Origin of the sequence: Tessaracoccus sp. OS52 (genome assembly GCF_020687685.1) — a bacterium.
GTDB lineage: Bacteria > Actinomycetota > Actinomycetes > Propionibacteriales > Propionibacteriaceae > Arachnia.
This window is the reverse complement of record NZ_JAJEWM010000003.1, coordinates 115,214-171,160: the sequence shown is the minus strand read 5'-3', so window position 1 is coordinate 171,160 and position 55,947 is coordinate 115,214. Positions and strand designations below refer to the sequence as shown.

At 68.9% G+C, this 55,947-nt stretch carries 51 protein-coding genes and 1 pseudogene (2 of these 52 only partly in view); 27 read left to right on the top strand and 25 right to left on the bottom strand.

Features of this window, described 5'->3' with window-relative positions; genetic code table 11:
- Window positions 1-1,021: the 5' portion of an aminotransferase class V-fold PLP-dependent enzyme gene (locus LKO27_RS11925; protein WP_227737731.1), read on the bottom strand. The gene continues 200 nt to the left of window position 1, outside the view; only the first 1,021 of its 1,221 coding nucleotides appear in the window; the start codon lies at window positions 1,019-1,021; its stop codon lies off the left edge, out of view.
- A 110-nt stretch (window positions 1,022-1,131) separates the two neighbouring features.
- On the opposite strand from LKO27_RS11925, the gene LKO27_RS11920 reads away from it, so the two are divergent.
- Window positions 1,132-1,869, top strand: a complete 738-nt coding sequence (locus LKO27_RS11920; protein WP_227737730.1) for a FadR/GntR family transcriptional regulator — start codon at window positions 1,132-1,134, stop codon at window positions 1,867-1,869.
- A gap of 10 nt (window positions 1,870-1,879) precedes the next feature.
- On the opposite strand, the gene LKO27_RS11915 is transcribed toward LKO27_RS11920, so the two are convergent.
- The gene (locus tag LKO27_RS11915) at window positions 1,880-3,898 is read right to left on the bottom strand and encodes a S9 family peptidase (RefSeq protein ID WP_227737729.1); all 2,019 of its coding nucleotides are present in this window, start codon (window positions 3,896-3,898) and stop codon (window positions 1,880-1,882) included.
- A gap of 111 nt (window positions 3,899-4,009) precedes the next feature.
- Here LKO27_RS11915 and LKO27_RS11910 point away from each other — a divergent pair, with 111 nt between their 5' ends.
- From LKO27_RS11910 to LKO27_RS11900, 3 genes are all read left to right on the top strand, one after another.
- Window positions 4,010-5,311: a DUF4921 family protein gene (locus LKO27_RS11910; RefSeq protein ID WP_227737728.1), complete on the top strand. Its 1,302-nt coding sequence runs from the start codon at window positions 4,010-4,012 to the stop codon at window positions 5,309-5,311.
- 62 nt (window positions 5,312-5,373) lie between these two features.
- On the top strand, window positions 5,374-6,525 hold the full coding sequence (gene moeB / locus LKO27_RS11905) for a molybdopterin-synthase adenylyltransferase MoeB (RefSeq protein WP_227737727.1): 1,152 nt from the start codon (window positions 5,374-5,376) through the stop codon (window positions 6,523-6,525).
- 130 nt (window positions 6,526-6,655) lie between these two features.
- Complete coding sequence (locus tag LKO27_RS11900) at window positions 6,656-7,021, top strand: VOC family protein (protein WP_227737726.1); 366 nt, start codon at window positions 6,656-6,658, stop codon at window positions 7,019-7,021.
- A gap of 11 nt (window positions 7,022-7,032) precedes the next feature.
- Here the strand turns inward: LKO27_RS11900 and mgtE are convergent, their stop codons facing one another.
- The 3 genes from mgtE to LKO27_RS11885 form a co-directional block, all read right to left on the bottom strand.
- Window positions 7,033-8,379, bottom strand: a complete 1,347-nt coding sequence (mgtE, locus tag LKO27_RS11895; protein WP_227737725.1) for a magnesium transporter — start codon at window positions 8,377-8,379, stop codon at window positions 7,033-7,035.
- 23 nt (window positions 8,380-8,402) lie between these two features.
- Complete coding sequence (locus LKO27_RS11890) at window positions 8,403-9,626, bottom strand: alpha-amylase family protein (RefSeq protein WP_227737724.1); 1,224 nt, start codon at window positions 9,624-9,626, stop codon at window positions 8,403-8,405.
- A gap of 145 nt (window positions 9,627-9,771) precedes the next feature.
- Window positions 9,772-10,176 carry an ACT domain-containing protein gene (locus tag LKO27_RS11885; protein WP_227737723.1) on the bottom strand — a complete coding sequence of 135 codons (405 nt, stop codon included), beginning with the start codon at window positions 10,174-10,176 and terminating at the stop codon, window positions 9,772-9,774.
- A 161-nt stretch (window positions 10,177-10,337) separates the two neighbouring features.
- Between LKO27_RS11885 and LKO27_RS11880 the strand changes: the two genes are divergently transcribed.
- Complete coding sequence (locus tag LKO27_RS11880; RefSeq protein ID WP_227737722.1) at window positions 10,338-10,994, top strand: isoprenylcysteine carboxylmethyltransferase family protein; 657 nt, start codon at window positions 10,338-10,340, stop codon at window positions 10,992-10,994.
- Window positions 10,995-11,052: 58 nt separating this feature from the next.
- Window positions 11,053-11,745: a DNA alkylation repair protein gene (locus LKO27_RS11875; protein ID WP_227737721.1), complete on the top strand. Its 693-nt coding sequence runs from the start codon at window positions 11,053-11,055 to the stop codon at window positions 11,743-11,745.
- A gap of 6 nt (window positions 11,746-11,751) precedes the next feature.
- Here LKO27_RS11875 and LKO27_RS11870 read toward each other — a convergent pair whose 3' ends face one another.
- Both LKO27_RS11870 and LKO27_RS11865 read right to left on the bottom strand, forming a co-directional pair.
- Window positions 11,752-12,423: an SDR family oxidoreductase gene (locus LKO27_RS11870; RefSeq protein ID WP_227737720.1), complete on the bottom strand. Its 672-nt coding sequence runs from the start codon at window positions 12,421-12,423 to the stop codon at window positions 11,752-11,754.
- 112 nt (window positions 12,424-12,535) lie between these two features.
- Window positions 12,536-13,399 carry a MerR family transcriptional regulator gene (locus LKO27_RS11865; RefSeq protein WP_227737719.1) on the bottom strand — a complete coding sequence of 288 codons (864 nt, stop codon included), beginning with the start codon at window positions 13,397-13,399 and terminating at the stop codon, window positions 12,536-12,538.
- Window positions 13,400-13,536: 137 nt separating this feature from the next.
- Between LKO27_RS11865 and idi the strand changes: the two are divergent.
- From idi to LKO27_RS11850, 4 genes and pseudogenes are all read left to right on the top strand, one after another.
- Window positions 13,537-14,076 (top strand): annotated as a pseudogene (gene idi, locus LKO27_RS15615) (isopentenyl-diphosphate Delta-isomerase); the annotation flags it as partial.
- Window positions 14,074-15,195, top strand: a complete 1,122-nt coding sequence (locus LKO27_RS11860; RefSeq protein WP_370630021.1) for a polyprenyl synthetase family protein — start codon at window positions 14,074-14,076, stop codon at window positions 15,193-15,195. The pseudogene idi and the gene LKO27_RS11860, both read left to right, overlap by 3 nt.
- Entirely contained in the window at window positions 15,192-16,706 is a 1,515-nt protein-coding gene (crtI, locus tag LKO27_RS11855; protein ID WP_227737717.1) for a phytoene desaturase family protein, read from the top strand. The genes LKO27_RS11860 and crtI overlap by 4 nt, the downstream gene beginning before the upstream one ends.
- Window positions 16,703-17,575 carry a phytoene/squalene synthase family protein gene (locus LKO27_RS11850; protein WP_227737716.1) on the top strand — a complete coding sequence of 291 codons (873 nt, stop codon included), beginning with the start codon at window positions 16,703-16,705 and terminating at the stop codon, window positions 17,573-17,575. Before crtI ends, LKO27_RS11850 begins: the two co-directional genes overlap by 4 nt.
- A 228-nt stretch (window positions 17,576-17,803) precedes the next feature.
- Here LKO27_RS11850 and LKO27_RS11845 read toward each other — a convergent pair whose 3' ends face one another.
- From LKO27_RS11845 to LKO27_RS11825, 5 genes are read right to left on the bottom strand one after another with little or no spacing between them, the layout of a single operon-like run.
- Window positions 17,804-19,330, bottom strand: coding sequence for an FAD-dependent oxidoreductase (locus LKO27_RS11845; protein WP_227737715.1), 1,527 nt, complete (start codon window positions 19,328-19,330; stop codon window positions 17,804-17,806).
- Window positions 19,327-20,229 carry a class I SAM-dependent methyltransferase gene (locus tag LKO27_RS11840; RefSeq protein ID WP_227737714.1) on the bottom strand — a complete coding sequence of 301 codons (903 nt, stop codon included), beginning with the start codon at window positions 20,227-20,229 and terminating at the stop codon, window positions 19,327-19,329. The genes LKO27_RS11845 and LKO27_RS11840 overlap by 4 nt, the downstream gene beginning before the upstream one ends.
- Complete coding sequence (locus LKO27_RS11835; RefSeq protein WP_227737713.1) at window positions 20,226-20,540, bottom strand: lycopene cyclase domain-containing protein; 315 nt, start codon at window positions 20,538-20,540, stop codon at window positions 20,226-20,228. Before LKO27_RS11835 ends, LKO27_RS11840 begins: the two co-directional genes overlap by 4 nt.
- Window positions 20,533-20,862, bottom strand: a complete 330-nt coding sequence (locus LKO27_RS11830; protein WP_304650900.1) for a lycopene cyclase domain-containing protein — start codon at window positions 20,860-20,862, stop codon at window positions 20,533-20,535. Before LKO27_RS11830 ends, LKO27_RS11835 begins: the two co-directional genes overlap by 8 nt.
- Window positions 20,862-22,070: a cytochrome P450 gene (locus LKO27_RS11825; protein WP_227737712.1), complete on the bottom strand. Its 1,209-nt coding sequence runs from the start codon at window positions 22,068-22,070 to the stop codon at window positions 20,862-20,864. The genes LKO27_RS11830 and LKO27_RS11825 overlap by 1 nt, the downstream gene beginning before the upstream one ends.
- A gap of 292 nt (window positions 22,071-22,362) precedes the next feature.
- Between LKO27_RS11825 and LKO27_RS11820 the strand changes: the two genes are divergently transcribed.
- Entirely contained in the window at window positions 22,363-23,220 is an 858-nt protein-coding gene (locus LKO27_RS11820; protein WP_227737711.1) for a hypothetical protein, read from the top strand.
- An 87-nt stretch (window positions 23,221-23,307) separates the two neighbouring features.
- Here LKO27_RS11820 and LKO27_RS11815 read toward each other — a convergent pair whose 3' ends face one another.
- Window positions 23,308-24,042 (bottom strand): hypothetical protein, encoded by a 735-nt coding sequence (locus tag LKO27_RS11815; RefSeq protein WP_227737710.1) that lies wholly within the window; start codon window positions 24,040-24,042, stop codon window positions 23,308-23,310.
- The gene (locus tag LKO27_RS11810; RefSeq protein WP_227737709.1) at window positions 24,039-24,392 is read right to left on the bottom strand and encodes a PadR family transcriptional regulator; all 354 of its coding nucleotides are present in this window, start codon (window positions 24,390-24,392) and stop codon (window positions 24,039-24,041) included. The genes LKO27_RS11815 and LKO27_RS11810 overlap by 4 nt, the downstream gene beginning before the upstream one ends.
- 78 nt (window positions 24,393-24,470) lie before the next feature.
- Between LKO27_RS11810 and lnt the strand changes: the two genes are divergently transcribed.
- Both lnt and LKO27_RS11800 read left to right on the top strand, forming a co-directional pair.
- Complete coding sequence (gene lnt, locus LKO27_RS11805) at window positions 24,471-26,078, top strand: apolipoprotein N-acyltransferase (RefSeq protein ID WP_227737708.1); 1,608 nt, start codon at window positions 24,471-24,473, stop codon at window positions 26,076-26,078.
- Between the two features lie 63 nt (window positions 26,079-26,141).
- Window positions 26,142-28,379 carry an efflux RND transporter permease subunit gene (locus tag LKO27_RS11800; RefSeq protein ID WP_227737707.1) on the top strand — a complete coding sequence of 746 codons (2,238 nt, stop codon included), beginning with the start codon at window positions 26,142-26,144 and terminating at the stop codon, window positions 28,377-28,379.
- Window positions 28,380-28,993: 614 nt separating this feature from the next.
- Here LKO27_RS11800 and LKO27_RS11795 read toward each other — a convergent pair.
- From LKO27_RS11795 to LKO27_RS11780, 4 genes are read right to left on the bottom strand one after another with little or no spacing between them, the layout of a single operon-like run.
- Complete coding sequence (locus tag LKO27_RS11795) at window positions 28,994-29,512, bottom strand: DUF6553 family protein (RefSeq protein ID WP_227737706.1); 519 nt, start codon at window positions 29,510-29,512, stop codon at window positions 28,994-28,996.
- Between the two features lie 46 nt (window positions 29,513-29,558).
- A complete protein-coding gene (locus LKO27_RS11790; protein WP_227737846.1) occupies window positions 29,559-30,554 on the bottom strand; it encodes a DNA topoisomerase IB in 996 nt (331 codons plus the stop codon).
- Window positions 30,555-30,600: 46 nt separating this feature from the next.
- Entirely contained in the window at window positions 30,601-32,028 is a 1,428-nt protein-coding gene (locus tag LKO27_RS11785) for a sensor histidine kinase (RefSeq protein ID WP_370630018.1), read from the bottom strand.
- Window positions 32,025-32,711 (bottom strand): response regulator transcription factor, encoded by a 687-nt coding sequence (locus tag LKO27_RS11780; protein WP_255622500.1) that lies wholly within the window; start codon window positions 32,709-32,711, stop codon window positions 32,025-32,027. Before LKO27_RS11780 ends, LKO27_RS11785 begins: the two co-directional genes overlap by 4 nt.
- 215 nt (window positions 32,712-32,926) lie before the next feature.
- Between LKO27_RS11780 and LKO27_RS11775 the strand changes: the two genes are divergently transcribed.
- Window positions 32,927-35,002: a UvrD-helicase domain-containing protein gene (locus tag LKO27_RS11775; protein ID WP_227737704.1), complete on the top strand. Its 2,076-nt coding sequence runs from the start codon at window positions 32,927-32,929 to the stop codon at window positions 35,000-35,002.
- Between the two features lie 17 nt (window positions 35,003-35,019).
- Here LKO27_RS11775 and LKO27_RS11770 read toward each other — a convergent pair whose 3' ends face one another.
- The gene (locus tag LKO27_RS11770; protein WP_227737703.1) at window positions 35,020-37,797 is read right to left on the bottom strand and encodes a cation-translocating P-type ATPase; all 2,778 of its coding nucleotides are present in this window, start codon (window positions 37,795-37,797) and stop codon (window positions 35,020-35,022) included.
- 136 nt (window positions 37,798-37,933) lie between these two features.
- On the opposite strand from LKO27_RS11770, the gene LKO27_RS11765 reads away from it, so the two are divergent.
- From LKO27_RS11765 to LKO27_RS11740, 6 genes are all read left to right on the top strand, one after another.
- On the top strand, window positions 37,934-38,335 hold the full coding sequence (locus LKO27_RS11765; RefSeq protein WP_227737702.1) for a hypothetical protein: 402 nt from the start codon (window positions 37,934-37,936) through the stop codon (window positions 38,333-38,335).
- 1 nt (window position 38,336) lies between these two features.
- Entirely contained in the window at window positions 38,337-38,498 is a 162-nt protein-coding gene (locus LKO27_RS11760; protein WP_227737701.1) for a hypothetical protein, read from the top strand.
- Window position 38,499: 1 nt separating this feature from the next.
- A complete protein-coding gene (locus tag LKO27_RS11755; RefSeq protein ID WP_227737700.1) occupies window positions 38,500-39,435 on the top strand; it encodes a serine hydrolase in 936 nt (311 codons plus the stop codon).
- Window positions 39,436-39,565: 130 nt separating this feature from the next.
- On the top strand, window positions 39,566-40,030 hold the full coding sequence (locus LKO27_RS11750; RefSeq protein WP_227737699.1) for a low molecular weight protein-tyrosine-phosphatase: 465 nt from the start codon (window positions 39,566-39,568) through the stop codon (window positions 40,028-40,030).
- A 32-nt stretch (window positions 40,031-40,062) separates the two neighbouring features.
- Window positions 40,063-41,061 carry an ornithine carbamoyltransferase gene (argF, locus tag LKO27_RS11745; protein ID WP_227737698.1) on the top strand — a complete coding sequence of 333 codons (999 nt, stop codon included), beginning with the start codon at window positions 40,063-40,065 and terminating at the stop codon, window positions 41,059-41,061.
- Between the two features lie 7 nt (window positions 41,062-41,068).
- Window positions 41,069-42,022 (top strand): Abi family protein, encoded by a 954-nt coding sequence (locus LKO27_RS11740; protein WP_227737697.1) that lies wholly within the window; start codon window positions 41,069-41,071, stop codon window positions 42,020-42,022.
- Between the two features lie 93 nt (window positions 42,023-42,115).
- Here the strand turns inward: LKO27_RS11740 and LKO27_RS11735 are convergent, their stop codons facing one another.
- Complete coding sequence (locus tag LKO27_RS11735) at window positions 42,116-44,557, bottom strand: bifunctional UDP-sugar hydrolase/5'-nucleotidase (RefSeq protein WP_227737696.1); 2,442 nt, start codon at window positions 44,555-44,557, stop codon at window positions 42,116-42,118.
- 275 nt (window positions 44,558-44,832) lie between these two features.
- Between LKO27_RS11735 and pdhA the strand changes: the two genes are divergently transcribed.
- Genes pdhA through LKO27_RS11720 form a run of 3 tightly spaced genes read left to right on the top strand, consistent with a single transcriptional unit; the run spans window position 44,833 to window position 48,424 of the window.
- Window positions 44,833-45,906, top strand: coding sequence for a pyruvate dehydrogenase (acetyl-transferring) E1 component subunit alpha (pdhA, locus tag LKO27_RS11730; protein WP_227737695.1), 1,074 nt, complete (start codon window positions 44,833-44,835; stop codon window positions 45,904-45,906).
- Window positions 45,906-46,883 carry an alpha-ketoacid dehydrogenase subunit beta gene (locus tag LKO27_RS11725; RefSeq protein WP_227737694.1) on the top strand — a complete coding sequence of 326 codons (978 nt, stop codon included), beginning with the start codon at window positions 45,906-45,908 and terminating at the stop codon, window positions 46,881-46,883. Before pdhA ends, LKO27_RS11725 begins: the two co-directional genes overlap by 1 nt.
- An 8-nt stretch (window positions 46,884-46,891) precedes the next feature.
- Window positions 46,892-48,424, top strand: a complete 1,533-nt coding sequence (locus LKO27_RS11720) for a dihydrolipoamide acetyltransferase family protein (protein WP_227737693.1) — start codon at window positions 46,892-46,894, stop codon at window positions 48,422-48,424.
- 113 nt (window positions 48,425-48,537) lie between these two features.
- Here the strand turns inward: LKO27_RS11720 and LKO27_RS11715 are convergent, their stop codons facing one another.
- The gene (locus LKO27_RS11715; RefSeq protein ID WP_227737692.1) at window positions 48,538-49,431 is read right to left on the bottom strand and encodes a hypothetical protein; all 894 of its coding nucleotides are present in this window, start codon (window positions 49,429-49,431) and stop codon (window positions 48,538-48,540) included.
- An 83-nt stretch (window positions 49,432-49,514) separates the two neighbouring features.
- On the opposite strand from LKO27_RS11715, the gene alr reads away from it, so the two are divergent.
- The gene (alr, locus tag LKO27_RS11710) at window positions 49,515-50,633 is read left to right on the top strand and encodes an alanine racemase (RefSeq protein WP_227737691.1); all 1,119 of its coding nucleotides are present in this window, start codon (window positions 49,515-49,517) and stop codon (window positions 50,631-50,633) included.
- A gap of 10 nt (window positions 50,634-50,643) precedes the next feature.
- On the opposite strand, the gene LKO27_RS11705 is transcribed toward alr, so the two are convergent.
- Entirely contained in the window at window positions 50,644-51,333 is a 690-nt protein-coding gene (locus LKO27_RS11705; protein WP_227737690.1) for an EcsC family protein, read from the bottom strand.
- Between the two features lie 95 nt (window positions 51,334-51,428).
- On the opposite strand from LKO27_RS11705, the gene aat reads away from it, so the two are divergent.
- On the top strand, window positions 51,429-52,169 hold the full coding sequence (gene aat, locus LKO27_RS11700) for a leucyl/phenylalanyl-tRNA--protein transferase (RefSeq protein ID WP_227737689.1): 741 nt from the start codon (window positions 51,429-51,431) through the stop codon (window positions 52,167-52,169).
- The gene (locus LKO27_RS11695) at window positions 52,153-53,016 is read left to right on the top strand and encodes an Fpg/Nei family DNA glycosylase (RefSeq protein ID WP_227737688.1); all 864 of its coding nucleotides are present in this window, start codon (window positions 52,153-52,155) and stop codon (window positions 53,014-53,016) included. Before aat ends, LKO27_RS11695 begins: the two co-directional genes overlap by 17 nt.
- A gap of 103 nt (window positions 53,017-53,119) precedes the next feature.
- On the opposite strand, the gene LKO27_RS11690 is transcribed toward LKO27_RS11695, so the two are convergent.
- From LKO27_RS11690 to eccB, 3 genes are all read right to left on the bottom strand, one after another.
- Window positions 53,120-53,410 carry a WXG100 family type VII secretion target gene (locus LKO27_RS11690; RefSeq protein WP_227737687.1) on the bottom strand — a complete coding sequence of 97 codons (291 nt, stop codon included), beginning with the start codon at window positions 53,408-53,410 and terminating at the stop codon, window positions 53,120-53,122.
- A gap of 38 nt (window positions 53,411-53,448) precedes the next feature.
- Window positions 53,449-53,757, bottom strand: a complete 309-nt coding sequence (locus LKO27_RS11685; RefSeq protein WP_227737686.1) for a WXG100 family type VII secretion target — start codon at window positions 53,755-53,757, stop codon at window positions 53,449-53,451.
- A gap of 171 nt (window positions 53,758-53,928) precedes the next feature.
- Entirely contained in the window at window positions 53,929-55,320 is a 1,392-nt protein-coding gene (gene eccB / locus LKO27_RS11680) for a type VII secretion protein EccB (RefSeq protein WP_227737685.1), read from the bottom strand.
- Between the two features lie 148 nt (window positions 55,321-55,468).
- Between eccB and eccE the strand changes: the two genes are divergently transcribed.
- Window positions 55,469-55,947: the start of a type VII secretion protein EccE gene (gene eccE, locus LKO27_RS11675; protein ID WP_227737684.1), read on the top strand. 703 nt of this gene lie beyond the right edge of the window; the window shows 479 of its 1,182 coding nt (coding positions 1-479); its start codon is at window positions 55,469-55,471; its stop codon lies beyond the right edge, outside the window.

The following is a 55,947-nucleotide window of genomic DNA, read 5'->3' as shown; positions in this document are numbered from 1 at the left end:
CGGGGTGCGTGTCGCCCAGGTCGCCGGGCAGCCCGAGCAGCCGCATCGGTCCGACGGGCTGGCCGACGTCGGGGGTCACGACGTCGGTGAGGCCATCCAGCGCGGCGGCGACGACGTGGGTGGCCTCGTCGAGCAGTTCGCGGGAGAGCAGGCGCAGATTGGCCCAACCGACGGTGTCCTCGATGTGCTGCCAGGCGAAGGGCGCGGTCAGCCAGGCAGTGATGTCCAGGGTGCCGTTGTGGTCGAAGCGTTCCGGGAAGGCCAGTGTCGCGCCCCAGGAGTCGATGAGCGGGAAGAGGTCCTCGGTGTCGCCGCGCACGACCAGCGCGGCGGCGCCCCGAGGTGAGCACGCGAACTTGTGGAAGTTGCCCACCCAGTAGTCGGCCTCGCGGCAGACCGGGTCCGCGACGACGCCGGGGGCGTGGGCACCGTCGACCAGGGTGAGGGTGCCGTGTTCGCGGGCGATACGGCAGATCTCGTCAACGGGAAAGGCTCGGGCGGTGGCGGAGGTGATCTGGTCGATCACCAGAAGGTGGGGGCGGTGTCGTTCGAGGTCTTCGCTGATGATCCCGACCACCTCGGCGGCGGTGGCCGCCAGGGGGATCCGTGACGTGACAGCGCGGCCGCCGGTGCGACGGGCCAGGCGCTGTGCGCCCATCGTGACGGCACCGTAGCCGTGGTTGGTGACCAGCACGTCCACGGGCCCGCGCTCCATCAGCGACTGGTAGACCACCGATGCCCCGGCCGACGCGTTGAGGACGAACACCATCGTTGCCGGGTCCACCCGCAAGTGGGTGGCCATCTCCAGCCGGGCGGCCGCGATGCGCTCGGGCAGCGAGGCGAACCAGCGCACGGGGTTCCACTCCATGAGGCGACGAAGGCGCGCCTGTTCCTCCTGGACCGCCTCCGGCACTGCGCCGAAGGAACCGTGGTTGAGGTGCTTGGCGCGGGGGTCGAGGGTCCAGCGGGGTGCTGGGTCCGGGCCGCCCGGCCGGGCGCTCCCAGAGGGGTTCTTCGTCATCAATGGCCTCCTTGTCGGACAATCTTCCACGAATCCGGCTGTAATATGTCTCAAGTAACGAAATCGTTGCAAACCTGTCAGACAATCGCCACTTGGGGCATGATCTAGCCATGAGAGCAGAGTCGCTGAGTGCCGTCGAGACCGCCAGGAGCGGGCTGGCCCGGATGATCGCCACCGGCGAGTTGGACGCCGGGGAGTTGCTGCCGTCGGAGGCTGTGCTCTGCGAGCGTTTTGGAGTGTCGCGTAGTTCGCTGCGGGAGGCGCAGAAGATGCTCGCAGTGGCAGGGGTGCTGACGCCGCGTCCCGGAAGCCGTGCGGCCGTCTCCGACATGTCGGCCCGGCAGATCATGAGCGGACTGCAGATGGTGGTGCCGCTACTGCCGCTGGACAGGTTCCTCGAGCTGTTTCCGCTGCGCGAGGTGCTCGAAGGTCACGTCGCGGCCCAGGCAGCAGCGAGGATGTCGCAGGAGGATCGCGAGCGGCTCCGCGAACTCGAGGTGCAGCTGTCCGCTGTCGAACCCTCCGACGAGGCCCAGCGCCTGGATGCCGAGTTCCACCATCTGATCATCCGGGCGGCCGGCGACGAGATGATCGCGGCGCTGCTGGAGACGATTCGCCGTCGTGGGCGCGACTACCGGATCTTTGAGGAGGAGGCACACCGGGAACTCAAGGAGGTCAGTGACCACGCCCACAGCGAGATCACTGCGGCCATCCTCGCACGCGACCCGGAGACGGCCCGGTTCCTGTCCATGCAGCACGTCCGGGTGACCCGCTCCTGGCTGGAGGGGATCCGGCCAGGACCGGTCCTGTTCGAGGGTGAGGTGTCCTCGGCGTCGGAGACCCGCTGAGGAGTGAGTCTCAGAGGAGGTCGGGACGTTCCATCGGGCGCCCATCGCGGTGGGCGGCCAGGAACTCCAGGACGGTCTGGTACCAGACGACGGCGTGCTGCGGAGTCAGGATCCAGTGGTTCTCGTCGGGGAAGTAGAGGAACCGGTGCGGCAGGTCCGCGGGGGAGCCGCCGTGGTTGCCGACCAGGGTCCACCAGAGCGCCAGGCCCTCGCCGATGGGGACCCGGTAGTCCTTGTCGCCGTGGATCACGAGCATCGGCGTGGTGATGTTGTCCGCGTGCAGGTGCGGGGAGTGCTTGGCAGCCATCTCAGGGTTCGCTTCGCGCAGCCAGAACCACGCGACGTCGGTGGTGTGCGCGAACGCGGGTAGGTTCCAGAGCGACGCGTGGCTCACGATGGCCTTGAAGCGGTCGGTCTGGGTGGCGATCCAGTTGGCCATGTAGCCGCCGAAGGAGCCGCCCATCATCACCGAGCTGTCGTCCCGGACATCCGCGCGGGCCTCGACGGCGTCGGTGAGCGCCATGACGTCGGAGTACACGACGTCGCCCCAGCGACCCCAACCGCGCTGGATGAACTCCTGCCCGTAGCCGGTGGACAGCGCCGGGTCGGGCAGCAGCACGGCCTGCCCGCGGGAGGCGAGCAGCCACGGGCACCAGCGCCAGGACCAGTCGTTCCAGGAGTTCCGTGGGCCGCCGTGCACCCACAGCGTCAGGGGCGCGGGCGCCTCCGGGGAGGCGCCTTCTGGCAGCACCAGCCAGCCGGGGATCCGTTGCCCGTCCGCGGCTGTGGTCTCGACGCGCTCTACGCGGCCCGGCAGGGCGGGGTAGTCGACGGGGCCGGCGAGGACGCGCGAGGTGGCGCTGGCGACGTCGATGGCCACCACCTCGCCGGGGTGCGACCAACTTGAGCGGACCGCATACAGCGTGGCGCCGTCGGGGCTGCGGACCACCCACGAGTGGGCGCCGTCCTGCGTGAGTCGTCGGACCCGGCCGGTGCGGACGTCCACCGCGAACACCGGGAGCGCGCCGTCGTCGTCCGCGCGGACGAAGAGCGTCTTCGAATCGGGGCTGAAGGCGATGGGGTGCGCCCACCGGTCCCAGTCGCCGGCCAGCACCCGGCCCTCCCCGTTGTCCAGGTCGATGAGCCAGAGTTTGAGTTCCATGGCCCGCTGCGCCGTCGGCATGCTGGAGCGGATGGCGGCGACGAAGCGCCCGTCGTCGCTGACGACGGGATCGGTGAACTCCGCCTGGTCGTGGGCCGCGATGGTTCGGCGCTCGCAGGAGGTTAGGTCGAACAGCACCAGGCGCACGCTGGTCTCGCCATGGGGTTGCTCGTCGGCCCACTCGACGACGAGGGTGCGGCCGTCGCGCGAGAGCGCGGCGTTCTTGACCGAGTGGCCCACGTCGCCGGTGATGTCCTCCGGGTCGGTGAGGGTGTGGTCGCCGTCGCCGCTCACGACCGCGGACCGCAACCTCGTTGCCTCTGGACCGATGTCGTGGTCCCAGTCCCGCACCGGATAGCCGGAGTGGAGGACGGCCGTGACCTTCTTCTTGCGACGGCGTTCGCGCTTCGCGGCATCGGCCTCGTCGTCGGGCACTCCGACGTGGCTGAGGACGCCGAGGACGACGGTGTCGTCGACGGCGCTCGCCAGGACCTGGCCCCAGCCGCCGTCGCGACTCGCGAGGACGTAGGCCTCGCCTCCGCCTGCGGGCAGGCACCAAAGTGCGGTGGTCGACTCCTTGGGAGCGTCCTCACCGAGCTTGGGCACGTGGCGCTTCGAGGTGAACAACAGTGAGCCGTCGCGGAGGAACGCCGCGGCGGCCTCGCCCTCCACCGAGCGGGTGTACCGGCTTGCGGGGCGCTCGCCCGCCGGGTCGATCCGCCACAGTGCCGAGCGGTAACTCGTGCCCTCCGCATCCAGGGCCTGGACGGAACACAGCAGTGTGCCGCCGTCCGGGCTGAGAATCAGGGCGCCGAGCCGGGGGTGGGCGACGAAGTCGTCCAGGTCGGACCAAGGATCAGGGGACATTCTCCAACCTTGCCATTGATGGGCTGCCGGGAGGGGTGCGGGGCGGGATTCGACGGCGGGCACGCGGCCGCGCTGCGGCCCAGCGGCGCAAGGGCCAATAGGGTGGACTTCGTGGTCGAACCCATCCGGATCCTCGCCGACGGCACGATCAAGCAGGTCAACCCGTTCTCGGGCACGCAGGTCTGGACCGTGCCGGGCCGCGGGAAGCGCCCTCTGGGCGCGCAGGGTGAGGTGCGTCCGATCGACCCGGCCGAGCACGGCAGGTTCTGCGCCTTCTGCGAACAGCGGTACCTGGACACCCCACCGGAGAAGGCGCGGCTGGTGCGCAGCGGCGATCGGTGGGAGCGCCTTGACGGTCTCCCCGCTTCCGCGCTGGACCGGACGACTGCGGAGTTCCGCAGGGTTCCCAACCTGTTCGAGATCCTGTCGCTCGACTACTGGGAGGACAACCACGGCCACCGGATGCCTGCGGAGCGGCGGAGTCGCATGGAGGCCTACCTCGCAGATCCCGAGGGCCGGGCCCATGCCCTCGCGGTTGCGCGGGCCAAGGCGAGGGCGTTCGGTCTCTCCGATGCCGATTGGGAGGGGCTTGCCGAGGCGGACCGCGTGGACATCCTCGACAACTTCTTCGACGGCGGCCACGACGTCATCGTCGCGCGCCGCCATTTCGTCGACGGCGCCACCACGGATGGCGAGCTCGCCTCGTCCGGCACCCTCACGCCCGACGAGCACGCCAAGTTCATGGAGTTCACCATCTGGACGATGGCGGAGCTCTACCGCTTTGACCGCAACGTGACCTACGTCAGCGCGTTCCAGAACTGGCTGGCACCGGCCGGCGCCAGCTTCGATCACCTGCACAAGCAACTGGTGGCCATCGACGAGCGCGGCGTGCGGGCCGAGCAGGAACTGTTGCGGATCCGTCGCCGCCCCAACCTCTACAACGAGCTGGCCGTCGACAAGGCCGCCGAGTACGGGCTGCTGCTCGCGGAGAACGAGCACGCCGTGGCGTTCGCAGGGTTCGGGCACCGCTACCCGACGCTGGAGGTCTTCTCGAAGTCGGTCAACACCGCGCCTTGGGAACACAACGCCCGCGAGGTGCGGGGAGTCTCCGACCTCCTGCACGCCTGCCACGCTGCCACCGGTTCCGGAGTCCCCACCAACGAGGAGTGGTACCACCAACCGCGCGACGTCTACGTCGCGATGCCCTGGCGGGTGCTCCTGAAGTGGCGGGTCTCAACCCTGGCCGGCTTCGAGGGTGGCACCAAGATCAACGTGAACACCATCTCTCCCTTCGACCTGCATGGGCGCGTCCTGGCGCGACTGGAGCAGTTGCGCGCCGACGGTGTGATCGCGCCCATGCGGCTCGGCCGCGAGTGCGACGTCGCCCCCAACCGGCTGCGCTACCTGGGCTGAGAGACCTCTCGGTCCGGCCCGCGGTGGATACGGGTGTCACAGCTTCCGGCGATAATGGGGCCGTGCCACCAGATCAGCCCACCGAGCTCTCCCGCGATGAACTCCAGCGCTACTCGCGGCAGATCATGCTGCCGCAGTTGGGGCTGGAGGGTCAGCGACGGCTGAAGGAGGCCCGCGTCCTGGTGGTCGGGGCCGGCGGGCTCGGATCCCCGGCGCTGCTGTACCTCGCTGCGGCGGGGGTGGGCACGATCGGCATCGTCGATGACGACGTCGTGGACGCGTCCAACCTGCAGCGGCAGGTGATCCACCAGACCTCCGACGTCGGCCGCTCGAAGGTTGCCTCAGCGGCACAGAAGGTCCGCGACCTCAACCCGAACGCCACCGTCATCGAGCAAGACGGCCGCCTCACCAGCGCGAACGCGCTGGAGGTGCTCGGTGGCTACGACCTGGTCCTGGACGGCTCCGACAACTTCCCCACCCGCTACCTGGTGAGCGACGCGGCGGAACTCCTCCGCCAACCGTGCGTCTGGGGTGCCATCTTCCAGTTCTCCGGGCAGGTTGCGGTGTTCCACGGTGGGCACGGGCCCACCTACCGCGATGTCTTCCCGGAGCCACCGGAACCCGGGACCGTGCCGTCGTGCGCGGAGGGTGGCGTCATCGGTGCGTTGCCTGGGCTCATCGGGACGGCGATGGCGAACGAGGCGATCAAGCTCGTCACCGGCATCGGGCGCAGCCTCCTCGGACGGCTCGTTGTGCTCGACGCGCTCGAGTTCACCTGGCGGGAGCTGGAGATCCGTCCCGACCCGTCGCGCGAGCCGGTCCGCGAACTGATCGACTACGACGCCTGGTGCGGAGTCAGCCCGGCCGGCGCGACGCCGTCGCAAACCGACTCAGTGGGCCCCACGGAGCTGGCGGCGCTCCTGGCTGACCGGTCCGCCGGTCGCGCCGACTTCGACCTCATCGACGTTCGGGAGCCGGGGGAGCACGAAATCGTCCACATCGACGGTGCCCGCCTCGTGCCGTTGGGGCGACTGGTCGCCGGCGAGGCCCTGCTCGACCCTGAGCGGGAGGTCGTCGTCCACTGCCGCACCGACGTGCGAGCCAGGCAGGCGAGGGAGTTGTTGCTGGCAGCCGGCCACAGCCACGTCAGGTACCTGCGCGGCGGGGTGCTCGCGTGGGTCTCCGAAGTGGAACCGCACAAACCGTCGTACTGAGCCGTGCCCTGCCATGCCGGGGCACGTCTTCGCGATCGGGGCCCGGGACCGACGATTTGGCCGACAGGCCCGTCTCGGATGCGCCCCTCCCGGCGTAGGCTCGACATCCCAACGTAGTGAGGAGACTCTGATGGCTCACGGCGACATCACCCACACCGAGATCCCGGTCACCGACATGGCGCGAGCGAAGTCGTTCTACTCGGACTTGTTTGGCTGGAAGATCGAGGACTACCCCGGCTACGACAACTACCCGATGTGGCGGAACCCGAACGAGGTCAGCGGGGGCGCGCTGACACCGCGCGAGGATGGGTTCACCCAGCCCCGGGTGGTCGTCGAGGTGGACTCCATCGAGAACAGCCTGGCTCGGGCGGAGGCAGCTGGAGGCAAGGTGGTCCTGGCGAAGACGCCGATCGACGAGACCAGCTGGTGGGCGATCATGGAGGATCCCGACGGCAACCAGCTCGGCCTGTTCGAGGGGCAGACCGGCGGGAGCTGACGTCCGGGGGCTCAGATGCCGAGCACCAGCTTGGCGATCAGGAAGTACACGACCAGGCCGGTGGCGTCCACGAACGTCGAGATGAACGGGTTGGAGAAGACGGCAGGGTCGGCTCCGACGGCCTTGGCGACCAGCGGCATCGTGCCGCCGACGGTGGCTGCCAAGCTGCACATGATCAGCAGCGTCAGGCCGATCACCAGGCCGATGCGCAGGTCGTAGAGCAGCGCCGTCGCGGCGAAACCGAGGCTGCCCATCACCAGGCCGAGCAGAGCGCCCGTGGCAAGCTCGCGCCCCATCACCTTGGCGACGTCACGGGGGCGGACCTCACCGAGGGCGAGCGCGCGGGTCACCGTCGTGGCCGCCTGGTTGCCGGTGTTTCCGCCCGTTCCGATCAGCAGCGGGATGAACACCGACAACACCACAAGCTGACTCAGCGTGTGCTCGAACACCTCCAGCACCTGCACGGTGAGGCTGGCCCCCACAGCGAGGAACAGGAGCCACACCAGGCGTGAGCGCACGATCCGGTTGATCGGGGTCGAGAGATAATGGCGTCGCAGCGGCTCGGTCCCGGCGAGGCGGGCCTGGTCCTCGGACTCGGCCTCCTCAAGGATGCGCAGGGCGTCGTCGACGGTCAGGATGCCGACGAGGCGCTCCTCCGAGTCGACGACCGGCAGCGCCAGGTGCCGACGCTCCGCGCAGCGTCTCGCGGCGTCCTCCGCCGACTCGGTGGCCAGGGCGGTGTCTGCTGGTGAGACCAGTTCCCCGACCAGCGTCGTCGGGTCCGCCGCTAGGAGATCGCGGAGGCTCACCACGCCCAGGAGGCGGCGGGCCTCGTCGGTGACGCAGATGGTGTAGATGGTCTCGGCGTCGCTGATGTTGGCCAGCACGCGCTCCAGTGCGGTGGCGACGTCGCGGTCGGCGTGGACGATGGCCACCTCCGGGCTCATCTCGCGCCCGATCGAACGCTTCGGGTAGCCGAGGACCCGGCTTGTAAGTTCGCGCTCGTCCGCGGCCAGGCCGGACATCAGCCTGGAGGCGACGCCTGCGGGGAGTTCGTCGAGGAGGCTCACCCTGTCGTCGGGGTCCATCGGCTCGAAGACGGCGGCCGTCTCGTCGTTGCGCAGCAGCTGCACCAGTTCGCCCTGGCTGGGCGGGTCCAGGAGTTCGAAGACCTCCAGCGCGCGGCCCTTGGACAGTAGCCGGAACGCGACGGCGCGCTCCTGCGCCCGGAGCCGGTCCAGTTCGTCGACCGTTTCGGCCAGGCCGGCGGTGGCGAGCATCTCCTGGGCGGCCTGCAGGTCCCGGGCGTCCAGGGCGCGCTCGAAGTCCTCGGAGTCCAGTGCGTGGGTGACAGCCATGGGGCCTCCCGGTGTGGGCGGGGTCAGACCGTGATCTCCAGCAACGTCTGGCCCTCTGAGAGGATACGTGCTCCGGGGGTGCCCTCCAGCGACAGCTCCACCCGCAGCCGCTGGCCCTCCGCACCCACGACGTCGTAGGCGAGGACCGTGTTGGACAACTCCACCGTCTCCGTGCGTGCCGTGGTCAGCCAGGAGTTGCGTCGGCGCAGCGAGATGAGGTCGGTGAGCAGCCGGTGCGCCCACTCACCGAGGGGGGACAGCTCGTCGGGAGACTCCGGGAACGGCGGGCGGATGTCGTCGTCGCCCCCGAGCCGTTCGGTCTTGCTGCCGGTGTAGGCCTGCTCGTCACCGTAGTAGACCGACGGGATCCCACCCACTGTGAACAGCACGACGTGGGCGAGCGCCGTGCGGGCGGAGTCGAGGAGGGTGGCGATGCGGGTGACGTCGTGGTTGCCGACGAAGGTCTGCGGGACGAACGAGCCGAGGAAGTCGTTGTGGCGCCGCAGGCTCCACTCGAGCTCGAACAGGTTGTTGTCGGTCAGCGAGCTCCAGATGGCCTTCCACAGTTCGTACTGGGTGACCGAGTCCATCCCCGTCTCCGCGACGATGGCGGGGTAGTCGCCATGGATGACCTCACCCAGGATCCAGGCGTCGGGGAACTCCGCGCGCACGCGGGGCAGGACCCGCTTCCAGAAGGCCGGCTCCACGGCGTAGGCCGCATCGAGTCGCCAGCCTGAGATGCCCCGTCGCAACCAGTGCAGCATGACGTCGACGACGAGGTCCTCTGCCGCGGCGGACGAGTGGTTGAGCTCGACGAGCGAGTCATGGCCCTCGAAGTTTGCAACCTCCCCGCTGGGGCTGATCTTGAACAGCTCGGACTCCGGTCCACCGTTGGCGGCGCTCAGGAAGCTGGGGTGGTTGCGCCCGACGTGGTTGAACACGCCGTCGAGGACGACCTTGATGCCGCGCTCGTGGCAGGCGGCGACGAGGTGGTCGAAGTCGGAGTCGTCGCCCAGGCGCGGGTCGATCCTGAAGTGGTCCAAGGTGTCATAGCCGTGGGTCTCGGACTCGAAGACCGGCCCCAGCAGCAGGCCGTTGCACCCGAGCTCGATGACGTACTCGAGCCAGTGTTCCAGTCGTCCCAGGCGATGGGTCAGCCCACGCTGGCCCTCGCCCGGCCGGACCGGGGCGCCGGTGAACCCCAAGGGGTACACGTGCCACCAGATTGCATGCTGCGACCAACTCATCGGCCAACCTCCCCGCATCGACGTCTGCCCACCGTAGCCCCCAGCCCCGTCGTGTCGCGAGTTCTCCACCGAGTTATCCACAGCAGTGGAAAACTACATGCGTGTAACTACGCGGTTGGCTTCCGCTCTCCAAGGGCGCCCGTGCTCAAGGCGTCTCGACATCGCTGCTTGACAACTGCCGCAGAAGCGTCAGCGCGTCGTCGAGGCGGTCGATGGGCACCAGCAGGTGGTCGTGGTGATGCCCGGCGATGACGTTGCAGCTGATCCCCGCCGTCGCCAGGGCGTTGCTCACCGCGGCGGTGAGGCCCACTGCGTCGAGTGCGGAGTGGACACGCAGCGTGATCCAACCGGCGACGAAGTCGTACGCAAGGCCGAGCCTGTCGGCGTCCTCCTGGGTCAGGACCACACTGAGTCCCTCCGGCTCGACGACGGTGGCCAGGATCGGTGAGCCGATGTCGCCGTCACCCACCGTGGCAAACACGAAGCGGCCAGGCTTCGGCTCGGGGGACATCGTCCTCAGCAACTCGTCAAGGTCACTCACGGCTATCACGTCGTCAATTCTGCTCGACCGCGATGCGAACGCCCACAGCCACTTGTGGAACCTCGCCCTTACGTGGGGCACACGAATATCCTCCGCTAAGCTCTGCTCCATCGCGGGGATCGCGGGATAGGCATGCAAGCAAGCATCCAACCAGGCAAGGGGACGTCCTCATGAGTGAATCCACTACACCGTCACGCCCGCTCGACTACGAACTGCTGATCCTGGGGCCGGTCCTGGTGCTGCTCCTATGGGTTAACGTCTCGGGACTGGCCAATCAGTGGGCCAGTGGTGACGTTGGTTGGCTCGAGCTGTTGCAGACGAGCCTCACCACCTGCTTCTATCTCCTACTGGTGGTGTTACTCGTCACGCGACGCCCGGCCAGACGAACGAGTCGCTCATGGGTGGCGACCATCGGCGCCTACCTGGGCACGTTCTTGCCATTTGCCATGATCTTGAACTTCGGCCCCATGGTCAGCAGCCCCGTACTGACGGTGATCTCGATAGCCGTGATGATCGTCGGCCTCGGGTTCAGCATCTATGCGGTCTCTTGGCTCGGCCGCAGCTTCGGAGCGGTTCCTGCGGCGCGCAGATTGGTACGCAAGGGGCCCTATCGGATTGTGCGCCATCCCCTTTACGCCGCGGAGTTCGTGACCTTCATCGGTGTGGTGCTGGGTCAGCTCACGCTCTTCAGCGCGGCGCTTTTCGCTGCTTCGGTCGCCGTCCAGGTCTACAGGGCACTTCAGGAGGAGAAAGTCCTCACGGAGGCATTTCCGGAGTACCAGGAGTACAGCGAACAGACGCGCCGCTTCATTCCGGGCGTCATCTGACGGCGCCTCACTCAAGCAGGTACCCACCATCGCAGGAAAGCCTTGGAAGGGGCATCGCATGATCCAGCCGACACGACAGGATTCGACGTTGCAGCACGTGATCGCGGAACTGGATGAGATGACGGACCCAAGGGTCCGCGAGGTGAATGAGAAGCACGGGGACGACCACGCCGTGAACCTCAGCCAGCTCCGTGCCGTCGCCAAGCGACTCAAGACCCAGCACGACCTCGCCCTTGACCTGTGGGGGACCGGCGACACCGCAGCCCGCCTCCTCGCGCTCCTCATCTGTCGTCCCAAGGCCTTCGGGCGGGATGAACTGGACACCATGCTGCGTGAGGCGCGCACGCCCAAGGTGCAGGACTGGCTGGTCAACTACGTGGTCAAGAAGTCACAGCACATGGAGGAACTGCGTCGGGCGTGGTTCGACGACCCGGATCCGGTGGTGGCCAGCGCCGGGTGGGCGCTCACCAGCGACCGCGTCACGAAGGACGCTGGCGGACTGGACCTGGCCCACCTCCTGGACCTCATCGAGGCGCAGATGAAGGACGCCCCCGACCGGCTGCAATGGGCGATGAACAACACCCTTGCGCAGATCGGGATAAGCCACGCCGGGCACCGCGCCCGCGCGATCGACATCGGGGAGCGCCTTGGAGTCCTGAAGGACTACCCGACCCCGCCCAACTGCACCTCGCCGTTCGCGCCGGTCTGGATCAACGAGATCGTGCGCCGCCAGCAGGCCGCCCAGTCCTAGCCGACCTCAGCCGTCGAGGTCCATGTCGCCTGCGAAGGTCCGGAACTCGCCGCGTTCGGAGTGGATGGTCCACAGCCGCTCGGCGAGCACCTGGGGGTCCTTGCGGGGATGGCCGGGGATGATGCCGCCGGGGATGATGAGCTGTCCGACGTGGATGTTGTCCGGGGCCAGCGCGTCGTGCAGCATCGCGCCGAGCGCCGACTCGCCAGCGAACGCCACGGAGGTGCCCGCGAACTTGGCGAGCGGCTGCACGGCGGTGCCCCCGTTGACGAGCAGCACCGTGCCGCCTCCCCTGAACCGCATGTGCTGCATCACGTGATGGACGGCGACGAGCGGTCCGTAGACGGAGAACTCGATGGCGGGCTGCAGGTCGTCGACGGTGGTCTCCAGGACCGGGCGCAGGAACTCCTTGGCTGGGAGCGGGCTGTACTGCAGAACGTCGATGGGGCCCAGGTCGGCCGCGGCGGCATCGAGAGCGGCGCGCAACGCGCCGTGGTCGCGGACGTTGGCGGAGTAGCCACGCGCCTCGATGCCCTCGCCGCGCAACTCCTCAGCCAGCGCGTTGACCCGATCCGCGGTGCGGGAGATGAGGGCAGCGGCGAAGCCTTCCTTCGCGAAGCGGCGGACGACGGCGGCGCCGAGGCCCGATCCGGCCCCGATGATGGCGATAGTGGGCATTTCTCACTCCTGACGAGGTGGTCTCCGATGACAGTTTTGAGCGTATCAACGGCCTTGTGTGCTGAAAGCGGGGGGTCCAACCGGCCGGGTTCGATGGCTCGACGTCAGGGTGTCAGCTGCCACCCGCGACCAGGCTCCGGTGGAGTAGGGCAGCGGCCTGCGCCACCTGGTCGGGGAGCGGTTTGGCGCCCTGGAGTTGCTCGCGCAGTGAGCCGCCCACCCACACGGTGATCGGCGGGACCACGTGGGCCAGCTTGTCGATGATGGATTGCGCCTGGGGCACCTCGGAGGGGGCGGTGACGCCAAGCACCGCGGCCCTGGGTCGGCTGTCGATCGCCGCGGCCAGCCAGGACTCGACCGGTACGTCGGCCCCGAGGTACACAACGGCCGACCCCAGCCGTCGCAGGCAGGTGGCGAAGCAGAACAGCATCAGGTCGTGGCGCGCTCCCGGGGGCAGGCCGACCAGGACGGGCTGGGCCGCGTTCGGCTCGGGTGCCGAGCTGTACACGACGGCGATGGCGCGCAGCAGCGCGGAACTCGCGAAGTGCTCCTGTGCCACGCTGAGGCGACCCGACTCCCAGGCCTCGCCGATGCGTCGCAGCTGGGCGGGCATCCACTCCTCGGCCACCTTCTCGAAAGGTGCGCTGTCGAAGGCATCCACGATTACCCGCCGCAGGCGGATGGGGTCCAGCGCCGCAGCTGCCTCGACCAGTTCGTCGTTGTCGGGGGGAGCGCCGGCGCTGGGCGTCGCGGAGTTGGTGGACCGGTTCCGCAAGGCGGCGGCGGCCCGGGAGGCCGGCACGCCGTCGTGCACCAGGGACGCCATTTCCCGCAACAGGGCGAGTTGCGCGTCGTCGTAGAGCCGGTAGCCCCCTGGGGAGCGCGTGGGCTCGACCACCTGGTAGCGGCGTTCCCAGGCGCGGAGGGTTGCCTCGGTCACTCCTGTTAGCAGCGACACCTGCTTGACGGTGTACAACGTGAGCCTCGCTTCCGGCGACCTGGCGCCCTCAGGGGAACACGCTACCAAAAGTTAGACAAACATTGAACAGGGCTTGCAGCGGTCACGGTTGGGGACTACAGTTTCACCAACATTAAACAAACATTGGACACGACATGGGCACGAAGTCAGCAAGCCGTCCCGCGACGCACACCGAGGCACCCGACGACGTCGTGCTCGTCGACGACGCCGGCCAGCCGGTGGGCCGTGCCGGACGCATCAGCGTCCACACCCACGCGACGCCGCTCCACCTGGCCTTCTCGACGTACTTGTTCAACGCTGCCGGCCAGGTGCTTGTGACGCGCCGCGCGCTGGAGAAGAAGACGTGGCCCGGCGTGTGGACCAACTCCTGCTGCGGACACCCGAAGCCGGGCGAGGGGCTGGAGGATGCGGCCAGGCGTCGGATCCGCGAGGAACTGGGCCTCCACATCGGACCGCTGGTGCCACTGCTGCCCGACTTCCGCTACCGGGCCACCGACGCGTCCGGAATCGTGGAGAACGAGATCTGCCCGGTGTTCGCCGGCTTCGTGAGCGACGAGCAGCCCACGCCCAACCCGTCCGAGGTCGCGGAGTGGGCCTGGGTGGACTGGGACAAGCTGGCCACCGCGGTGGCGGCAACGCCCAACGTCTACAGCCCTTGGGCGTCGCTGCAGGTGCCGCTGATCGAGTCGGCATTCCCCGGAGCGGCGCGCCTTGAGCGCCGCCCCGTCATCGACGTCGAGGCCGCGGTTCGCGACGTGGACGAGCTCCTCTCGGCCGAGATCGAGGCCCTCGACGGCCAGTGGCGCGGGTACCTGGAGGGGCTGGGCGTCGACGTCCTCCCCGCCGACCTCCCGCGCTGGCTGGGGGATCTGCTCGTGGGCCGCGGCAAGCGCCTGCGTGTAACCGTCGCCTACTGGGGCTTCATCGCGGCCGGGGGTGTCTCCGGGACGACCGCCTACCGCCACCTGATCCGGGCGGCTGCGGCGTTGGAGACGCTGCACCTGTTCGCGCTGGTCCACGACGACGTCATGGACGAGTCCGAGTGCCGCCGCGGCCGGCCCGCAGCGCACGTCGAGGCGGAGCGGTGGCACCGCGACTCCGGTGCCATGGGCGACCCGGCCGTCTTCGGCCGCAACCTCGCGATCCTGCTCGGGGACCTGGCCCACACCGTCGCCGACCGCCTCATCGACGGGCTTCCGCAGGCCCTCAGGGACGTCTGGTACGAGCTCATGCTGGAGCTGATCGTCGGTCAGCGTGCCGACCTCACCGGCGCCGCGGCTGGTCGCCGGGACAGGCCCCATGCCGAGCAGGTGGCCCGCCTGAAGTCCGGCCGCTACACCGTCGTGCGGCCGTTGCAGCTCGCAGCTGTGGCTGCCGGCGCACCGCCGGCCGTCGTCGGGCCGCTGCTCAGTTGTGGGGAGCACATGGGGTGGGCCTTCGCGCTGCGCGACGAGTACCTCGGCGTGTGGGGCGACCCCGAGATCACCGGGAAGCCCAGCAGCGACGACCTGCTCGAGGCCAAGGCGACGGTGGTGCTCTCCCTGGCACGTGACCGGCTGACGGGCCAGGCCGCGCAGCTGTTGGAGCGCCTCGGAACCCCGGGGTTCGGGCTCGACGACGTCGCCGCACTGGCCGCCGCCATGCGCGCGGCCGGGGTCGACGTCGAACTGGAAGGCCTGATCAAGGAGGCCGTCGACGACGCCCTTGCCTGCCTGGAAGGCAACCTGTTCACCGCTGACGGGGTCGACGGCATCCGCGCCGCCGCCCACGCCATGGCCTGGAGGAATGCATGATCCGACGTCGCTCACGACCCAGCCGCCGCGACGCGGGACCCATGGACGTGGTCGTCGTCGGCGCCGGGCTCTCCGGTCTGGCCGCTGCGATGCACCTGCGCGGTGCCGGTCACCGGGTCACGGTGCTGGAACGCGAGGAGGTGCCCGGCGGACGAAACGGCACCCTGGAGCGCGACGGCTTCCGGTTCGACACCGGCCCCACCGTCCTGACCATGGTGCCGCTCCTGGAGGACGCCTTCGCCGCCGTCGGAAGCTCGGTGGCCGAACACCTCAAACTGAAACTCCTTGACCCCGCCTATCACGCCTTCTTCGCCGACGGCTCGAGCCTGCGGGTGCGCCCGGGGCATGAGCTGATGCGCGCCGAGATCGCGGCCGAGTGCGGCTCCCGGGACGCGGCAGCCTTCGACCGCTTCGTGGACTGGCTGAAGAAGCTCAACGACGTCGAGGTCCCCAACTTCATCGACGTGAACTTCGACTCCCCGCTGGGGCTGTTCCGCAACCCGCTGGCCGCCGCCCGCCTCGTGCAACTCGGCGGGTTCGGGCGACTGGGCAGGGCGGTCGGGCGCCGGTTCGCCGACGAGCGCCTCCACCGGGTCTTCAGCTTCCAGGCCATGTACGCCGGAATGGCCCCGGCCCGGGCACTGGCCATCTACGCGGTCATCACCTACATGGACTCCATCGAGGGCGTCTGGTTCCCCGACGGCGGCATGCACGCCGTGCCGCGGGCGATGGCGGCGGCGGCGGCCGAGGCGGGCGTCGAGTTCCGCTACGAATGCACCGTCGAGCGCGTCGAGCAGGGCAGCGACGGAGCAGTCACGGGCGCCCGGCTGGCCGGCGGCGAACTGGTGGCGGCCGACGCCGTCGTCGTCACCGCGGACCTGCCCACCGCCTATGAACGCTTGTTGCCAAACCTGCGCCCGCCAAGGACTGTGCGTGGCGGGCAGTACTCGCCCAGCGCGCTGGTGTGGCACGTTGGCGTTCGGGGCGAGCTGCCGGCGGGGGTGGGGCACCACAACATCCACTTCGGGAAGGCGTGGGACGAGGCGTTCGCGGACCTGCTCGACCGTGGCGTGCCGATGGCCGACCCGTCGCGGTTCGTCGCCGTCCCTTCGCTCGACGACGACACCGCCGCCCCCGCCGGGCACCACAGCCTGTACGTGCTGGAACCGGTGCCGAACCTGCACGTCGGCAAGGTGGACTGGCACACCGAGGGGCCGAGGCTCCGCGACCGGATGCGGCACTCGCTCCAGGAGTTCGGCTATCCGAGCGAGATCGTGACGGAGGAACTCGTCACCCCGCTGGACTGGGAAAGCCAGGGCATGGCCGCGGGCACCCCCTTCGCGCTCGCCCACACCTTCCCCCAGACCGGGCCGTTCCGTCCCCGCAACGTCGACAAGCGGGCACCGGGTCTGGTCTTCGCAGGCTCCGGCACGACCCCGGGCGTCGGCATCCCGATGGTCCTGATCTCCGGCAAACTGGCGGCCAGACGTGTCGAGGGGATGCGGGGATGAGCGATCTTGAGGCCGGATACGAGCGCTGCGCCGTACTGACCCGGCAGTACGGCACCACCTACTACTGGGGCGCCCGGCTGCTGCCGAAGCGCCAGCGCCGCGACGTCTACTCCGTCTACGCGCTGTGCAGACTGGCCGACGACATCGTCGACGAGCCGGAGCGGGTGGACCTGGCCGTCCCGCAGCAGGGCTCGCCGGCGGAGCGACTCGCGACGTTCCGGGCCCAGTTCTTCGACGCCCTGGCCGCGGGCGGCTCGGACGAGCCGGTGATGGCGGCCATCGTCGACAGCATCCGGCGGCGCGGCACGGATCCGGAATGCTTCGAGCGGTTCTTCGACGCCATGGCCACAGACCTGTTCCAGGACACCTGGCCCACCTGGGACGCGCTCAGCAACGGCTACATGGAGGGGTCGGCGGCGGTGATCGGGGAGATGATGCTGCCGGTGCTGGAGCCCTACACCCCTGCGGCGAGGGAGCCGGCGCGGGCGCTCGGGAAGGCGTTCCAGTTGACCAACTTCCTCCGCGACGTCGGCGAGGACCTGGACCGCGGGCGCGTCTACATCCCCCAGGAGGACCTCGAACGCCACGGCGCGGACCCCCAGCTCAGGCGTGTGACGCCACAGTGGCGCGCGCTGATGGCCGAGCAGATCGAGCGCAACCGGGCGCTCTACGACGAGGCCCGCCCCGGACTTGCGATGCTGCCCCCCGCGTCGCGCCGCTGCGTCGGCACGGCGCTGGTGCTCTACAGCCGGATTCTGGACCGGATCGAGGCCGCGGACTACGACGTCTTCTCCGGGCGCATCCGCGTGCCCGGGCGGGAGAAGCTCGGCGTCGCGGCCCGCGCGGTCACCGTCGGCCTCAAGGTCTGAGAGTCCGCTGGTCGAGTGGCCGGTATCCGCTGGTCGAGTAGCCGGTATCCCGCTGGTCGAGTGGCCGGTAGTCCGCTGGTCGAGTAGCCGGTATCCCGCTGGTCGAGTGGCCGGTAGTCCGCTGGTCGAGTAGCCGGTATCCCGCTGGTCGAGTGGCCGGTATCCGCTGGTCGAGTAGCCGGCGAGGAACGAGTCGGCGTGTCGAGACCCCTGCGCCAAGACCCTTCCTCAGCGTCTGAGCAGACCCTTCATCGGTACGGTCCACAGGTCATGGCCCGCGACGCCCCAGCCCTCGAGCAGCGTGTTGGCCGCCATGAGCCCCGTGGTCGCCGCCCGTTCCATGAGGGCGACGGGATAGCCGCAGCGGACCCAGTCGCCGGCGAGCACCAGCCGCGGCGACGGCGTCGAAACCGCCGGGCGGTCGTCCCAGCGGTCGGGACCGATGAGCGTGCAGTCGTCGCGGACCAGCACCTCGCGCGCCACCACCCGTGCGGAGGCCGTCTCCGGGAACACCCGGTGGAGTTCCGCCTCCAACTGCTCCACCACATCGTCGGCGGCCGCGGGGTCGTCGATGATCCCCGGGTCGCAGGCGTAGGCGTGCAGTTCGACGACGGAGCCGTCGTTGGTACGCGCCCAGTCGGCCGCACCCGCTTCGAAGCGCTCCAGGACCGAGACGTTGTCCAGTGGCCCGTAGCCCGAGGTGCCCAGGAACGCGGGCCTGCCCGCCCACACCGGGGTCCCCAGCCAGAGCCGGACGACGACGAACGGCGGCGCATTCCTCGTCTCGGCGACGGTGTCCCGCCACTCCCGCAAACCTCGCGAGGGCGTCGACACACCCTCCGTCCGCAAGCCGGCCACCAGTTCCCGGGCCGTCCGCGGGTCAACGGCCAGGACGACGGCGTCGCCACGGATTCGCTCGCCGGCCACCACCACGGCCGCGGCGTCGTCGTCGAGGATGATCTCCTCGACTGGCGAACCGGTGCGGACCTCGACCCCCAGCCCCTTCAGGTACTCGCCCAACGGGGCCCACAGCACGGAGTCGTAGTCGTCATCGGGCACGTCGAACAGCAGCCCCTCGGCGGACCCGAGGAAGTAGGTGTGGAACATCGCCACCAGCTCGCCGGCACCGAACTCGGTTGGATCGGCGAAGAAGGAGCGCGCGAACACCTCCAGCGCCAGGTCCCGGGCGCCGGGCGGAAAGCGGAGCCGGTCGAGGAAGGCGGCCGCGGATTCGCCGTCGTAGTCGGAGTAGGTCTGGGGGAACCGGACCCGCAGCAACTCCAGCGCGGCTGGGACGTTCACCCTTGCCAGCGTCCGCAGGGTGAACGCGGGGCTCCGGGCGACGAACTGGAGCACCGAGAACGGCGGGGTCGTGGCCAGCCCCGTGAAGGAGTCGCGTACGCCGTCGGGCCGCTGGAGGGGGTAGTCATCGATGGGGACGAGGAAACCCAGTTCAGGGTCGACGCGGCGCAGCAGCCCGCGCAGGTTGTAGTACTGCCGGAAGAACGCGTGGAAGCCGCGGCTCATCGTGCGGTCGTCCTCCAGTGGCCACGACGCCACCCGCCCACCGAGCCGGGTCGAGGACTCCAGCACCGTGACCCGGACACCGCGCTCGGCCAGCGCTGCAGCGCTCGCAAGCCCCGCGATCCCTCCGCCCACCACCAGCACGTGCCTGTCCGCGTCGACGCGGGCGCGCCCGGCGGGTCCTGCGTGCCGCACGGCGCGGGGGTCCCGGCCGGGTCTGTCGGTGGTCATGGTTTCCCTTCCTCGGTTGGGGTTTCCGCTGCTCGACCGGTCGGGGCTTCCGCTGGTCGAGTAGCCGGTGAGGTACGAGCCGGCGTGTCGAGACCGTCGCGACCTTGCTGCTTGTTCGCGTGGGAGGTTGGGGTTTCCGCTGGTCGAGTAGCCGGCGAGGTACGAGCCGGCGTGTCTAGACCCTCCCGACCGTCCGGCTTCCGGGCGACGAAGGTGTGAAGCACACCGCGCTGCCAGCCGCGGGCTGTGTCGTGGGTGACGTCGGTGAAGCCGGCGGCCCGCAGCCGTCCGGCGAAGGCGTCGACGGCGTCGAAGCTCACGACGCTGCGCCACAGGTAGCGGTAGAGGCCGGGATTCCTGTCGATGATGGTGCCCAGCGGGATGATCACCGCGTGGCTGACCACGTCCCAGACCACCCGCGCGGCTCGGTCGCCCGCGACCGAGTACTCTTGGACCACCAGCCAGCCGCCCGGTCGCAACAGCTCGAAGACCTCGCCGATGGCGCGGTCGCGAAGCTCTGTGGGGACGTTGCGGAAGAGGTAGCACGTGAGGATGCCGTCGATGCTGCCTCGCCCGATGGCGTCGACGTCGATCTCGCCGGCCACCGCTCGCTCGAACCGCACCCGGGCAGGCCAGGACTTCGCCGTCGCTGCCGCGAGCATGCCCCGGGAGGCGTCGAGACCCAGGATCTCGGCGTCGGCCGGCGCTTCGGCCAGCAGGGCGCGGGTCGAGGCGCCGGACCCGCATGCGAGGTCTACGAGCCTGCGCTGCGTACTGCCATTGAGTCTGCCGACGAGTTTGGCGGCGGCCCGCTGCAGTTCGCGGTGGTAGCCGGGATTGAGGGCGACCATCAGGTCGTAGCGGGAGGCCCCGCGGTCGAAGGCGGCCGACGTCGTCATGCCACCTGCTCCCTGCGTCCGAGCCGGACCCAGACGATGATCGTGAGCGTGACCATGGCCCACCCGAAACCGAAGTCCTCGATCGGGATGTCCCAGGGCCAGCGCAGGCCCACGTGGTGCACCGGGTTGTAGAGCACGATCGGATCCGACAGCTTGGTCAGCCACCCGTCGACCAGCCCCTGGAAGAAGAAAACGATGGCCATCGAGATCCAGTACTGCGCCGAGCGGAAGATCCCGGTGCGCAGCCACAACAGCTCGATCCCGGCGACGAGGACCACCGCCAGCACGGTGAGGACGGTGTACTCAGGCATCCTCCTCACCCCGCATCCGGCGCAGCACGTAGCCGACCCCCTCGTAGCTCAGCAGGCCGCAGATCGGGATGACGATGAAGAAGACCAGCTCCTCGAGCGGCATGATCCCGAGCATGATGCCGGAGGTGAACTCGCTGCTGTAGCCCCAGTGGTCCCGTACGATCCCCAGGATGTCCCAGGCGATGAACAGCACCAGCACCGGCGCGATGGCCAGCGCCAGCCTCAGGGGTCGACGGTAGACCCGAGCCCGGAGCACGAACTCCAGCGGCAGCGTGATGAGCACGCAGGCCGCCATCAACAGCAGGTACTGGTAGCGGTCCATCAGTGTCCTTCCTTGCCCGGGGCCAGCCGGAGCGCAAGGCCGCGCAGTCGGTAGCCCTCGATCAGGTCATCCCAGCCGAGCGTGGGCTGGGCGACGACGTCGGGATCCCGGCTGAGCAGACGGGTCAGCAGGATGTCGGTCTCGGTGATGGCCAAGGGCTGTCCGGGGCAGCGGTGGGCGCCGTCTCCGAACGTGAGCACGGACTCGTCGACCCCCGGCGGGAGTTCGCGGCCGGGGCGCAGGTTGAGCGGTTCGGGACCGACGGCAGCCGGGTCCGCGTTGACCTGCCGGACGCAGACGTCGATGAGGTCGCCGGGTTGGATGGCGGCGGTGTGTTCGTCGTCGCCCACCTCGAAGGCGGCCTGGGCCCTGCGGTAGAGATGGCCGACGACGGGCTCCAGGCGGATGATCTCGTTGAGGATGGCGTGTCGCTCGGGACGCCCGGCCACCAGGTAACGCTGGCGGAGGGCGTCGTTTTCCAGCAGGTGCCAGGCGGCCATCGTGATGAACTCACGGGTGGTGACCATGCCGGCGGTGCCATAGGTGACGCACTCCACCAGGATGTCAGTGTCGGTGTAGCCCTCCGCGATGAGGTGGCTGATGATGTCGGCCCGGGGTTGACGCCGTCGCGCCCGGATGGCGGGGCGGACGTCGGAAAGGTAGAAGCGCACGATGGGTCCCAGCCCCAGGGCCGCTGCCTGCATCCACTGCTTCCGGGTGCGGCCGAGGTCGGGGCGGGACATGTCCACGGGCGGCTGCCGGAAGAACGCCTCCAGCCGCCTCGACATCGCGCGGACGGGCGACTCGGTCAGGCCCACGATCTTCGAGGTGACCTCGACGCTGAACCACAGCGCCAGCTCGTCGAGTGCGAAGCTCCGCTGGCGGCTGGTCTGCGCGATGAGCCGGTCCGCCAGGAGTTCGATGTCGCGCACGTAGCCCTCGACCACCTTGGGCGCGAAGAAGCGTGCGACCTTGGAGCGCTGCTCGTCGTGGAGGGCGCCGTCGGAGATGAGGATGGGGTGATGCTTGAGGAAACCCTTGGGGATGTACTCGGCGGTGAAGCCCGCTTGGGTCGTCAGGTGGCGCGCGCGCAGCACCTGGCGGGCGGTCGAGACCGAACGCACGCGCCAGACCCCCTGCTCCTTGCCCAATGAGGGCTTGCCGCCCTCGCCGGGTCTGGCGGCGCGGCGCAGATTCGGCTCGATCACATCTCGATCATGACCCATGAATGTGGGCTCCATGGTCGAACAAGGCTGCCTCCGGGACTGTCTGGTGCCTGAATCGTAGCGGACTTTGGACAAACCTTCGACAAGGAGTGTCGACGCCCCTTGGGGGCCAGGGGACCCCGCCGTCGGCCTTCATACTGTGCGACTCGATCCGCCTAGGGCAGACGGGAAACCATTTCCGCCAGCGCGAGCCGCACAGTTTGAAGGCGACCGAGTTTTCCACAGTCTGCAGACATCCTCCCGAAACGCCCCCCTGGGAGGCTGCAATGGAACTGTGCAACAGGAACTCCAAGCGCTCCTGGCCCCGGGCGGAGCGATCTCCAGGCGTGATCACCCTCAACTCGAGAACGCCATCCGCCACGCACTGGCAGCCGGCACGATAGTCCCCCTCCTCTGGGGCACCTACGCCGGCGCTGCGACCTTCCGGAGCGTCGCGGAGGCGGTGCAACTGTGGGACCCGCACTCCGTGCTGACGGGTGCCACCGCGGCGCACCTGTCATGGTGGCCGGAGCTGAGAGCCGACAAGGTCGAGGCGCTCAGCCGTCGCCGATCACGCAGGGACGTCTCGCTCCTCAACCTCACCCAGGGTGATTCGTTCCCTGAACTGGTCCACAAACCGGGGGAGTTGCGGCTCGCGCATCCGGCCTGGTCAGTGCTGGAGTTGACCGACACGCTCGGGGGCAAACCCATCGACGAGGCCCTCAGACGCCGGGCGACTTCTCTCAAGGCGATGTGGTGGGCGTTGGGCCTGATGCCGGGTCGAAGGGGCAACGTCAAGCGCCGCAGGCTCCTGGTGGAATCGCGGGCCGAGCCCTGGTCGGCCCTCGAGCGGGACGCGCACGTCCTGCTCCATGCAGCGGGGATCACCGGCTGGACGACGAACCACAAGCTCATCCTGCCGACGGGGGAAGTGCGGCTCCTGGACATCTGCTTCCCCGAGTACCGCTTCGGCGTGGAACTCGACGGCGAGCGTTACCACTCCAGTTCCGAGGCCTTCCATGCCGACAGGTACAAGGACATGTGGGCCGCCCGGCTGGGGTGGCGGATAGTTCGGTTGACCACCACCACACTGGCGGAGCTGGTGCCGACGATCCAGGCCTGCATCCCGGAACTGGGGCAACGCTCGGCCTGACGCCTTCATAGCGTGCAGGTCGGTCACACCCAGATCAGGGGCAACCCGTTTCTGCTGCGATGAGCCGCACATTGTGAAGGCGGGGCGTCAGAGCAGTGTCATGACCAGGCCCAGCACAAGCGTGAAGATCGGCGCCAGCAGGTGGTTGAGCCAGGTCAGCCAAGTGAGGCGCGGCTTGCGATCCTCGTCGAACGGGCCGGCGATCGGATCCTCGTCGAGCCTCCGGAAACTCCGCGAGAGCCCAAGGACCGTTCCCACCACCAGGAGGGCCAGGCCGACGCCCAGCACCCACCAGGCCGGGACCCAGGCCAACGTTCCAGGGATGAACAGTGCGCCAATGGTGGCGGCGAAGAACACCGAGTTGAGGCCGATGGCCAGCCAAGGCCGGTCGACGACCATCCGCAGGACCTGGGTGGCCTGCCGCACGAGGACGACGAAGGCGACCGCCAGCAGCCCCAACGCCACCAGCATCCCCACGGTCACCTCCAGCGGATCGCCGGCGAGCGCCTCGGGCAGCGCGTGGAGCGTCCCCAGCATGCCGGCGGTCTGGACTACGGCGGGCATCACGGCCCCGACGAGCTCGGCACGTTGAGGATCTGCCGCCTCCGCCAAGGCCACCGCATACGCCCGCGGGTCCCCGAATGCCACCCGGGCATCCTCCCCGGACTCGACCACGTGGGCGTTCACCTCGGCCAGCGACTCCCCGATCTGGACGCCGGGGAGGTCCCGCAGGCGCGCCTCGATGATGAATTCGCTGGTCCAGTGCGGGTCGACGTCGGGCGCGTGGGTGAGTTCGAGCTCGTGGTCCGGGACGCTCTTCATGATGGCTCCTTCTGGTCATTGCTGGCGGTGACGATGTTGGTGATGATGGAGGAGAACCGTGTCCAGTCCTCGGTGAGCGCGTCCAGGCGCGCCCGGCCCTTGTCGTTGAGCGTGTAGAACTTGCGGCCCGGGCCCGACTCGCCTGGCCGCCACTCGATCTCAACCTCGTCGGCCTTCTCGAGCCGCTTGAGGAGGGGGTAGAGGGTGCCTCCCTTGACTTCGCCCAGGCCCGCCCGGGTGAGGTGGGTGGCGATCTCGTACCCATAGGTGGGCCCGTCACGCAGCAGTCTCAGGACGCACAGGTCCAGGATCCCTCGCTGCCAGTCGGGCGGCCAGTAGTCGTTGCTCATGACTAGATCATAGATCAGTCTAGTCTATCTGTCTACCTAGTGCCTCCACCCCAAACGTCGGCGACGTAATCTTCAGGCATGGCGCGTTCCACTACCTCCGGCCGCGACGTCGTAGACGCCACCCCGGAGGTGCTCCCGCGTGCTCTGCCGGTACGCGGAGTCGGGTGGCTGCAACTGGCCTGCGCGGTCCTAGCCGGCCTCGCGGTGGGGGCGGGCTTCGAGCCGATCGGGTGGTGGCCTGCCACGATCGCGGGGACGGCGGCGCTCGTCGGCTTGGTGCGACGAGTCCGGCGGCCGGCCTTCGCGACCACCCTCGGGTACGCCTTCGGCTTGGGCCTGACCTCGCTCACCCTCAACTGGATGGCCAACATCCACCCGGCGGTCGCCGTCGGGCTGATCGCCTTCATGTCGTGCTGGTACGCGCTGCTGGGTCTGATGCTGCACCTGGCCGGGCGCAGCCGTTGGTGGCCGCTGCTGGCCGCGGTCTCCTGGGTGGCCGTCGACTTCGCGTCCGCGCGGTTCCCGTTCGGCGGCTTCGGTTGGCTGCGGCTGGGATACCCGATGCTCGATTCACCGCTGGCCGGACTGCTTCCGCTGGTGGGCGTCGCGGGCCTCGGTTCCGCGACGGCGCTCCTCGCTGCACTCCTGGCCTGGGTGATCTCGGGCCGGAGCCGACGACGAGTCCTGGCTGCCGGGGCCCTGACTGTTGCCATCGCCTCGGCATCGGCCGTCGGATGGACCCAGCCCCCAGCCGCCTCCGACGGCGTCGCCACCCTCGGGTGGGTCCAGGGTGGGGCGCCGGGCGGCGGGGTCTACGGGCTGGGCCCACCGCGGACCATCACGACCAACCAGGCGGCGGCCACCGTCGCCCTGGCGCAGGAGGTCGCTGCCGGAAGGCAACCGACCCCCGATTTCGTGGTCTGGCCCGAGAACTCAACGGATCTGGACCCGGACGGCGACGCCGTGACGTCGGCTCTGGTCCGTGACGCGGTGTCGGCCATCGGTCGCCCTGTCCTGGTGGGTTCCATCCTCGACGGGCCCGGGTCGGGCGAGCGCCGCACCGCCTCCCAGTGGCGGGAGCCTGACGGCACCGTCGGCCCCACCTACGTGAAGCGCTCCATCGTGCCCTTCGGGGAATGGATCCCCTTCCGCGACTTCCTCCTACCGCTGGTGCCCATCCTCGAATACGTGGGCGACCAGTCCGTCGCGGGCACGGAGCCGGGTCTCCTCGACGTCGAGCTGGCCGACGGGCGACCGGTCACATTGGGGGTCCTCGTCTGCTTCGACGTCGCCTTCGACCCGGTCGTCCACGACGTCGCGGCCGCGGACCTGCTGGTGGTCCAGAGCAGCAACGCCATGTACCAGGGCACCGGTCAGATCGAGCAGCAGTTCGCCATCACCCGCGCCCGCGCGGCCGAGTTGCGGCGTGAGATCCTCGTCGTCACCACCAGCGGAGTGAGCGGCCTCATCGGCCCCGACGGCGCGGCGCTCATGCGCGAGACCGGACCGGAGGCGGCCAAGGGCGTTGTGAAAATCCCCCTGCGCACCGGGGTGACGACGGCGTCGTGGCTGGCGGGACCGCTGGAGTTGGGTCTGGCGGTGCTCGCAGGCGCATGGCTCGCAGCCCTGCTGGTGGAGCCGACCAGACGCCGCCGAGCCGTCCCGCGGACTCCCTCCCTGCCCTGATCTTGCCAGCGCACAGAGTTGCGGATACAGTGTTGTATACCTTAGACAAACATTGGACAGGTAATGAGCACATCGACGCAGGAAACTGCCCGCCCCGGGGCTGAGAACAACCCTCCGGCAAAGCCGGGCAGGACGGGCAAGCCGCCTGCGTGGCTTCGGATAGGCATCCCGATCGTCCTGATCCTGGTGTGGCTCGCGGGCGCAGGCATCGGTGGCCCGTACTTCGGCAAGGTGGGCGAGGTGGCGTCGAACGACCGGGCGTCGTTCCTGCCCGCCAGCTCCGACGCCACCCTCGTCGGGGAGCGCTTCACCGACTTCGTCGGCGAGGAGAGCATCCCGGCGATAGTCATCTTCACCGCGGAGTCCGCCATCGACGGTCCGACGCTCGCGGAACTCGGGGCAATCGTCGAGGGACTCGCGGAGCTCGAGTCGGTCGAGTCTGTATCTCCCCTCATCCCCTCCGACGACGGGCTCGCGGCGCAGGCCTTCATTCCACTGGACGCGCAGGGTGAACTGGGTGACTCCGTCGCCGAGGTCCGCGCCAGCATCGCCGAACAGGTTCCCGACGGCATCACCCACAACGTCACCGGACCGGCGGGCTTCTCCGCCGACCTCGGCGAGGCGTTCGGGGGCATCGACGGCCTGCTGCTCGCCGTCGCGCTGGGTGCGGTGCTGGTGATCCTGCTCGTGGTCTACCGCTCCCTGCTGCTGCCCTTCCTGGTGCTGTTCACCAGCCTGTTCGCCCTGTGCGTGGCGCTGCTCGTCAACTGGTGGCTCGCCAAGTGGGAGGTCCTCTCCCTCAACGGCCAGACCCAGGGCATCCTGTTCATCCTCGTGATCGGCGCGGCCACCGACTACGCCCTGCTCTACACTGCCAGGTACTCCGAGGAACTGCGCCGCAACGCCTCGCGCTTCGAGGCGACTGTGAAGACGCTCAAGGGGTCACTGGAGCCGATCCTCGCCTCCGGCGGCACCGTGATCGCTGGCCTGCTCTGCCTGCTTTTCAGTGACCTCGCCTCCAACAAGTCGCTCGGTCCGGTGGCCGCCATCGGCATCGTGTTCGCCATGCTCTCCGCTCTGACCCTGCTGCCGGCAATGCTGCTGCTGCTCGGCCGGGCCGCGTTCTGGCCCCGTCGCCCCAAGTACGACCCCGACCGCGACTCCGAGACCTGGGTCAACCGCGGCCTCTACGCGGCCACGGGGCGGTTCATCGCCAAGCGGCCGCGGATCGTGTGGATCGTCTGCGTCGTCCTGCTCGCAGTCGGAGCAGCATTCGCTCCCACCCTCAAGGCCGACGGCGTCGCTACCAGTGACCTGGTGCTGGGTGCCTCCGATGCCCGCGACGGCCAGGAGGCAGTCGCGGAACACTTCCCGGGCGGCTCGGGTGATCCAGCCAACATACTGACCCGGGAAGCGGACCTGCAGGAGGTCTCGAACATCCTCCTGGGGATCGACGGCGTGGAGTCGGTCACCGTGCTGGCCCAGGACAGCCCGTCCGGGTCGGCGCCTGTGACCTCCGAGGGCATCCAGCCCTTGGGGCCGCCCGGGACGCCTGCTCCCGAGCCCACCGTCAACGACGGCGACGTCATGCTCCAGGCCACGCTCGCCTACCCCGGCGACAGCATCGAGGCGGAGGAAGTCGTTCGTGACATCCGCGACCAGCTGGATGGCACGGCCCTCGTCGGCGGCACCACCGCGGTCTCCATCGACACCAACGAGACCTCCATCCGGGACCGCAACCTGATCATCCCGATCGTGCTCGTCGTGATCCTGGTCATCCTCATGGCGCTCCTGCGCAGCGTGCTGGCGCCGGTGCTGCTGGTGGCCACCACTGTGCTGTCGTTCGGCACAGCGATGGGGACCGCCGCGCTGGTGTTCAACCACCTCCTCGGGCTGCCGGGAGCCGATCCGTCGGTGCCCCTGTACGGGTTCGTGTTCCTCGTGGCGCTGGGGATCGACTACAACATCTTCCTGATGACCCGCGTCCGGGAGGAGTCCCTCCAGCACGGCACCCGCGCCGGCATCCTCAGAGGTCTGGCGGTGACGGGCGGGGTGATCACTTCGGCAGGCATCGTGCTGGCGGCGACGTTCGCGGCCCTCGCCGTCATCCCCATCCTGTTCCTGCTGCAGTTGGCGTTCATCGTCGCCTTCGGCGTGCTGCTCGACACCTTCTTCGTGCGGACGCTGCTGGTGCCTGCGCTGGGCCTGGACATCGGTCCCCGCCTGTGGTGGCCCAGCCGACTCGCCGCCGACGCGCCCGAGCCCCGGCACGCAGAGTCGGAGCCGGTCGCGAGCCGCTAGGCGCGGCGGGCGAGGGGTGGGGGCACCCTTCGCCCGCTCCGGGCGCGGAGTGAGTCAAGACGACACGCCGGTCGGGCAACGGCTTATTGGGAATTTTGCGGGTATCCCTTGCGGAGGCGGGCGGACCGGAGTAGAACTCTGTGTACGCACCTCCCCCAAAGGAAGTGCCGAGGAGGCCCAACCAGCGTCCATGCCGAGGGACTCGCGTCCCGAGGGCTCGCAGCGAAGCGGGCGAATGACCGGTGGCAGCCCCGATGAGGAGTTCGCCTCTCTTTGTCAAAGCGGAAGGATCAGTCCTACCTTCTTCCAGTTGGCGGCCCAGTCCGCCAACCCCGCGGAGCGAAGCGGGCGGAGAAGTACCGGATGCCCTTCCAGATCGAGGGAGTCGCCACTCCCGAGATCAACCAGGAGGCCTGATCAACTCATACTTGATCAGGCCTCCGCCCTGTCCGGAGCCGGTGGCGCTCCGCGAGCGCTTGGCAGGTGACGGTCACCGCCCGCGTGTCGCTCCCCGGAGTCGCCGTACCTCACCTGTGGAATGGGCCATGAGCCCGGACCACGTATGAGGTGGTCCGGCCCTCACTTCTCCCGCCCGGCACGAGGCACCGCCGGGCTCAGTCCCAGATCAGCGGCGCCAGTTGCGCGGCGGCCGGATCCTTGCCGACGGCGAGCCGCAGCGCTGCCTCGGACTCCGGCCCGAACGCGTCCACGAAGCCGTGGGCGGCCAGTGCGGGGAGGCGCTCGGCGAAGCCCTCCAGCGCGTTGCTCTGGGCCAGCGCCCCGATGATCGCAGCGGCGTCCTTGGCAGCTTTCGCCTCGATCTGGGCGGGTTCGAGGCGCTTGGTGCGCCACAGCGTCGTGGTGTAGCCCGGATCCGTCAGGCAGGTGCGGAAGTAGGCGAGGGCGGCGTCGCGGAACTCCGCGGCCAACGTCGCATCACCGACGGCGTCGCGCGCGGCCTGCACGTCCTTGTCCCGGAACAACTTGTCCATGGCGCGACGAACCTGTGCCGGCGTCGAGCCGTGCGGTTGCTTCCCCTCCACCAGGAGGTGCAGCCAGAACGCGAGGAACTTGTCGACGTTGCCCTTGGGGCCCCGGCGTGCGCGTTCCAGCGGGCTCTGCGGTTGTGACATGGGCCCATCCTGCCACCATCGTGGCGGTCAGCGTCTCGTCGGCCGGTCACTCCAGCAGCGAAAGGACGGCCTCCTCCAGAGCCGTCTGCCGCGACGTCGGAGTCCGGTACCTGCGGGCGGCCGCGTCCTCGATGGTGTGGCCGCGCTCGTAGTGGTCGATGACGCGGGGGTCGATGTAGGAGTTGCGGGCGACGGTGGGGGTGTTGCCCAGGTAGTTCGACGTCTCCAGCACCGCCTGCCGGATGGCCCGTTTCCTGGAGGCGCCCGTCTCGCCGGGCTCGTCGGTCAGGGCCAACACCTCTGCGGCGATCACGGTGGCGTGCCAGGTGCGGAAGTCCTTCGCCGTGAGGTCGCCGCCGAAGAGGTCGGAGAGGTAGGCGTTCACGTCACTGGAGACGAGGTCCTTCCAGCCGTCGTCCACCCTGTAGGCGAGGAGCCGGTCTCCGCTGGAGCGTCGCGCCCGCATCACCTCCAGCGCTTTGACCGCGGCCCCGTCCTCCACCACGACGGTGTGCGCGATCCCGGACTTGCCCTGGAAGCTGAACACCAGCGAGTCCCCCCGCCGGCGGACGTGCTCGCGCTTCAGCGTCGTCAGCCCGAACGAGCCGTTGGCGTCGGCGTAGGCGTCGTTGCCGATCCGGAAGTACCCGACGTCGAGCAGCCGCACCGCAGCGGCGCAGGCCCGCTCCAGCGGCATGCCGTCGAGGGCCAGGTCCCTGGAGACCCGACGCCGCGCGTGTGGCAGCTTCTCGGCCGCCGCGACGATGCGCTCGAACTTCGCCCGGTCGCGCTTCTTGCGCCATTCCGGGTGGTAGAGGTACTGGAGCCTCCCAGCGTCGTCGACGCCCGTGGCCTGCAGGTGGCCGTTGGGGACGGGGCTGATCCACACATCCTGCCAGGCCGGCGGAATGGCCAGTGACTTCACCCGCTGCACGTCCTCCGGTGGCAGGGGTTGGCCCTGTGCGTCGCGGTAGCTGAAACCCTTGCCGGCGCGGCGCCGCGTCCAGCCCGGCTGGCGGGGATCCACCCGCCTCAGTCTCATCACGGGGAAAGAGTAACGGCGCTGCCCCCACCCGGGAGGAGATGTCCTAGAGTTCCTCGACGAAATCGTAGGCAGGGACGGTCGGGATCCGCAGGATGAACTTCGCGCCCTTGCCCGGGTGGTTGCCTGCCTTCACGGAGCCGCCATGCGCCTCTGCCGTGTGGGCGACGATGGAAAGCCCGAGCCCCGTCCCCGGAGTGTTGCGGGCGCGGTCGGAACGGTAGAAGCGATCGAAGATGTGGGGGAGGTCGTCCTCCGCGATGCCCGGACCGTCATCGATGATCGTGAGGCTGCCGTCCTCGAGGATGACGTCGATCACCCCTGTGGGGGGCGAGAACTTGACCGCGTTGTCCAGCAGGTTGGTCACCGCCCGCTCCAGCGTCGACGCGTCGCCCAGGATGGGTGTGGGTTCGAGTTTCACGTTGAACGTCAGCATCGGGCCGCGGCGCTGGGCCCGTTCGACGGCGGAGTCCACGACGTCTGAGAAGTCCAGCGCCTCGTGGGGGCGCTGCAGGTGGTCGTCACGGGTGAGGGCCACGAGGTCCCCGATCAGGGCGGAGAACTCGCCGAGCTGTGCGGAGACGTCGGCGAGGATCTCGGTGCGGGCGCCCTCGGGGAGCATGCCCGAGGTGTCGTCTGCGACCAGGAGTTCGATGTTGGTTCGCATCGACGTCAGCGGGGTGCGCAGCTCGTGGCCCGCGTCGGCGATCAGCTGGCGCTGCTGCTCCCGCGACGTCTGCAGGGAGCGGAGCATGCCGTTGAAGGACTTCGTGAGTTCGCCCAGGTCGTCGCGGCCGTAGATGCGGATGGGGTTCAGCTGGTCGGTTTGCGTGACGTTGCGCACGGCCCGGGACAGCCGACGGACCGGGGCCAGTGCCCCCTTCGCCACCAGGAGGACGGCGATGGTGGTGACGAGGATGCCCACCAGCCCGCTGATCACGATCACGATCCACATGGAGCGCAGCGTCGACTGGAGGGTTTCCAGGGACCTGGCGTACATGATGGCGTAACCGCCGTCGCGCGCCTGCAGCGGCACCGCGACCACCCGGTAGGAAGTGCCGTCGTTCAGCGTCACCGAGCGCGCCGACGAGCCGAGCTGCAGTCGGGCGATCGCAACCTCCTCGGCGCCTGCGGGGAGCGCCACGGTCTGCCCGGCTGAGGGACGCGTGTCCCCGTTCACGGAGACCAGCGCCAGGACCTCGTCGGTGCCCCGCAGACCCGAGAGGTTCAGCCCGGTGAAGCCCGAGACGTCGTCACCGACGGTGGCGGTGGCGGTCAGGGCCGTCGAGGTCAGCTCACGGTCGAGGTTCTCCAGCAGGGACCAGCGCGTGACCAGATAGGCCGTCACGCCTACGAACAGCACGGCCAGTGCGACGCTCAGTCCTGTCAGTGATGCCAGCCGTCCCTGGAGACTCTGGCCGGTGACGATCCGCTCGACGCCGCGTCTGAATCTGATCCAGAGACTGCCGATCACGGGGGCGTTTCACGCAGTACGTATCCCACGCCGCGGACGGTGTGGATCAGGCGCGACTGTCCGCCCGACTCGGTCTTGCGGCGGAGGTAGCCGATGTAGACCTCAAGGGAGTTCGCGGTGGCGGGGAACTCGAAGCCCCACACCTCGTTGAGGAGGGTGCTGCGCTCCAAGACCTTGCGCGGGTTCTCCATGAAGGCCTGCAGCAGCGCGAACTCGGTGCGGGTGAGGGAGATGTGCTGACCGGCGCGCGTGACCTCGCGGTGCTGCGGGTCCAGGGTGACGTCGGCGAAGCTCAGGGTCTTGGACTCGTTCTCCGGCACGGGCTTGGAGCGGCGGGTGAGTGCGCGCAGGCGGGCGAGCAACTCGTCGAGGGCGAACGGCTTGACCATGTAGTCATCCGCGCCCGCGTCCAGACCGTCGACCCGGTCGCCGACGGCGTCGCGCGCCGTGAGGATCAGGATGGGTACGTCGTTGCCGCTCTCGCGCAGCATCCGCGTCGCCTCGAGGCCGTCGAGACGGGGCATCATCACGTCCATGATGACCGCATCGGGTGTGTGCCCGGCGAGCTTCGCGAGGGCCTCTATGCCGTCGCTGGCCGTGATCACCTCGTCGCCGGAGTACTTGAGGGAGCGTGCGAGGGAATCGCGAACGGCCTGATCGTCGTCCACCACCAGGATCTGCATGGGCACAGCCTACCCAACCGGCGGGTGTTCCCCGGGACCCGCAGCCGCTGCAGAGTCCGACCCACCTGCTCATCACCGTGTCGGAGTTACGGTCCATACATTGTCGGTCTAGAATCCTGGTCGAACCCCTTGTGTCGGGTACCAAGCAAGCCCTAGGTAGGCAATGACCAGCCCGAGTGTGAGTCCCACCACTCCAAGCCGATTCGAAGCGAGCCATGGCGGCTGGTGACTCTGCAGGGGCCGAGGCGAGGCGCCAGCTGGCTCTGGCCGCCGAGCACGACCGCGCGGCCGCGGATGCGCGCCTAACCGCTGCCAACTACTCGGCGGCCGAGGCCACCGAGAAGCAGACCGTCCGGACCCTGGCCCCGTTGTGCGCCGTCGGCTATCACCTGCTGCCGGACCGGCGTTGGCCCGGCAGCCGACGCGCCCAGGTGGATCTCGTAGTGATCGGTCCCGGTGGGGTGTTCATCGTCGACACCAAGGCCTGGCGTGAGGTCTCGATCGACTCCGGACGGATGTATCGCGGCGATCTCGACGTCACCGACGAGATCGCCTCGCTCGCGGACCTCGTGCACGACACCCACGGCGACTTCGCCGAGATCGGCCTCGCCCCGGGAGAGGTGCACGCGATCGTGGTGCTCGCCGGACGTGCCGGGGTGGACGCGGAGGTCGAGGGGGTGCGCATCGTCGGTGAACGGGACTCCTTGCGCTGCATCGCCAATTACCGCAACCGGCTGACGGGCGCGCAGGTGGATCAGGTGATGGCGCGGGCCATCTCCTTCTTCCCGCAGGTGAACGCCCCGGCGCCGGTGGTGGCCACCGTGCGCGAGCCCGTTCTGCCGGCCCCCGTCGAGACCTCGGTTCAGGATGCGCTGCTCAGTCCTGAGGAGGTCAACGACGCACTGCTCCAGGTGGTGCTGGCGAAACCGATCGAGCAGTGGATGTCCTTCCTCCACCCCCAGCAGGCCAAGCTCGTGCGCCGCTCGTTCGCCGGCCCTTCGCGTATCCGTGGCCCGGCCGGCAGCGGCAAGACGGTGGTGGGACTGCACCGGGCGGCGCACCTCGCACGTCACAAACCCGGGAGGGTGCTGGTCACGACCTACGTCCGGACGTTGCCGGACGTGCTGAAGCAACTCCTGGGTGAACTCGCGCCCGAAGTGGTGGACAAGGTTGATTTCTCCGGTGTGCACGCGTTCGCCAGACGAGTGCTCGACGAACGCGGCGTACGGTTCCGCCTGGATCCCCGTGCCGCGTCGGAGGCCTTCCAGGCGGCTTGGGCCCGCACCGGTGCGGCAGCTGCGCTGGCAGGCGTGGGAAGGGATGCGAAGTACTGGGACGACGAGATCCAGTACGTGCTCAAGGGGCGGGGCATCACCCGGTTCGAGGAATATGCGGAGCTCGCCAGGACAGGGCGCCGGTTCCGGCTCGCGACCCCGGGCCGGCGTGCGGTTTGGGACCTCTACGAGGCCTACGACGCCGAGCTTCGGCAGCGTCGCGTCATCGACTACGCCGACCTCATCCTCCTTGCCGAAGCCGAACTCCGCCGCGAGCCGATGACCGACTACTCCGCCGTCGTCATCGACGAGGCGCAGGACCTCTCGTGCGCCATGGTCCGGATGCTGCACTCTCTGGTGGGTGACGAGGCGGATGGCTTCAATCTCATCGGGGACGGGCAGCAGTCGATCTACCCCGGTGGCTACACCCTCGCGGAGGCGGGCCTCTCGGTTGCGGGACGCGGGGCGGTACTGGACATCAACTACCGCAACACGGCGCAGATCATCGCCTTCGCGCAGCGCCTGGTCGCCGGTGACGAGTACCCGGACATCGAGGGAGTCATCTCCAAGGGTGACGTGCCATCGAGCGTGCCGCGCAACGGGCCAGAACCGGTGATCGTCCGCCCGGCCGGGAACCCGGAGCTGCACAGCGCCGTGATCAGCCGGATCCGTTCGGCCACGCAGGAGATCGGGACCGGGCTCGGGGACCTCGCCATCTTGTGCATGACCCGCCGCGGGGCAGCCGCCATGGTCTCGCTGCTGAAGTCCGCCGGTATCCCCACCGTCACGCTGGAGGACTACGACGGAGTGCCGATCGATGCGGTCAAGGTGGGCACGATCAAGCGCGCGAAGGGGCTCGAGTTCAAGCAGGTGCTCATGCCGGAGGTGTGGAACAAGTACCTGCGTCCCGAGCCTCCCGCCGACGACGCCGAGCGCGAGCGCTGGGGCCTCACCCGCAGAGAGCTGTACGTGGCGATGACCAGAGCCCGCGACGGTCTCTGGGTGGCCATCACCTGAGCCCGGGACGGCCGGGCTCAGTGCCGCATCGACAGCTGGCGCACCAGCTTCACGAGTTCCTCCGCCCACAACACGATCGAGGCCATCGCGATGGCGATCGCCCAGTGCGCGGCATCCAGGTCAGCCGTGCCGAAGGCGGACTGCATGAAGGGCACGTGCACGACTGCGACCTGCAGGAGGGCGGCCAACGCGATCGCGGCCCACAGCCACCGGTTGTTGAACAGGTGGCTGAACGCCGACGTGTGGTCCGAGCGTGCGTTGAAGGCGTTGAACAGCTGCGCGAACACCAGCGTGGTGAAGCCCGCGGTGCGTGCCACCTCGAGTGAATCGCTGCCCTCCATCAGCCCGCCGGGCAGGAACATGTCGATCGTCAGGAGCGTGACCGCCCCCATGATCAACCCGATGAACAGGATCCGGCCCCACATGGCGCGGTCCAGGATCCGCTCGTCGGGGCGGCGCGGCGCCCGCCCCATCACGTCGCCGTCCTCGGGGTCCACTCCCATCGCGATTGCCGGTCCGGAGTCGGTCACCAGGTTGATCCACAGGATCTGCGTGGCCAGCAGCGGCACGGCGATGGCGCCGGGGTTGCCCGGGTCCGCGAGCCCGAAGAAGCCGGCGAGCACCACTCCGAAGAAGACCGTGGCCACCTCGCCCATGTTGGACGACAGCAGGTAGCGCAGGAACTTCTTGATGTTGTCGTAGATGCCCCTCCCGAGCCGGACCGCGGTCACGATCGTGGCGTAGTTGTCGTCGGCGAGGATCATCTTGGCGGCTTCCTTGGTGACCTCTGTGCCGGTGATGCCCATGGCCACGCCGATGTCGGCCGACTTCAGTGCCGGGGCGTCGTTGACGCCGTCGCCGGTCATGGCGACGAGCTGCCCGTCAGCCTGCAGTGCGTCGACGATCTTCAGCTTGTGCTTCGGCGCCACGCGCGCGAACACCGAGACGTCGCGGGTCGCCTGCTGGAACTCGTCGTCGTCGAGTTCGTCCAGGTCGTTGCCGGTGAGCGCACGAGCCCCGGGATCGACGATCCCGAGGTCGGAGGCGATCCGGGCGGCGGTCACCGGGTGGTCGCCGGTGATCATGATGGTTCGGATGCCTGCCCGGTGTGCTTCGCGCACGGCGTCGGCGGCCTCCTGACGTGGCGGATCGATGATCCCGACGACGCCCAGCCACACCAGGTTCTCCTCGTCGGTGTCATCCAGTTGGTCGTCGTCGGCATCGCCGAAATCGCGGTACGCAGTGCCCAGCGTGCGATACCCCTGCTCCGCCAGCTCGCCCACCACCTGCTGGATCTCGCGCCGCGCCGCGTCATCCAGGTCGACGACCGAGTCGCCCACCTGCCGCCGGGTGCAGTGGGTCAGCAGAACGTCGGGAGCGCCCTTGGTGAAGACCCGCTCTGCGCCCGACTCGTCGTGGCGGCCGCTGACCGACATCATCTTGCGCTCGGAGGTGAAGGGCACCTCGCCGGTGCGCTCGTATCCCTTCACGCGGTCGCTGGCGCCCTCCAGTTTGGGCTGGGCGACGAGGAAGGCGGCCTCGGTTGGGTCCCCCTGGACCTCCCACTCCTCCGCCTTGGTCAGCTGGGCGTCGTTCGCGAGCGAGCCGGCCACCAGCACCATGCGCGCCTCCGTCATCGCGTCGTCACCGGGCTCACCCTCGACGCCGCCCTCGGGCACGTACCCCGTGCCCGTCAGTTCGAGCTGGCCGGATGCGGTTGCGACGGTGCGCAGCGTCATCTCATTGCGGGTGAGGGTGCCGGTCTTGTCGGAGCAGATCACCGACGCCGAGCCCAGCGTCTCGACGGAGTGCAACTCCTTCATCAGCGCGTTGTGCGAGGCGAGTTGCCGGACCCCGACTGCCAGCACCAGCGAGAGGATCGCGGGCAGGCCCTCCGGCACGGCGGCCACCGCGAGGGAGACACCCATCAGCAGGACGGTCACGAGTTCGTCGATGCTGCTGACTCCGTTGATGATGATCAGCGCTGCCATGACGACGATCGCGATCCCGATCACGAGGATGCCGAGCATCCGTGAGACGCCCTCGATCTCCCGGTCCAGAGGGGACTTCTCAGACTCCGTCTGGTCCAGCATCTCGGCGATGGCACCCATCTCGGTGGCCATTCCAGTGCCCGTGACGACGGCGCGACCGACGCCCTGGACCACGGCGGTGCCCTTGTAGACCATGTTCTTGCGGTCGCCCAGCGCGGTGTCGGCGCCCAGGACCGCCGGGTCCTTCACCGAGGCCTCGGACTCACCAGTCAGGGAAGCCTCCTGGATGCGCAGCCCGGTGGCCGTCAGGAGCCGCGCGTCGGCCCCGACGGCGTCGCCCTCCGCGAGCACGAGGACGTCCCCCGGCACCAGCTCGTGTGACGGGATGCTCATGCGCCGGCCGTCGCGCAGGACCGTCGAGGTGACCTCGGTCATCCGGCTCAGTGCGGCGACGGCGTCGGCGGCCTTGTTCTCCTGGACGAATCCCATCACGGCGTTGGCGACGACGATCGCGGCGATGACGATGGCGTCGACCGGGGCCCCGCTGGCTCCATTGGCGAGCCAGGCTGCGAGGGAGATGGCCATCGCGACGAGCAGCAGGTAGACCAGCGGGTCCTGGAACTGGCTGAGGAACTTCCTCCAGCCCGGGATCGGCGGCTTCGAGCGCAACTCGTTGGGGCCGTGTTCTGCCAGCCTCTCCGAGGCCTCCGCGGTGGAGAGGCCTTGGTCGGGCTCCACGCCGAGGGCCTCGGCGACGGCTCTTGCTTCGGTCTGTTCGGGTGTGGTCTCCGTCAGTTGGGTCACTTCGCTCCTAGCAACGCGGGAACCGCGTGGGCAGCGAGTCCCGACCAGTCCAGTCTACGGCGCGCTCCGGGCTTGGATCGGATCCGGCGCCGGCCGTCGCCTATGATCGGCGGTGAAGCCTTCCCTGGGAGAAGTCATGAGTACGCAGGCAGATGCAGCAGCCGCCGCCGTCGCACTACGGCGCAGCGCGGCGGACCGTTTCATGCGGCGCCTCCTGCGCGTCTCCGCCACCGACGCCGGCGTCGTGGGCGACGCGCACCGCGCCTTCCGCACCTCGCTGGTCATTTCGGGGGTCCGGTGCCTGGTGACCTACCTCGTGGTGCCCATCGCCGTCCCGCTCATCAGCTTCGCGGGCTTCCTCGCGGCGCCGCTGGGGATCGCGCTGTGCGTGTTCGCCGTCGTCAACGGCGTGGTGAGCGTGCGCCGGTTCTGGATCTCGGACCACCGGTTGAAGTGGGTCTACACCTGGTTCATGGTGTTCGTCTTCGCGGTGCTCGGGGTTGCCCTGTATGCAGACATCAGCAGATTGGTCGCGTGACATGTCCACCGAATCAGAAACCGGCGGGCCCGTAGAGCTTCCCGCGTCAGAGCCGGCGGAGCAGCTCCCCGGTGGGACGCTGACCCAGACCATCATCACCATCGCGATGTTCGTGGGCTTCGTCCTCTTCGTAGCCATCTGCCTGCCGCTCTACTTCTTCTGAGATGGCACCCACTCCCGCGAGGGTTGATCTCGGGCAGCGGCCGGCCCCGGAGCTGGCCGACTTCGCGCGGCTCGTACAGGAGCGGGGACTCACCGTGCAGGGCATCCACCTCCACAGACGGGGGCGTCCCGACGTGGAGGCTCGTTTCCGCTCGGACGACCCGATCCACGTCTTCTCCTGCTCCAAGACCTTCACCGCGCTGGCGTTTGGGATCCTGCATGGACAGGGGCGGATCGGACTCGAGGACCGTCTCCTCGACCTGGTCCCGACCGAACGGGATCCTGCCGAAGGTGTGGAGGCCGTCACCATGGGACACCTTCTGACGATGACCTCTGGAAGTTCCGCCACCGTGTTCACCGACGAGGAGAAGCTCTCCTCCGATGTCGCCGGAGATTTCGTGTCGGCACCCCTGCTCACCACCCCAGGCGAGCGGTTCGAGTACTCGAACGGCTCCACCTACATGTTGGGCCGCGCGGTGGCGGCGGTGGCGGGGGAGAACCTGCGTGACTTCCTCATGCCCCGGCTGTTCCTGCCGCTGGGCATCCTGAACCCGTTGTGGGCTGAGTGCCGGGCCGGCCACACCTGGTCTGCCTTCGGACTCCATCTGCGAACCGACGAACTGGCGCGGTTGGGCCGCCTGCTGCTGCAGCGGGGACAGTGGCACGGCGAGCAGTTGGTGCCGGCAGGGTGGGTTGATGCCATGCACGCACATTGGGTCCCCACGCTCCGCGACGACGAGCCCGAAGCCGCAGGTTACGGCTTCCAGGTTTGGGAATGCACTCCCCGGGGGGCTTGGCGGGCGGATGGGAACCGGGGGCAGTTCGTGGTGGTGCTGCCGGAGCAGGATGCGGTCGTCACGGTGACAAGCCATGAGGAGTTCGCCATGTACGACGTGCTTCGGGCCGTGTGGGACGGCGTCCTGCCGCATCTCGGTTGAGGCCCCGAGGGGCAGTGCACCAACGATCCGAGTCGCGCCACCAATTTGCCGTAGCCCGCGCGCCCGGCGCCAGGCTGGGAGGGATCCCAACGCTGATCCAGCCGCGTCCTGGCTGGCTACGCTGGAGAGCATGGCCTCCCTAGTCTTCGTCTGTTACGGCAACATCTGTCGCTCGCCGATGGCCGAGCGGGTCGCCCGCAAACAGGCCGCGGAGCGGGGTCTCGAAGTCGACATCTCCAGTTTCGCGCTGTCGACGGAGGAACTCGGCAATCCGATCGACCGTCGCGCGGTGGCAGTTCTCAAGGCGGCCGGGTACGACACCGACGGGCACCGCGCCCGTCAGGTCACGGCAACCGACATAGAGTCTGCGGACCTCGTCGTGGCCGTGGAGCCGTACCAACTCAAGCGGCTCCGCCGGATCGCCCCGGGTGCCGTCAACCTCCGGTTGCTCAACGACTTCAACCCCGAACTGGAGCCGGGCACCCCGCTCATCGACCCCTGGTACGGCGATGACGCGGGCTTCCACGACACCCTGGCCGACGTCGAGGCCGCCATGCCCGGCATCCTCGACGAGGTTGAGGCGCTCGCCCGCTAGGCTTTCCTTTCCATCATGGAAAGGGCCGGCTCGTGGGAGACCTCCGGGGACGCAGCTTCACCAAGGAACTCGACTTCACCAGCGACGAGTGGAGCGCTCTGCTCACGCTCGCCGCGGAGTTGAAGGCCGCCCGACGCGAGGGCCGCGAGGAGCAGCGCCTGGTCGGCAAGCAGGTGGCGCTGGTGTTCGAGAAGACCTCCACCCGCACGCGCTGCGCCTTCGAGGTGGCCGTTGCGGAGCAGGGTGGCCGGACCACGTACCTGGATCCGGCCGGTTCGCAGGTCGGCCACAAGGAGTCGGCGGCAGACACCGCCCGCGTCCTGGGCCGCTGGTACCACGGCATCGAGTACCGGGGCGCCGCGCAGGCGACGGTGGAGACGCTCGCCGAGTACGCCGGCGTACCGGTCTACAACGGACTCACGGACGACTGGCACCCCACCCAGATGCTCGCCGACCAACTCACGATGCTGGAGCACGCCGGCAAGCCGCTGGCCGAGATCAGCTACGCATTCGTCGGGGACGTGCGCAACAACGTCGGGAACTCCACGCTGATCTCCGCCGCAATGATGGGCTCCGACGTCCGCCTCGTGGCCCCCGTCGCACAACAGACCGCGCCGGAGATCCTGGCCCGGGCGCGAGCCATCGCCGAGCGCACCGGAGCGCGGATCACCGTGACCGACGACGTCGCCGAGGGGGTGGCGGGGGTGGACTTCGTCGCCACCGACGTGTGGCTGTCGCTCGGCGAGCCCAAGGAACTTTGGGCCGAGCGGATCGAGCTGCTGCGGCCCTACCAGGTGAACGCGGAGCTGATGGCGCTCACCGGCAACCCGAAGGCCAGGTTCCTGCACTGCCTGCCCGCTTTCCACGACCGCGGCACGGCGGTGGGCGAGGAGCTCTACCAGGCCACCGGGATGAGCGCGCTCGAGGTCACCCACGACGTGTTCGAGTCACCGGCGAGCGTCGTGTTCGACCAGGCGGAGAACCGGATGCACACCATCAAGGCGATCCTGGTCGCCACCCTCGCGGGCTAGCTCCGGCATGGCGAACGGCAGGGGTGGCGGGCACTTCGACAAGCCGCCCCTCAGCAGCGCCGAACTGGTGGACCTCATGGTCCGCAGGGGTCTCGTCGTCGAGGACCGGGAACGGGCACGCCGGGCGCTGTTCCACATCGGCTACTACCGACTCGCTCCCTACCTGTCCCCGTTCCAGCGCTCCGATGCCGACCACCAGCTCCGGACTGGGACGACGTTCGAGCAGGTGCTGGCGTTGTACTCCTTCGACCGCGACCTGCGGCTGCTGGCCATGGACGCGCTCGCCCGGATCGAGGTGGCCTTCCGGGCCGTCCTGAGCGAGGTGATGTCCAAGGCGGACAACGACTCCCACTGGTACACCAGGCCCCACTACTTCAGCGACCTCGGAGACTTCAGGGTGCTGCAGGGCAACGTCGCACAGGCGCTGGAGCAGCCGTTCCCCGCTCTCCAGGACTACCTGCTGCGGTACCGGACACCCGAGCTGCCGCCGTCGTGGCTGATGGTCGAGGTGTTGAGCATCGGTCAACTCACGAGGGTGCACAAGTCGCTGAAGCGGCAGACCCATCGCGATGCAATCGCACGGGGACTCGGATCCACCGACGAGCTCCTGACGTCCTGGCTCGAGGTCTTCGTTCGAGTCCGCAACATCGCCGCCCACCACGAACGCCTCTGGGACACCCGGCTGGGCAAGTACCCCAAGGTTCCGCACGGGGCGGGCGTCGCCTGGCCCGAGAACTGGGACAAGCTCCTGGAGGAGGCCTCGGACACGCTCTACTGCGTGTTCTCGGCCGTGCAGTCGATGCTGTTCACCGTTTCCCCCACGAGTCCGTGGGCCGGTGAACTCGCGGCACTGCTCGAGGGGCACGCGATGGAGCGGGAGGTCATGGGATTCCCCGCAGGCTGGGGGGAGGATCCGTTCTGGTCCCGCGCCATCACCGAGGGCGACCCGGGTTCCTTCTGAAGCGGCCGACCCGCAGGGTCGCGCGCGTCCAACACGACGGGAGGGGCCGGGCCTCGCGGCCCGACCCCTCCCGGATCTCGTCAGCGCAGCGGGTCAGCTGAACAGGACGATGTTGTTGAACACGAACTTCTTCTCGGGAACGTAGTTCCATCCGCCACCCGCGCGGGGGACGGAGGAGACGACGCTCACCTCGGCGTAGGAGCGGCAGGCGTTGTCACCGGTGCGCGCGTTGTCGCACTCGGTGTACCAACGACGACCGTCGGCGGCCGTCCACTTGCCCTCGTAACCCAGCGGGTTGTTCGCCCACGCGCTACGCGCCATCGGCAGGTAGGTCAGGTTGTTGAACGTCCAGGCGTTGCGCTTGAACACCTGACCATTGACGATGTCGACCTGCGTGGCCCAGATCAGGGTCCAGCAGCGCTCGGTCTGCGAGTAGGGCTCACAGGCCGTCATCCAGAGCCGCCCGTTGTGACGGTGGAGGCCCTCGGTGGTGTAGACGTTGAACGGCTGTTCCGGTTCGACTGGTTCGGCGGTCAGCGCGACGTTGACCTCGAAGAGGACCTCGGTGCCGGAGGGCTCCACCACGAGCGCGACGGTGTGCGTGCCGGCGGCGAGTTCGGTGCCCTGAGCGATGGCGAGGTTCACCGTCGCGACGCCGTCGGTGACGGTACCGCCACCGACGATCTCGTCACCGATCCAGGCGGTCACGTCGGTGTTCGCGACCTGCGGGGAGACTTTGTCCCCCGAGTCGTTGAGGAACATGTCGAGCGTGTCCACCTGTACGCCGCCCTCGAGCGGCGCTCCGACGACGACCTCCACCGGGGCTGCGCCCTCGGTCAGGGTGGTGGGCACGTCGGTCAGGGAGACGCCGCGCTTGGAGTAGTCGGGCCACAGGGCGTCCTGCTGCTCGACCCATTCCACCCAGGCCTCGAGGTCCGCACGGCCGGTGTCGGCGGTGTTGACGCCTTCGCCGAACGCCCGGAAGTTGTCGCCCCCGGAGATCAGGAAGGAGCCGGAACCGACCGTGTACAGCTTGGCCATGTCCATCGGCTCACCGTTGATGTGGATCCCGGTGATGCGCTCGCCCTCGGGGAGGGACTCGTCAAAGGTGTAGGAGACGTTCTCGGACAGGCCAAGGGCCAGGTAGGGACGGCTGGGGACCTCACCTGCGGAAGTGCGCTGCCACTGCTGCTCCAGGGCCTCCTTGAACTGTGCTCCCGTGACCTGCGTGGTCATCAGCGAGTTCGCGAACGGCAGGACCAGAGCGGCTTCCTCGTAGGTGATGGTGCCGCGGTCGAAGCTGTCGCGGGTGCCGCCGGGGTTCTGGACGCCGATGAACTCGTCGTTGCCGTTGCTGAGCTGGTCGTAGAACATCTGGGCGACCATGTTGGTCATCGGTGACTCGACGTTGCGCGTGTCCGCGTTGCCGGCTCCGGGGGTGCTGATGGCGCGGTTGGCGAACCCGACGGGCTGGGCACCGAGGCTCTCGGCAGTGGCAACTGCTTCGGAGACGATCTCCTGGATGGCGACGATGCGGGCCTGGGTGCCGGGCGCGGCTGCCCGTGGCAGCAGTTCGGTACCGGCGATGCCACAGTAGGTGCCGTCGCTGTTGACTCCCAGCTCGACCTTGGCGAGGTGGGTGCCGTAGGAGGAGGCCTGAAGGATGGGGCGCTCGCCGTCGTCGAGGGTGACCCAGTTGTAGATCTGGTGGGTGTGGCCGTTGAACACGACGTCGATGTTGGGTTCGAGCTCGTTCGCCATGTCGGCGAAGGCGCCGGGGGTGGCGGCGTTGTCCTCGATCGTGGCGTCCTCGGTGATGGTGCCGTCGCGTTCGATGGTCCAGCCGTCGGGGGCGCCCTCGTGGATGGAGGCGATGACGACGTCCGCGGTGCCGGCCGCCTCGATCTCCGCTGCGACCCGGTTGATGGCCTCCACCGGGTCACCGACGGTGAGCCCGGTGAGCCCGGCGGGGGAGACGAGGGAGGGCAGGTCGCCGGTCACGGCGCCGATCACGGCGATCTCGAGGCCGCCCTTGGTGAAGGTGTCGTACTCCGCGAGCGGTGCCGGGACGTCGGTGGTGCCCTCGGTGTAGACGTTGGCCGCCAGGTAGGGGATGGTGGCCGAACCGAAGGGAATGACGCGGTCGCGCAGGTCAGCCCAGCCCTTGTCGAACTCGTGGTTGCCAGCGGCGACGGCGTCGACGTCGATGGCGTCGAGGATCTCCAGGGTCGGATTGTCGTTCTGAATCATGGAGACGAAGGTGGAGGCGCCGATGTTGTCACCTGCACTGAGCAGCAGGACGTTGTCCTCGCCGACGGCATCCCGCTCGTTCTCCACGACGGTGAAGAGCCGGGCCGCGCTCTCCACGCGGCCGTGGAAGTCGTTGAAGCTGAAGACGGAGACGGTGGAGTCCGGGGCAACACACTCGGTGTAGGCGTGGGCGACGGTGGGGGCGGCCACCGTGCCGAAGGTCAAACCACCCAGCACCATTGCTGGGGCCAGGCCAGCGGCCAGGCGTGGAGTCAACTTCTTCATTTTCCTTCTCTCCGGTCGGGGATGTGGGCATGCCTCGTTGAGCACTGGTCGTCACTCTTGTGCCCGCGCAGGGAAAGGTCAAGGGGTTATCGTGTCGTTCATCTGCGGGTAACCCGCAGGTCACTTGGCTGCCCTCCGGTCGACGATCGGGCAGTCCGCCGCCCGCCGCCACGCGGATTCGGCGTGCCGGTGGAAAACGTAAGCTACGGGCCCGTAAGCTACGGTGCCGTAACCCAACTGCGGAAGGGATCGCCGTGCGTGGACAAAGTGACCAGATGGTGCAGCTCCTCACGCCCGATGGCAGACGCGTCGAGAACGACGAGTTCAGCTGGGCGGGCACCGACGCCGACCTCGTCGACCGACTGCGCGACATGACCATGGCGCGGCGCTTCGACGCGGAGGCAACCGCCCTGCAGCGCAAGGGCGAGCTGGGCATGTGGCCACCGTCGCTGGGTCAGGAGGCCGCCCAGGTGGGTTCGGCCCGGGCCTTGGCCCCCACGGACATGGTGTTTCCCAGCTACCGCGAGCACGGCGTCGCGATGTGCCTGGGCATCCCGATGAGGCAGCTGCTGGCGCTGTTCCGCGGCACGGACCACGGCGACTGGGAGCAACTGGACCGGTTCCGCAACTACCAGATCGTGATCGGCACGCAGGCCCTGCACGCCACCGGTTACGCCATGGGTCTTCAGTTCGACGGCATGGTCGGCAACGAGGACCCTGACCGGAACGCCTCCGTGATCGTCTACCACGGCGACGGCGCGTCCTCGCAGGGAGACGTCAACGAGGCGTTCGTGTTCGCGGCCAGCTACAACGCGCCCGTCGTGTTCTTCTGCCAGAACAACCAGTGGGCCATCTCGGAGCCGATGTCGCTGCAGTCGCGGATCCCGTTGTTCGAGCGCGTGCGGGGCTTCGGCTTTCCCGGTGTCCAGGTGGACGGCAACGACGTGCTCGCGGTCCAGGCGGTGGCCGAGTGGGCGCTGGAGCGGGCGCGCAGCGGCGAGGGGCCCACCTTCATCGAGGCGTTCACCTACCGGATGGGTGCGCACACCACCTCCGACGACCCGACCAAGTACCGCACCGATTCCGAGACCGAGATCTGGAAGGGCCGCGACCCCATCACCCGGCTGACCACGTACCTGCGCGAGCAGGGCGTCATCGACGACTCGCACCTGGCCCAGCTGGACGCCGACGCGCAGGACTACGGCGCCGAGATCCGCTCCTGGATCCAGGAGCTGGTCCCGCGGACCATGGACCAACTGTTCGACGACGTCTACGCCGAGAACACCGTCGCGCTGGACGCCCAGCACCGCGAGTACGCGGAGTACAACGCCGGATTCGAGGAGGCCTGATGAGCCAGACCATGACGCTTGCGAAGGCCCTCACCCTCGGCCTGCGGCGGTCCCTGCAGGCGGACCCGAAGGTGCTCCTGATGGGAGAGGACATCGGCAAGCTGGGCGGCGTCTTCCGCATCACCGAGGGGCTGCAGGCGGAGTTCGGTGAGAACCGCGTGATCGACACCCCGCTGGCCGAGTCCGGCATCGTCGGGACCGCCATCGGGTTGGCGATGCGCGGGTACCGCCCGGTGGTCGAGATCCAGTTCGACGGCTTCGTGTTCCCCGCCTTCGACCAGATCGTGACCCAGGTGGCCAAGCTGCACGCCCGCACGGCCGGCCGGACGCGGATGCCCATCGTGATCCGGATCCCCTACGGCGGCGCCATCGGCTCCATCGAGCACCACTCCGAATCGCCGGAGGCCTACTTCGTCCACACTCCCGGGCTGAAGGTGGTCACCTGCTCCAACGCTGGAGACGCCTACTGGATGATCCAGCAGGCCATCTCCTCCGACGACCCGGTCATCTTCCTCGAGCCCAAGCGCCGCTACCACGTCAAGGACCAGGTGAACTTCTCCGCCCGGCCGCAGCCGATGCACCAGGCGCAGGTGGCCCGCTACGGTTCCGACGCGACCATCCTGGCCTACGGCCCCATGGTGAAGACGTGCCTCGACGCCGCCGCCATCGCTGCCGAGGAGGGCACCTCGCTGGAGGTCATCGACCTGCGCACCCTCAGCCCGATCGACTGGGTGACGGTCACGGCGTCGGTCCGCCGGACCCGGCGCGCCATCGTCGTGCACGAGGCGCAGCGTACGCTCGGCGTCGGTGCGGAGATCGCGGCCAGGCTGCACGAGGACCTGTTCTACGTGATGGAATCGCCTGTGAAGCGGGTCACCGGCTACGACATGCCATATCCGCACTCGCGGGTCGAGGACGAGTTCCTCCCCTCCGTGGACCGAATCCTGGACGCCGTCGACGCGTCCCTCGCCTACTAGGAGCCCCGATGAAGCGACAGTTCCTACTTCCCGACCCGGGTGAGGGTCTGGCCGAGGCCGAGATCGTGGCCTGGCGGGTGGCCGAGGGCGACACCGTCGAGGTCAACGACGTGCTCGTGGAGATCGAGACGTCCAAGTCGCTGGTCGAGCTGCCCTCGCCGTGGGCCGGCACCGTGACCTCACTGCTGATCGCAGAGGGCACCACCGTGGACATCGGAACCCCGATCATCGAGATCAACGACGGCGAACCCGAGCCCCACGCCGCGCCCGAGCCCGAGGCGTCGTCGCCGAACCTGGTTGGGTACGGGGCCTCCGACGGTGCCCGCTCGCGTCGCCGTGGCCGCCGCCGCCCCGACGAGTCCGCGAGCGTGACCCAGGCCGTCAGCGACGCCTACGAGCCGCACGAGCCCGGGCGGCGCCCCGACGAGGTGCATCCCGCCGGCGAGGTCCATGCGCAGGCGGTCGGCGACCCCCTGCCCACCCCGGGCCGGGCGCCGTCGGAATCCACGCTGGTGCTGGCCTCCGATCCCAACGCCGTACGCGCGAAGCCGCCGGTGCGCAAGTACGCCAAGGATCTCGGCGTGGACCTCGGCAGCGTCGTCGGCACCGGACCCGACGGGACCATCACCCGCACCGACGTCGAGGCCGCGGCGGCGTTCCAGCGCCTCGCCGACACGCCCCAGCGCGGCCGGATCATCAACGACCACGCCACCTTCCAGGAACCCCGACAGGAGACCTTCACCGCGGGTGCCGGCGGGTTCCCCGGCGGCGGCTTCGGCGCGGACAGCGGCTTCGGAGGGCAGACGGGCGGTCCCGGCCCGTTCGCCGGCCGGCAGGAGCGGCGCGTCCCCATCCGGGGCGTGCGCAAGGCCACTGCCGAGAACATGGTCCGGTCAGTGCGGACCCACGTGCACGTGACCGAATGGACCACCGTCGACGTCACCGCGACCATGGACTTCGTCGAGACCCTCAAGAACCGGCGCGAGTTCACTGGCCTGCGGGTCTCCCCGCTGCTGGTCTACGCCAAGGCCATGTGCCTCGCGCTCGCCCGCAACCCCGACCTCAACACGTCGTGGGACGAGGAGAACCAGGAGATCGTCTACCACCCGGGGGTCAACCTCGGCATCGCGGCGGCCACTCCGCGCGGACTGATGGTGCCCAACATCAAGGGCGCGGACCGGCTCAGCCTGCTGGAGCTGTGCCGTGCCCTGAACCAGTTGGTGGCCGTGTCCCGGGAGGGCAAGCTGCAGCCGGGCGACTACTCCGGTGGCACCTTCACGATCACCAACGTCGGAGTCTTCGGCGTCGACGCCGGCACCCCCATCATCAACGGCAACGAGTCTGCGATCTTCTGCATGGGCGCCATCCAGCGGCGCCCTTGGGTTGTTGAGACCGGTGGCGTGGAGCAGGTGGTCCCGCGCTGGGTCACCACCCTCACCGTCGCGTTCGACCACCGCATCGTCGACGGTGAGCAGGGTTCGCAGTTCCTGCACGATGTGGCGGAGATCCTGGCCGAGCCCGCCCTGGCCCTGCTCTTCTAGCCTCACCCCGCAAGGTGACGCCACGTTCCGCTGTCGCGACCGCGCCCACTGGCGGGTGAAGTGTGAGGGACCGCAGCCGGGCTGGCTGCGGTCCCTCGGCGTTGCTGCGGGGGTCAGGCCTTCTCGACCTCGTCGACCTTTTCGGCATCCGCCTTGTTCGCCAGTTTGACGACGGCGGAGGCGCCCTCGATGAGCACTCGGGTGAGCAGCACGCCGATGAACATCCTGGCGAGACCGCCGAAGATGACGTCCGCGATCAGGGCACCGCTGGGCTCGTAGAACTCGGTACCCACGGTCAGGACCTGGATGAGGTCGAAGACCCACCAGATCCCGAAGCAGATCACCGAGATCAGGAAGATCGTCCCGGCGGCGGAGGGGAGTGCGAACTTCTTGAAGCTGAAGTCGAACACGTTCCCGAGGCCCGTGTCGCTCCGACGGCGTGGCGACGGCACGCGCTGGTCCCTGGCTGGCTTCCCGAAGGCCGGCGGACCCTGGAAGCCGCCTTGGGGCTGGTTCCAGGGCTGGCCACCCTGGGGCGGTGCGCCCCACTCCTGCGCGGGCTGCTGGGCGGTCCAGTCAGTCTGCGGCTGGGCGTTCCAGTCCTGCGCCGGCTGCTGCTGGTGCCATTCCTGGGCGCTCGACTGGGGCTGCGCGTTCCAGTCGCTGCCGCCCTGGTGCTGCGCGCCGGTGTTCCAGTCCGCGCCGGCCTGCTGGGCGTTCCAGCCCTGCTGCTGCGGCTGCTGCTGCTGCGTCCAGTCCTGCGCGGGCTGCTGGTTCCAGTCCTGGCCTGCGGGAGCCTGCTGGGCGTTCCAGTCCTGCTGGGAAGCCGCCGGCTGGTTCCAGTCCTGGGAACCGCCCTGACCGCCCGAGTTCCAGTCCGCCTGCGCCTGACCGGCGTTCCAGTCGTTGGCGCTCGGCTGTGGCTGCTCGGGTGCGTTCGGGTCGGGATTGCCCTGCGGCTGCCACTGGCCGTCGGCCTGGCCGTTGTTCCACTGATTGTTCGACATGCGCGCCATTCTGCCACCGGCCTGGACCAGAGCCAGCACGTTCCCGTTTGGTCTGCCCGCGCCCGGCAGGCGAAGATTGGGGGGTGTCCAGTGCAAGCGAGCTCCGGGTGGACCTGGATGCCATCAACCAGAACCTGCGCACCGCTGCCGAACTCGCCGATGGCCGAGCGGTGCTGGCGGCGGTCAAGGCTGACGCTTACGGGCACGGCCTGGTGGAGGTCTCGCGCAGCATCCAGTCCGCGGGTACGGCGCAGTGGCTCGGCGTCGCGCTCGTCTCCGAAGCCGTGGAGCTGCGGGACGCCGGAATCACCCTGCCCATCCTGAAGTTCACGATCACGTTTCCCGAAGAACTCCCCTCGGCGCTGGCCGCGAGCCTCACCCTGACGGTCGCCGACGCCGACGGGATCGCAGCGGTTGGAGCAGCGGCCGCCGCCGCCGGCGTCGTCGCTCCGTTGCACCTGAAGGTCGACACCGGGATGCGGCGCATCGGCGCGGAGCCCGCCGACGCCGTCGCTCTCGCCCGTCAGGTCGCGGACCACCCGCACCTGGCACTGGACGGCCTCTACACACACCTGCCGGTCAGCGACGTCCCGGACGGCGAGGACTTCACCCGGGACCAGTTGGCTCGCTTCGAGCAGGTGGCCGCCGACGTGCGTGACGCCGTCGGCCCCGTGCCGTGGGTTCACACGGCCAACTCCGGCGCCCTGCTCTGCCACGACCTGGGCACCACCACGCTCGTGCGCCCCGGGATCATGTTGTACGGGTCCTACCCCGACGCTCGCACGCCCCGCACCCGTCCCTTGGAACCCGTGGCGCGCTGGACGGCCCGGGTGGCGTTCGTCAAGCAGGTCCGCCAGGGCGAGACCGTCGGGTACGGAAGGACGTGGACGGCGCCGCGCGACACCTGGGTGGCCACCGTCGCCATCGGATACGGGGACGGCTACTCCAGACTGCTGTCCAATCGGGGCCGGATGCTGGTGGGCGGAGAGTCCAGACCAGTGGTCGGGCGGGTGTGCATGGACCAGACGATGGTGGACCTCGGCCCCGAGCGCGGAGAGGTCCAGGTGGGCGACTACGCCGTCCTCGCCGGGAGCGACGGCGGTGACGAGATCTCCGTCGCCGAACTCGCCGAACTGATGGACACCATCCCGTACGAGGTCACGTGCCTGATCACCGCCCGGGTCCCGCGCTCCTACGCGTAGCGCCCACGCCTCAGGTGGTCTGCGGCTCGTCCTTGGTCCAGCGGTTCAGCCTGGGCCGACGGCTGGGGAAGGACTCCTGCGCCAGCCGCGCGATCAGGTGGGTGGCCCAGCCGTCGACGACAGCGCCGACGCCGCCGCCAACGAACGGGATGCGCTTGCCCACCCACGCCCCCAGTCGCTTGCCGCTGAGCTGGTTCATCGCGCGGTCAAGCAGGGCGCGGCTGATCTGACCGTCGAGCTTGGCGTCGAAGACCGGGGCGGTGGCCACGGCCAGGGGCGACGACGGCAACTGGCCATTGGACACCAGCGCCTCGCCGGCGGTGGGGCCGAGCATGACCATCAGGATCGCGCTGCGCACGCGCCTGTCGCTGAGTTCGTAGCCGCGCAGGTGCGCGATGGAGGCCACCAGCCGGGCCTGCACGAAGGCGGCCGCGGCGATGTTGGCGGGGATGGTGACCAGCGAGACGAAGAACCCTCCCCAGTTGGTCGCGAACCCCTGCCCGCCGGCCAGCGCGATGTGTTCCCTCACCAGCCAGTCGATGGCAGTCTCCGGGTCACCGTGCCTGGCGAGCAGGTTCTTGGCCGCGACCTTCGCCCCCGGCAACTTCCCCTTGCCGTCGATTGCGAGATCCAGGATCTGGTGGAAGGCGTCGGAGGTCAGCCCTTGAGCGACAGCGACGACATTGGATGGTTGACTCATCAGCGTCTCCTTCTACCCCCCAAGACTTGCACACACCGCCAAGCATCTCTGCAGGGGAAGACCCGGAAATCCCCCGGGCTGCCACACTGGTTTCCATGCTCGAAACCCTCTTCGGACCGCCTGAGGACTGGCCGCGCCAGGACCTGATCGCGTTCTCCGACGAGTTCGACCCGGGCACTGCGCTGCTGGCCTATCGCTGCGGCGTGTTCCCGATGCCGCTGGGCGGCGGCGGTTTCGGTGGCGAGATGGGGTGGTGGTCCCCGATGCAGCGGGCCCAGTTGCCGCCCGACGGCGTGCGCGTCACCAAGTCGTTGCGCCGTTCGGCACGCCGCTACACCACGACGGTCGACGTCGCGTTCCCGCAGGTGCTGGCCGCGTGCGCGGACCCGTCGCGCCCAGACGGCTGGATCGACCAGCGGATCTCGGCCGCCTTCATGGTCCTGCACCAAGTCGGTTACGTCCACAGCGTCGAGACCTGGGATGGCGAGGGCCGCCTCGTCGGCGGGCTCTACGGCGTGCACCAGAACGGGATGTTCGCGGGCGAGTCGATGTTCCACGACGAGGTGCTCGGGACCGACGCCTCGAAGGTGGCGTTGCTGCGGCTGGTCCACGAACTGCGCAGGATGGAGATCCAGGTCCTCGACGTCCAGTGGCTCACGCCGCACCTCGAGTCGCTCGGCGCGGTGGCGATCGACCGTGCGGACTACCTCGCCGAACTGGGGGAGGCGCTGGAGGAACCGCACAACAACATGTGGGCGCGTGGCGAGGCGGGGAGAATGGGCGGCGAGGAACTGCTCGCGAGTCTTGGGGAGGACCGAAATGCCCGAACTGCCTGAGGTGCAGGCCGTCGTCGACCAGCTCTCCGAGCGGCTCACCGGCAAGGCCATCACGCAGGGCCACCTGGTGGCGTTCAGCGTGCTGAAGACCTACGACCCTCCGCTCGACGCGCTCCTGGGCCTGGAGGTCGCCGGGGTGGTCCGGCACGGGAAGTTCATCGACGTCGACGCGCAGGGCCTCCACCTCGTGTTCCACCTGGCCCGCGCCGGCTGGGTGACCTGGCACGACGAGTTGCCCGCGAAGGTGCCGCGGCCGGGAAAGTCGGGCCTGGCGCTGCGGATCGGGGTGGAGGACGGCTCCGGCTTCAGCCTCACCGAGGCGGGGACCCAGCGCCACCTGGCCGTCTACGTGGTGACCGATCCCACCGACGTCCCCGGTATCGCCGCGCTGGGGCCCGATCCGCTGGCCGAGACCTTCACCGTCGATGACCTGGCGGCCATCCTCAAGAAGGCCGGCAAGGCGCAGCTCAAGGGCGTCCTGCGCGACCAGAAGGTGCTCGCCGGGATCGGTAACGCCTACTCCGACGAGATCCTGCACGCGGCCCGGCTCAGTCCGTTCAAGCCCGCATCCTCACTGGACGCCGACGGTGTCGCCGCCCTCCACGGCCACATCCGGGAGGTGCTGGGCCAGGCCCTGGAGGAGACCCGGGGCGTGCCCATCAGCAAACTGAAGGACTCCAAGCGCAGGGGCATGCGCGTCCACGGGCGGACCGGCGAGAAGTGCGAGGACTGCGGCTCGGTGATCGCCGAGGTCTCGTTCGCGGACTCGTCGCTGCAGTACTGCCCCGGCTGCCAGACCGGCGGCAAGCCGCTGGCGGATCGCAGGCTGTCCAAGCTGCTCAAGTAGCGAAGGCCTCCGGATCCTCCCGCAGTCACTCCACGGGGGATGGTCTCCAGGACAAGACAGAAGGGCCCCGTCGAAGCGGGGCCCTTCAGTTTGCGGTCTTGGGTCAGCCCCAGATGCCGGCGTTGCGGGACTCGGTGGCGTCGTAGCCGTCCGAGATGTTGCCGAGGAGGATCGGCATGCGCTGGACGATGTCCTGCTGCTTGGCCGCGGAGGCGTCCCAGGAGCGCTGGACCTCGACGTAGGCGTTGCGGGCGTTGTCCTCCCAGGCCCCGAGGGACGAGGAGAGCTCGGCCTTCAGGTCCTCAAGGAGGGTGGTGAGTTCCTTGTGGGCGGCGGAGAGGTTCGAGATTCCCTCCTGCATGCCGGACTGTGAGTATGTGGTTGCGTCGTTCATTGATGTCTCCTGGCTCGATGTGGTGGTGTCGGTCAGCGTCAGCCGATGAGGCCGGCGATCTGGTTCGCGGTCTGGGTGTTCTCTTCCTCGCGCTGGACGTATTCCTTCTGCGTCTCGACCAGCGAGGTGTGGATCTTGTCCAGGCCCTGCTTGACCTTCTCGAACTCGGTGTCGAACTGGCCGTAACCACGCTGGAACATCTGCGACGCCTGACCGGTCCAGCGGGTGGCGAGGTCAGTCATCTGCCCCTGCAGGCGGGCCTGCAGCTGGTGGATCTGCTGGTGCTTCGCCTCGATCTGCTGCGCAGCCTTGGCCATTTCGGCGCGATCAACGGACTTGTTGCCCATGTTCATTCCCTTCAACGGTGGAGCCTGCGGCTCTCGGTTCAGCAACGTCCGAGTAGCTCGGTGCTGCCTTCGTGACACTTGAAACCCTAGGCGGGGGAGCGGGTCACTTCCCAGTGGTCCCGATCGAAACGAGTAGCAGTACCTAGACCCCGGAAAGTGGGCTCTGGCTACTCATGCCTCCAGTTGCCGGATGCTCGCTCGGGACAGGTTCATGTTCGGCTCCAGCCCCGGCGGGATGAGCGCCAGCAGTTGTGGCGGCACCGCGGCAGGGGTGACGTCTCCGTAGCCGAGGGCGCGGCGGGAGGCGACATCCGGAATGGGGTAGCTGCGGCCGTCGATCACCAGGAAGGTGGCGGCGTCGTCGACGGCGTTGTTCGAGTTCTGCAGGAGGCCGCCGGCCAGCGGCTCCATCTTCACGAGGTCCACGACATTGCCGAACGGCTTCAGGTGCCCGGCCGGCATCTCGGGCGTGGCCTGGTCCACGGTGAGCACGACGCGGTCCGGGTTGTCCTGGCCGTAGGTGGCGCACACGGAGATGTCCTGGAGGTTGCCGTAGCCCTCGGGGCCCCTTGGCTTCTCGTACGGAATGCCTGGGGTTGAGGAGTCGGGCACGGAGTCGTTGCGGGCGGAAGCCAGCTCCGACTCCGAGATCAGCCGCGGCGGCGGCATGTCCTTGGCGGCCATCATGAGCCTCATGTCGAGGTAGGAGACCTGGGAGAGGCCGTCGTCGAGCTGGACGTAGTAGCGGCTGGCGCCGCCCTCGGCGCCCTCCACCGTCGCGAGCTGACCGATGCGCATGTTGAGCATGTCCTTGGACGGGGTGGCGCCCAGATTCGGGATGTCCATCGGCTCGAGCGGCTGCCCGACCGGCAGCGCTGAGAGCCAGGCATTGCCGGGTGTCGCGATGGGCAGGTCCTCGATGAGGGGTGAGGCTTTCCCCTGCTCGCGCCAGAGGCGGTGGGCCTGGCCGTTCATGATGATGAACTCCTCGCCGTCGGAGGCCCTGGCCACGAAGGAGATCTGGCTGTCCGGGACGGCCGGCGCGTTGAACTCGATGCTGACGAACCGGTCACCCGCGGTGTTCGGGGCCGAGGAGCACATCTGCAGCGGGTAGACGTCCATGTCGGCGGCCGCCGGCAGCTGCCGCGGAGCTCCGGCGATGCCCATCATCGGACCCTGCGGAGTGCCCTTTAGGGTGTCGGTCCTGACGTTGACAACTCGCGGCGGCCCGGACGGGTTCTCGCCGGCGGCCTGCAGGTGCGCGGAAGCCACGTTGGCCATCGGGATCAGGGTGCCCTGCGCGTAGACGAACTGCATGCCGGCGGAGGTGTCGGAGATGACGACGCCCTCCTCCTTCCACGCGTCGCCGCCGCCGGGGCGCAACAGCCCGAACAGCGCGGTGCCCGCGAGGAGGATGATGCCCAGCAGCACAGACACGAAGGTGGCCATCCCCACTCGCCGCAGGGGCGGCGTCGGGTCGTCGGGGTCACGGTCGACGAAAGCCGCGACCATGCGTCGCGAGATGAAGGACTCTGCCTTGAGAAGGTCCTTGCGTGTCGCCATGCGGGTCCTCCGGGTGGAATGGGTTCGGGGGCAACTGTAGCCACGCCGACGCGCAGTCGTCGCACGCCATCAGGCGGTGACGTTGTCCCCCCTGCGCCCGGCACGCCCTAGAGTTGGCCCGACCCCACAGCCAGTGCGAGGAGGACCAATGGCGCGGACGGCCCAGCTCAGCAACGCCGCACTCCCGTCGCGTGCCCGCTCCACCCGGTACCTGCCGATGGCGCTGTTCTGGCAGGTGGTCGTCGTCGTCGCCCTGTTGCTTGCCGCCCAGCGCACCGTCGTCGGGTTCGTGCTGGCCGGTGCCGTGGTACTCCTCGCGATGCTCGCGACCCTTCCGGTGAACGGGCGCTCGCTGTTCTCGACGCTGCGAGTGCGGGCCGCCTACGGTGCCCGGCGACGCCAGGAGGTTGCCGAGCCGGACCAGCCGGCACCCCTGGTCCCACTGGGCCAGTGGCTGCCCCAGCTGCAGGTCACCCAGACCAAGAACGTCTACGGCGGTGAGATCGGGGTGGTCGCGGACGGCACCTCCTGGACTGGATTGCTGGAACTGACCTCCGACGACGCGCTGGTCGTGGACCGGGGCTCGGAACTGGACCTGGAGCTGCTCGGCACGCTCACCCGTCAGGA

Excerpts from the sequence above, each read along its gene's own strand:
- LKO27_RS11920 (WP_227737730.1), top strand. The coding sequence starts at position 1,132 with ATGAGAGCAGAGTCGCTGAGTGCCGTCGAGACCGCCAGGAGCGGGCTG.
- LKO27_RS11915 (WP_227737729.1), bottom strand. The coding sequence starts at position 3,898 with ATGTCCCCTGATCCTTGGTCCGACCTGGACGACTTCGTCGCCCACCCC.
- LKO27_RS11900 (WP_227737726.1), top strand. The coding sequence starts at position 6,656 with ATGGCTCACGGCGACATCACCCACACCGAGATCCCGGTCACCGACATG.
- mgtE (WP_227737725.1), bottom strand. The coding sequence starts at position 8,379 with ATGGCTGTCACCCACGCACTGGACTCCGAGGACTTCGAGCGCGCCCTG.
- LKO27_RS11890 (WP_227737724.1), bottom strand. The coding sequence starts at position 9,626 with ATGAGTTGGTCGCAGCATGCAATCTGGTGGCACGTGTACCCCTTGGGG.
- LKO27_RS11880 (WP_227737722.1), top strand. The coding sequence starts at position 10,338 with ATGAGTGAATCCACTACACCGTCACGCCCGCTCGACTACGAACTGCTG.
- LKO27_RS11875 (WP_227737721.1), top strand. The coding sequence starts at position 11,053 with ATGATCCAGCCGACACGACAGGATTCGACGTTGCAGCACGTGATCGCG.
- LKO27_RS11870 (WP_227737720.1), bottom strand. The coding sequence starts at position 12,423 with ATGCCCACTATCGCCATCATCGGGGCCGGATCGGGCCTCGGCGCCGCC.
- crtI (WP_227737717.1), top strand. The coding sequence starts at position 15,192 with ATGATCCGACGTCGCTCACGACCCAGCCGCCGCGACGCGGGACCCATG.
- LKO27_RS11850 (WP_227737716.1), top strand. The coding sequence starts at position 16,703 with ATGAGCGATCTTGAGGCCGGATACGAGCGCTGCGCCGTACTGACCCGG.
- LKO27_RS11845 (WP_227737715.1), bottom strand. The coding sequence starts at position 19,330 with ATGACCACCGACAGACCCGGCCGGGACCCCCGCGCCGTGCGGCACGCA.
- LKO27_RS11840 (WP_227737714.1), bottom strand. The coding sequence starts at position 20,229 with ATGACGACGTCGGCCGCCTTCGACCGCGGGGCCTCCCGCTACGACCTG.
- LKO27_RS11835 (WP_227737713.1), bottom strand. The coding sequence starts at position 20,540 with ATGCCTGAGTACACCGTCCTCACCGTGCTGGCGGTGGTCCTCGTCGCC.
- LKO27_RS11830 (WP_304650900.1), bottom strand. The coding sequence starts at position 20,862 with ATGGACCGCTACCAGTACCTGCTGTTGATGGCGGCCTGCGTGCTCATC.
- LKO27_RS11815 (WP_227737710.1), bottom strand. The coding sequence starts at position 24,042 with ATGAAGAGCGTCCCGGACCACGAGCTCGAACTCACCCACGCGCCCGAC.
- LKO27_RS11810 (WP_227737709.1), bottom strand. The coding sequence starts at position 24,392 with ATGAGCAACGACTACTGGCCGCCCGACTGGCAGCGAGGGATCCTGGAC.
- lnt (WP_227737708.1), top strand. The coding sequence starts at position 24,471 with ATGGCGCGTTCCACTACCTCCGGCCGCGACGTCGTAGACGCCACCCCG.
- LKO27_RS11800 (WP_227737707.1), top strand. The coding sequence starts at position 26,142 with ATGAGCACATCGACGCAGGAAACTGCCCGCCCCGGGGCTGAGAACAAC.
- LKO27_RS11795 (WP_227737706.1), bottom strand. The coding sequence starts at position 29,512 with ATGTCACAACCGCAGAGCCCGCTGGAACGCGCACGCCGGGGCCCCAAG.
- LKO27_RS11790 (WP_227737846.1), bottom strand. The coding sequence starts at position 30,554 with ATGAGACTGAGGCGGGTGGATCCCCGCCAGCCGGGCTGGACGCGGCGC.
- LKO27_RS11780 (WP_255622500.1), bottom strand. The coding sequence starts at position 32,711 with ATGCAGATCCTGGTGGTGGACGACGATCAGGCCGTTCGCGATTCCCTC.
- LKO27_RS11775 (WP_227737704.1), top strand. The coding sequence starts at position 32,927 with ATGGCGGCTGGTGACTCTGCAGGGGCCGAGGCGAGGCGCCAGCTGGCT.
- LKO27_RS11765 (WP_227737702.1), top strand. The coding sequence starts at position 37,934 with ATGAGTACGCAGGCAGATGCAGCAGCCGCCGCCGTCGCACTACGGCGC.
- LKO27_RS11760 (WP_227737701.1), top strand. The coding sequence starts at position 38,337 with ATGTCCACCGAATCAGAAACCGGCGGGCCCGTAGAGCTTCCCGCGTCA.
- LKO27_RS11755 (WP_227737700.1), top strand. The coding sequence starts at position 38,500 with ATGGCACCCACTCCCGCGAGGGTTGATCTCGGGCAGCGGCCGGCCCCG.
- LKO27_RS11750 (WP_227737699.1), top strand. The coding sequence starts at position 39,566 with ATGGCCTCCCTAGTCTTCGTCTGTTACGGCAACATCTGTCGCTCGCCG.
- LKO27_RS11740 (WP_227737697.1), top strand. The coding sequence starts at position 41,069 with ATGGCGAACGGCAGGGGTGGCGGGCACTTCGACAAGCCGCCCCTCAGC.
- LKO27_RS11735 (WP_227737696.1), bottom strand. The coding sequence starts at position 44,557 with ATGAAGAAGTTGACTCCACGCCTGGCCGCTGGCCTGGCCCCAGCAATG.
- pdhA (WP_227737695.1), top strand. The coding sequence starts at position 44,833 with ATGGTGCAGCTCCTCACGCCCGATGGCAGACGCGTCGAGAACGACGAG.
- LKO27_RS11725 (WP_227737694.1), top strand. The coding sequence starts at position 45,906 with ATGAGCCAGACCATGACGCTTGCGAAGGCCCTCACCCTCGGCCTGCGG.
- LKO27_RS11720 (WP_227737693.1), top strand. The coding sequence starts at position 46,892 with ATGAAGCGACAGTTCCTACTTCCCGACCCGGGTGAGGGTCTGGCCGAG.
- LKO27_RS11715 (WP_227737692.1), bottom strand. The coding sequence starts at position 49,431 with ATGTCGAACAATCAGTGGAACAACGGCCAGGCCGACGGCCAGTGGCAG.
- LKO27_RS11705 (WP_227737690.1), bottom strand. The coding sequence starts at position 51,333 with ATGAGTCAACCATCCAATGTCGTCGCTGTCGCTCAAGGGCTGACCTCC.
- aat (WP_227737689.1), top strand. The coding sequence starts at position 51,429 with ATGCTCGAAACCCTCTTCGGACCGCCTGAGGACTGGCCGCGCCAGGAC.
- LKO27_RS11695 (WP_227737688.1), top strand. The coding sequence starts at position 52,153 with ATGCCCGAACTGCCTGAGGTGCAGGCCGTCGTCGACCAGCTCTCCGAG.
- LKO27_RS11690 (WP_227737687.1), bottom strand. The coding sequence starts at position 53,410 with ATGAACGACGCAACCACATACTCACAGTCCGGCATGCAGGAGGGAATC.
- LKO27_RS11685 (WP_227737686.1), bottom strand. The coding sequence starts at position 53,757 with ATGGGCAACAAGTCCGTTGATCGCGCCGAAATGGCCAAGGCTGCGCAG.
- eccB (WP_227737685.1), bottom strand. The coding sequence starts at position 55,320 with ATGGCGACACGCAAGGACCTTCTCAAGGCAGAGTCCTTCATCTCGCGA.